At 74.1% G+C, this 41,201-nt stretch carries 36 protein-coding genes; 22 read left to right on the top strand and 14 right to left on the bottom strand.

All coding sequences use genetic code 11. From position 1 onward, the window contains the following. From pgl to tkt, 5 genes are all read right to left on the bottom strand, one after another. Positions 1-525 (bottom strand): 6-phosphogluconolactonase (gene pgl / locus IH44_RS0122380; protein WP_030461464.1); only part of this gene is annotated, 525 nt, incomplete at its 3' end. Further along, a complete protein-coding gene (opcA, locus tag IH44_RS0122385) occupies positions 522-1,649 on the bottom strand; it encodes a glucose-6-phosphate dehydrogenase assembly protein OpcA (protein ID WP_030461465.1) in 1,128 nt (375 codons plus the stop codon). The genes opcA and pgl, both read right to left, overlap by 4 nt. Continuing rightward, a complete protein-coding gene (gene zwf / locus IH44_RS0122390) occupies positions 1,646-3,205 on the bottom strand; it encodes a glucose-6-phosphate dehydrogenase (RefSeq protein WP_051817189.1) in 1,560 nt (519 codons plus the stop codon). Before zwf ends, opcA begins: the two co-directional genes overlap by 4 nt. A 71-nt stretch (positions 3,206-3,276) precedes the next feature. Beyond that, on the bottom strand, positions 3,277-4,416 hold the full coding sequence (tal, locus tag IH44_RS0122395; protein WP_030461467.1) for a transaldolase: 1,140 nt from the start codon (positions 4,414-4,416) through the stop codon (positions 3,277-3,279). 95 nt (positions 4,417-4,511) lie between these two features. Further along, on the bottom strand, positions 4,512-6,608 hold the full coding sequence (gene tkt, locus IH44_RS0122400; protein ID WP_030461468.1) for a transketolase: 2,097 nt from the start codon (positions 6,606-6,608) through the stop codon (positions 4,512-4,514). Between the two features lie 401 nt (positions 6,609-7,009). On the opposite strand from tkt, the gene IH44_RS0122405 reads away from it, so the two are divergent. Continuing rightward, positions 7,010-7,954 (top strand): heme o synthase, encoded by a 945-nt coding sequence (locus IH44_RS0122405; RefSeq protein WP_030461469.1) that lies wholly within the window; start codon positions 7,010-7,012, stop codon positions 7,952-7,954. A 28-nt stretch (positions 7,955-7,982) separates the two neighbouring features. Here IH44_RS0122405 and IH44_RS0122410 read toward each other — a convergent pair whose 3' ends face one another. Then, positions 7,983-8,627 carry a DUF2461 domain-containing protein gene (locus tag IH44_RS0122410; protein WP_030461470.1) on the bottom strand — a complete coding sequence of 215 codons (645 nt, stop codon included), beginning with the start codon at positions 8,625-8,627 and terminating at the stop codon, positions 7,983-7,985. Positions 8,628-8,812: 185 nt separating this feature from the next. Between IH44_RS0122410 and IH44_RS0122415 the strand changes: the two genes are divergently transcribed. From IH44_RS0122415 to IH44_RS0122425, 3 genes are read left to right on the top strand one after another with little or no spacing between them, the layout of a single operon-like run. Beyond that, the gene (locus tag IH44_RS0122415; RefSeq protein WP_051817183.1) at positions 8,813-9,403 is read left to right on the top strand and encodes a hypothetical protein; all 591 of its coding nucleotides are present in this window, start codon (positions 8,813-8,815) and stop codon (positions 9,401-9,403) included. Then, positions 9,400-10,635 carry an FAD-dependent monooxygenase gene (locus tag IH44_RS0122420; RefSeq protein ID WP_035956065.1) on the top strand — a complete coding sequence of 412 codons (1,236 nt, stop codon included), beginning with the start codon at positions 9,400-9,402 and terminating at the stop codon, positions 10,633-10,635. The genes IH44_RS0122415 and IH44_RS0122420 overlap by 4 nt, the downstream gene beginning before the upstream one ends. A 9-nt stretch (positions 10,636-10,644) precedes the next feature. Further along, the gene (locus IH44_RS0122425) at positions 10,645-10,977 is read left to right on the top strand and encodes a hypothetical protein (RefSeq protein ID WP_030461473.1); all 333 of its coding nucleotides are present in this window, start codon (positions 10,645-10,647) and stop codon (positions 10,975-10,977) included. Between the two features lie 67 nt (positions 10,978-11,044). Here the strand turns inward: IH44_RS0122425 and IH44_RS0122430 are convergent, their stop codons facing one another. After that, positions 11,045-11,995, bottom strand: a complete 951-nt coding sequence (locus IH44_RS0122430; protein WP_030461474.1) for a heme A synthase — start codon at positions 11,993-11,995, stop codon at positions 11,045-11,047. Positions 11,996-12,220: 225 nt separating this feature from the next. Between IH44_RS0122430 and IH44_RS0122435 the strand changes: the two genes are divergently transcribed. Next, positions 12,221-13,516, top strand: coding sequence for a choice-of-anchor A family protein (locus IH44_RS0122435; protein ID WP_030461475.1), 1,296 nt, complete (start codon positions 12,221-12,223; stop codon positions 13,514-13,516). A gap of 64 nt (positions 13,517-13,580) precedes the next feature. Here the strand turns inward: IH44_RS0122435 and IH44_RS0122440 are convergent, their stop codons facing one another. Then, a complete protein-coding gene (locus tag IH44_RS0122440) occupies positions 13,581-14,351 on the bottom strand; it encodes an ABC transporter permease (RefSeq protein WP_030461476.1) in 771 nt (256 codons plus the stop codon). Further along, positions 14,348-15,265 (bottom strand): ABC transporter ATP-binding protein, encoded by a 918-nt coding sequence (locus tag IH44_RS0122445; protein ID WP_030461477.1) that lies wholly within the window; start codon positions 15,263-15,265, stop codon positions 14,348-14,350. Before IH44_RS0122445 ends, IH44_RS0122440 begins: the two co-directional genes overlap by 4 nt. A 124-nt stretch (positions 15,266-15,389) precedes the next feature. On the opposite strand from IH44_RS0122445, the gene IH44_RS0122450 reads away from it, so the two are divergent. The 9 genes from IH44_RS0122450 to IH44_RS0122490 all read left to right on the top strand — a co-directional run bounded on the left by IH44_RS0122450 (position 15,390) and on the right by IH44_RS0122490 (position 22,850). Then, positions 15,390-16,244 carry a MarR family transcriptional regulator gene (locus IH44_RS0122450; protein WP_030461478.1) on the top strand — a complete coding sequence of 285 codons (855 nt, stop codon included), beginning with the start codon at positions 15,390-15,392 and terminating at the stop codon, positions 16,242-16,244. Then, entirely contained in the window at positions 16,241-17,653 is a 1,413-nt protein-coding gene (gene sufB, locus IH44_RS0122455; RefSeq protein WP_030461479.1) for a Fe-S cluster assembly protein SufB, read from the top strand. Before IH44_RS0122450 ends, sufB begins: the two co-directional genes overlap by 4 nt. Before the next feature lie 57 nt (positions 17,654-17,710). Continuing rightward, positions 17,711-18,943, top strand: coding sequence for a Fe-S cluster assembly protein SufD (gene sufD, locus IH44_RS0122460; protein WP_030461480.1), 1,233 nt, complete (start codon positions 17,711-17,713; stop codon positions 18,941-18,943). Beyond that, on the top strand, positions 18,940-19,257 hold the full coding sequence (locus tag IH44_RS0122465) for a non-heme iron oxygenase ferredoxin subunit (RefSeq protein ID WP_030461481.1): 318 nt from the start codon (positions 18,940-18,942) through the stop codon (positions 19,255-19,257). The genes sufD and IH44_RS0122465 overlap by 4 nt, the downstream gene beginning before the upstream one ends. A 7-nt stretch (positions 19,258-19,264) precedes the next feature. After that, positions 19,265-20,029 (top strand): Fe-S cluster assembly ATPase SufC, encoded by a 765-nt coding sequence (sufC, locus tag IH44_RS0122470; RefSeq protein ID WP_030461482.1) that lies wholly within the window; start codon positions 19,265-19,267, stop codon positions 20,027-20,029. Further along, the gene (locus tag IH44_RS0122475; protein ID WP_369794979.1) at positions 20,026-21,294 is read left to right on the top strand and encodes a cysteine desulfurase; all 1,269 of its coding nucleotides are present in this window, start codon (positions 20,026-20,028) and stop codon (positions 21,292-21,294) included. The genes sufC and IH44_RS0122475 overlap by 4 nt, the downstream gene beginning before the upstream one ends. 10 nt (positions 21,295-21,304) lie before the next feature. Further along, the gene (sufU, locus tag IH44_RS0122480; RefSeq protein WP_030461484.1) at positions 21,305-21,766 is read left to right on the top strand and encodes a Fe-S cluster assembly sulfur transfer protein SufU; all 462 of its coding nucleotides are present in this window, start codon (positions 21,305-21,307) and stop codon (positions 21,764-21,766) included. A 142-nt stretch (positions 21,767-21,908) separates the two neighbouring features. Continuing rightward, a complete protein-coding gene (locus IH44_RS0122485) occupies positions 21,909-22,196 on the top strand; it encodes a metal-sulfur cluster assembly factor (RefSeq protein ID WP_051817190.1) in 288 nt (95 codons plus the stop codon). 90 nt (positions 22,197-22,286) lie between these two features. Next, positions 22,287-22,850, top strand: a complete 564-nt coding sequence (locus tag IH44_RS0122490) for a hypothetical protein (RefSeq protein WP_157852421.1) — start codon at positions 22,287-22,289, stop codon at positions 22,848-22,850. Positions 22,851-22,885: 35 nt separating this feature from the next. Here IH44_RS0122490 and IH44_RS0122495 read toward each other — a convergent pair whose 3' ends face one another. Further along, complete coding sequence (locus IH44_RS0122495; RefSeq protein ID WP_157852423.1) at positions 22,886-24,208, bottom strand: MFS transporter; 1,323 nt, start codon at positions 24,206-24,208, stop codon at positions 22,886-22,888. 376 nt (positions 24,209-24,584) lie between these two features. Between IH44_RS0122495 and IH44_RS0122500 the strand changes: the two genes are divergently transcribed. From IH44_RS0122500 to IH44_RS0122510, 3 genes are all read left to right on the top strand, one after another. Then, complete coding sequence (locus IH44_RS0122500) at positions 24,585-26,174, top strand: hypothetical protein (protein WP_051817186.1); 1,590 nt, start codon at positions 24,585-24,587, stop codon at positions 26,172-26,174. 150 nt (positions 26,175-26,324) lie between these two features. Next, on the top strand, positions 26,325-27,437 hold the full coding sequence (locus IH44_RS45540; protein ID WP_157852425.1) for a hypothetical protein: 1,113 nt from the start codon (positions 26,325-26,327) through the stop codon (positions 27,435-27,437). A gap of 152 nt (positions 27,438-27,589) precedes the next feature. Beyond that, positions 27,590-29,089, top strand: coding sequence for an alkaline phosphatase PhoX (locus IH44_RS0122510; protein ID WP_030461490.1), 1,500 nt, complete (start codon positions 27,590-27,592; stop codon positions 29,087-29,089). Positions 29,090-29,225: 136 nt separating this feature from the next. On the opposite strand, the gene IH44_RS0122515 is transcribed toward IH44_RS0122510, so the two are convergent. Next, entirely contained in the window at positions 29,226-30,830 is a 1,605-nt protein-coding gene (locus IH44_RS0122515; protein WP_030461491.1) for a CdaR family transcriptional regulator, read from the bottom strand. Between IH44_RS0122515 and IH44_RS49760 the strand changes: the two genes are divergently transcribed. From IH44_RS49760 to IH44_RS0122525, 3 genes are all read left to right on the top strand, one after another. Then, a complete protein-coding gene (locus IH44_RS49760; protein ID WP_157852427.1) occupies positions 30,724-31,101 on the top strand; it encodes a pentapeptide repeat-containing protein in 378 nt (125 codons plus the stop codon). The genes IH44_RS0122515 and IH44_RS49760 overlap by 107 nt on opposite strands. A gap of 66 nt (positions 31,102-31,167) precedes the next feature. Beyond that, positions 31,168-32,796, top strand: coding sequence for an L-glutamate gamma-semialdehyde dehydrogenase (gene pruA / locus IH44_RS0122520; RefSeq protein ID WP_030461492.1), 1,629 nt, complete (start codon positions 31,168-31,170; stop codon positions 32,794-32,796). A gap of 89 nt (positions 32,797-32,885) precedes the next feature. Continuing rightward, positions 32,886-33,815 carry a proline dehydrogenase family protein gene (locus tag IH44_RS0122525; RefSeq protein ID WP_030461493.1) on the top strand — a complete coding sequence of 310 codons (930 nt, stop codon included), beginning with the start codon at positions 32,886-32,888 and terminating at the stop codon, positions 33,813-33,815. Positions 33,816-33,894: 79 nt separating this feature from the next. Here the strand turns inward: IH44_RS0122525 and IH44_RS0122530 are convergent, their stop codons facing one another. After that, positions 33,895-35,115, bottom strand: coding sequence for a TerD family protein (locus IH44_RS0122530; RefSeq protein WP_369794980.1), 1,221 nt, complete (start codon positions 35,113-35,115; stop codon positions 33,895-33,897). Between the two features lie 123 nt (positions 35,116-35,238). Here IH44_RS0122530 and pepN point away from each other — a divergent pair, with 123 nt between their 5' ends. Further along, complete coding sequence (pepN, locus tag IH44_RS0122535) at positions 35,239-37,728, top strand: aminopeptidase N (RefSeq protein ID WP_030461495.1); 2,490 nt, start codon at positions 35,239-35,241, stop codon at positions 37,726-37,728. Positions 37,729-37,784: 56 nt separating this feature from the next. On the opposite strand, the gene IH44_RS49150 is transcribed toward pepN, so the two are convergent. After that, complete coding sequence (locus IH44_RS49150) at positions 37,785-38,756, bottom strand: hypothetical protein (RefSeq protein WP_030461496.1); 972 nt, start codon at positions 38,754-38,756, stop codon at positions 37,785-37,787. Positions 38,757-39,057: 301 nt separating this feature from the next. Here IH44_RS49150 and IH44_RS41295 point away from each other — a divergent pair, with 301 nt between their 5' ends. Next, complete coding sequence (locus IH44_RS41295; RefSeq protein ID WP_051817187.1) at positions 39,058-39,558, top strand: SsgA family sporulation/cell division regulator; 501 nt, start codon at positions 39,058-39,060, stop codon at positions 39,556-39,558. Here the strand turns inward: IH44_RS41295 and IH44_RS49440 are convergent. Beyond that, positions 39,477-40,868: a GAF domain-containing protein gene (locus tag IH44_RS49440; RefSeq protein WP_051817188.1), complete on the bottom strand. Its 1,392-nt coding sequence runs from the start codon at positions 40,866-40,868 to the stop codon at positions 39,477-39,479. The genes IH44_RS41295 and IH44_RS49440 overlap by 82 nt on opposite strands. Between the last annotated feature and the right edge of the window lie 333 nt (positions 40,869-41,201).

A 41,201-nucleotide genomic window follows, 5' to 3' on the forward strand; every position in this document is an offset into this window, starting at 1 on the left:
GTCGTGGACGGCGATGACGGTGCCGTCCGCCTGCTCGACCCCGGGGTGGCCGGGGAAGAGCGAGGCGACGTGGGCGTCGGGGCCGACGCCGAGCAGCAGGACGTCGAAGAGCGGCAGCCGTTCGCCGGGGGCGGCGGCCGCGGCCAGCTCGGCGGCGTACTGTTCGGCGGCGTCCTCGGCGGGGGTGCTGCCGTCGGCGGGGGGCATCTCGTGCACCCGGGCGCCGAGCGGCCGGACGGCGTCCAGGAACGCGGCGGCCTGCACCGCGTTGCGCTCCGGGTCGCCGGCCGGCAGGTAGCGTTCGTCGCCCCACCACAGGTCGACGTGCGCCCAGTCCACCGCGTCGCGCGCCGGGTGGGCGGCGAGCGCGGCGAGCAGGGCGTTGCCGTTGCGGCCGCCGGTGAGCACCAGGTGGGCGGTGCCGCGGGCGGCCTGGGCGTCGGCCAGGGCGGTGAGCAGCCGGGCGGCGGCCGCCTGGGCGAGCAGCGCGGCGTCCCGGTGGACCAGGACCCGGTCGGTGCTCACTGGCCGCTCCGCTTGCGCGGGGCGGCCTTCTTGGCGGTGGCCTTCTTCGCCGCCGGGGCGGCCTTCTCCGGCAGCTTGGCGGTGACCCGGGCCGGGGCGGCGACGGCGGCCTCGACGACCTTGGCGTCCGGCTCCGCGGCCGCGGGGGCCTCGGCCTCCACGGTGCCGCCGGGTCCCGCGTGCTCGACGCCGGCGATCCGCTCGCGCAGCCGGTCGACCGGGGTGCGGACGGCGGCGGCGTAGATGTCGTCGGGGTCGAGGCGGCGCAGCTCCTCGGCGATCAGCTCGGCGGTGTCGCGGCGCTTGAGCGCGACCATCCGGTCGGGCGCGCCGGGCATGCAGAGCGTGCCGAGCAGGCCGTCGGGGCGGTCGAGGGTGATGTCGCCCTCCTTGGTGCGCAGCCGGACGGCGGTGATGCCGGGGCCACCGGTGACGACCCGCTCGACCTGGACGCGCAGGCGGTTGTGCAGCCACAGGCCGAGCAGTTCGACGCTGGGGTTGTACGACTCGCCCTCGACCACCGCGCCGGTGATCTCGACGTCGCGCTGGTCCAGGGCGGCGGCCAGCATGGAGCGCCAGCCGGTGATCCTGGTCCAGGCGAGGTCGGTGTCGCCGGGGGTGTAGCCGGCCGCCCGCTGGGCGAGCTGGCCGACCGGGGACTCGGCGGTCACCGCGTCGGTGATCCGGCGCTGGGCGAGCGCGCCGAGCGGGTCCTGTGCCGGGTTGAGCGGCGCGTTGTCCGGCCACCAGACCACCACGGGGGCGTCCGGCAGCAGCAGCGGGAGGACCACCGACTGGGCGTGCGCGGCGAGTTCGCCGTGCATGCGCAGGACGACGGTCTCGCCGCTGCCCGCGTCGGTGCCGACCAGGATCTCCGCGTCCAGCCGGGTCTCGGCCCGGGCGCGGGGCGAGCGGCCGGCCCGCTTGATGACGGCGAGCGTCCGCGAGGGGTGCTCGCGGGAGGCGTCGTTGGCGGCCTTGAGGGCGTCGTAGGCGCTGCCCTCGTCGGTCACGATGACCAGGGTCAGCACCATGCCGGCGGCGGTCGAGCCGCTGGCCCGGCGGGCGTCCATCAGGGCTGCGTTGATCTTGCTGGACGTGGTGTCCGTCAGGTCGATCTTCATGGCCGGCGCCAGCTCCTGCCGTCTCGTGCGAGCATCTCGTCCGCCTCGACCGGGCCCCAGGTGCCGGCCGGGTACTGCGCGGGCTTGCCGTTGGCGTCCCAGTACTGCTCGATCGGGTCGAGGATCTGCCAGGACAGCTCGACCTCCTGGTGCCGCGGGAAGAGGTTCGCGTCGCCGAGCAGGACGTCCAGGATGAGGCGCTCGTACGCCTCGGGGCTGGACTCGGTGAAGGACTCGCCGTAGGCGAAGTCCATCGTGACGTCGCGGACCTCCAGCGCGGTGCCGGGGACCTTCGAGCCGAACCGCACGGTGACGCCCTCGTCCGGCTGGACGCGGATCACCAGGGCGTTCTGGCCGAGCTCCTCGGTGGCGTAGGAGTCGAACGGCAGGTACGGGGCGCGCTGGAAGACCACCGCGATCTCGGTGACCCGGCGGCCCAGCCGCTTGCCGGTGCGCAGGTAGAACGGGACGCCCGCCCAGCGCCGGTTGTTGATCTCCAGCTTGATGGCGGCGTAGGTGTCGGTCTTGGACTCGGGGTTGATGCCGTCCTCGTCCAGGTAGCCGAGCACCTCCTCGCCGCCCTGCCAGCCGGAGCTGTACTGGCCGCGCACGGTGTGCGCGCCCAGGTCGGCGGGCAGCTTGACGGCGCTGAGCACCTTCAGCTTCTCGGCGACCAGCGCCTTCGGGTGGAAGGACGCCGGCTCCTCGATGGCGGTCAGCGCCATCAGCTGGAGCAGGTGGTTCTGGATGACGTCACGGGCGGAGCCGATGCCGTCGTAGTAGCCGGCCCGGCCGCCGATGCCGATGTCCTCGGCCATGGTGATCTGCACGTGGTCGACGTACGACCGGTTCCAGATCGGCTCGAACATCTGGTTGGCGAAGCGCAGCGCCAGGATGTTCTGGACGGTCTCCTTGCCCAGGTAGTGGTCGATCCGGAAGACCTCGTCACGGGGGAAGACCTCGTGGACGATCCGGTTCAACTCCTGGGCGCTGGCCAGGTCGTGGCCGAACGGCTTCTCGATCACCGCCCGGCGCCAGGAGCCCGGCGCCGGGTCGGTCAGTCCGTGCTTCTTGAGCTGCTGGACCACGGTCGGGAAGAACTTCGGCGGCACCGACAGGTAGAACGCGAAGTTGCCGCTGGTGCCCTGCGCCTGGTCGAGGTCCTCGATCGTGCGGCGCAGGGTGTCGAACGCCTCGTCGTCGCCGAAGTCGCCCTGGACGAAGCGCATGCCCTTGGCGAGCTGCTCCCAGACCTCCTCGCGGAAGGGCGTGCGGGCGTGCTCCTTGACGGCGTCGTGCACCTCGTTGGCGAAGTCCTCGTCCTCCCACTCGCGGCGGGCGAAACCGACGAGCGAGAAGCCCGGCGGCAGCAGGCCGCGGTTGGCGAGGTCGTAGACCGCCGGCATCAGCTTCTTGCGCGACAGGTCGCCGGTGACGCCGAAGATCACCAGGCCGGACGGCCCGGCGATCCTCGGCAGCCGCCGGTCGGCGGGGTCGCGCAGCGGGTTGACGGGCCGGTCCGGGGTGTCTCCCGCGGCCGGCTCCGTGCCCTCCACATCCGGGTACGGCTGGGTGTTGCTCACTGTGGTGTGCTCCGCTTTCCGTGCGTCGGTTCCGTGAGCAGGTGTCAGTTCTTGCCGTGCGCTTCGAGCGCCGCGGTGACGGTGTCGAGCAGCTCGGTCCAGGAGGCCTCGAACTTGCTCACGCCCTCGTCCTCCAGGACCTGGACCACGTCGTCGTAGTCCACGCCCGCGGCGGCGACCGCGTCGAGCACGGCCTTGGCGTCGGCGTAGTTCGGGGTGATGGTGTCGCCGGTGACCGGGCCGTGGTCGTCGGTGGCGTCCAGGGTGGCCTCGGGCATGGTGTTGACGGTGCCCGGGGCGACCAGCTCGGTCACGTAGAGGGTGTCCGGCAGGTTCGGGTCCTTGACGCCGGTGGACGCCCACAGCGGGCGCTGCGGCTTGGCGCCGGCCGCCTCCAGGGCCGCCCAGCGCGCGGAGGCGGGCTTGGAGCCGTCCACCGAGCCGTAGACCTCCTCGTACGCCTGGTAGGCGAGGCGGGCGTTGGCGACGGCGGCCTTGGAGCGCAGCTCCTTGGCCTCGGGGGTGCCGACCGCGTCCAGGCGCTTGTCGATCTCGGTGTCCACGCGGGAGACGAAGAACGAGGCGACGGACTCGATCTGGGAGAGGTCGAGGCCGGCGGCCTTGGCCTGCTCCAGGCCGGTCAGGTGGGCGTCGATGACGGCCTTGTAGCGCTCCAGCGAGAAGATCAGCGTGACGTTGACGCTGATGCCCTTGGCCAGCACCTGGCTGATCGCGGGCAGGCCGCCCATGGTGGCGGGGATCTTGATCAGCACGTTCGGGCGGTCGACCAGCCACCACAGCTGCTTGGCCTCGGCCACGGTGGCGTCGGTGCGGTGGGCCAGACGCGGGTCGACCTCGATGGAGACCCGGCCGTCGCGGCCGTTGGAGGCGTCGTACACGGGGCGCAGCACGTCGGCGGCGTCCCGCACGTCGGAGGTGGTGATCATGCGGATCGCCTCCTCGGTGGTGACCTTGCGGACCGCGAGGTCGGTCAGCTGGCCGTCGTAGGCGGCGCTGCCGCTGCCGATGGCCTTCTGGAAGATGGTCGGGTTGGTGGTGACGCCGACGACGTGCTTCTCCTGCACCAGCTCGGCCAGGTTGCCGGAGTTCAGGCGCTCCCGGCTCAGGTCGTCGAGCCAGATCGCCACGCCTTCTTCGCTGAGGCGGTTCAATGCGTCGGTCATGGTGCTCAGTCCCTCTTCTTCTTTCGTACGTCAGGTGGAGTCCGGGGCCCGGGCCCGGGGCAGTGCGGATACCCCGGGCCGGGCGGGTCAGCGCGTCAGCGGGAGACGGCCTCGACCGTGCGCAGCGAGGCGCGGGCGGCGTTGGCGACCGCGTCCGCGGTGAGGCCGAACTCCTGGTACAGCACCTGGTAGTCGGCGGAGGCGCCGAAGTGGTCCAGGCTGATGATCCGACCGGCGTCGCCGACCAGCTCGCGCCAGCCCTGGGCGATGCCCGCCTCGACCGAGACCCGGGCCCGGACGTTCGGCGGCAGCACGCTGTCGCGGTACGCCTGGTCCTGCTCGTTGAACCACTCGACGGACGGCAGCGAGACCACCCGGGTCGGGACGCCCTCGGCCTGCAGCGCCTCGCGGGCCTGGACGGCCAGCTGCACCTCGGAGCCGGTGCCGATCAGGATGACCTTGGGCTCGCCGCCCTCGGCCTCGGCCAGCACGTAGCCGCCCCTGGCCGCGCCCTCGGCGGAGCCGAACACCTCGCGGTCGAAGGTCGGCACGCCCTGGCGGGTCAGCGCCAGGCCGACCGGGCCGGGGTGGCTGGTCTGCCGCTCCAGCACGGTGCGCCACACCACGGCGGTCTCGTTGGCGTCCGCCGGGCGGACCACGGCGAGGCCGGGGATGGCGCGCAGCGCGGCCAGGTGCTCGACCGGCTGGTGGGTCGGGCCGTCCTCGCCGAGGCCGATCGAGTCGTGCGTCCAGACGTAGGTGACCGGCAGCTTCATCAGCGCGGCGAGCCGGACCGCGGGGCGCATGTAGTCGGAGAACACCAGGAAGGTGCCGCCGTAGATCCGGGTGCGGCCGTGCAGCGCGATGCCGTTCATGATCGAGCCCATGGCGTGCTCGCGGATGCCGAAGTGGATCGTCCGGCCGTACGGCGAGGCGCTCTTGAGCGCGTTGCCCTCCGGGAGGAAGGAGGACTCCTCGTCGATCGTGGTGAGGTTGGACTCGGCGAGGTCCGCGGAGCCGCCCCAGAGCTCGGGGACGAGCTTGCCGACGGCCTTCAGGGTGTCGCCGGAGGCCTTGCGGGTGGCGACGGACTTGCCGGCCGGGAAGGACGGGATCGCCTTCTCCCAGCCGTCGGGCAGCTCGCCGATCTGGATCCGGTCGAACTCGGCGGCGCGCTGCGGGTTGGCGGCGCGCCAGTCGGCGAGCTCGGCGTCCCAGGCGGCGCGGGCGGCCTGGCCGCGCTGGACCACGCCGCGGGCGTGCGCGACGACCTCGTCGGAGACCTCGAAGGTCTTCGCCGGGTCGAAGCCGAGGACCTTCTTGGTGGCGGCGATCTCGGCGTCGCCGAGGGCCGAGCCGTGCGCCTTGGCGGTGTCCTGGGCGTTCGGCGCGGGCCAGGCGATGATGGTGCGCATCGCGATGATCGACGGCTTGCCGGTCTCGGCCCGGGCGGCCTCCAGTGCGGCGGCCAGCGCGACCACGTCGATGTCGCCGTCGGACTTCGGGGCGACCCGCTGGACGTGCCAGCCGTACGCCTCGTAGCGGGCCAGCACGTCCTCGGAGAAGGCGGTGGCGGTGTCGCCCTCGATCGAGATGTGGTTGTCGTCGTAGAGCGCGACCAGGTTGCCCAGCTTCTGGTGGCCGGCCAGCGAGGACGCCTCGGCGGAGATGCCCTCCTCCAGGTCGCCGTCGGAGACGATCGCCCAGACGGTGTGGTCGAACGGCGAGGTGCCGGGCGCCGCGTCCGGGTCGAACAGGCCGCGCTCGTAGCGGGCGGCCATCGCCATGCCGACCGCGTTGCCGATGCCCTGGCCGAGCGGGCCGGTGGTGGTCTCGACGCCGGCGGTGTGGCCGTGCTCGGGGTGGCCGGGGGTGCGGCTGCCGGCCACCCGGAAGGCCTTCAGGTCGTCCAGCGACAGTCCGTAGCCGGACAGGAACAGCTGGGTGTACAGCGTGAGGGAGGTGTGCCCGGGGGACAGCACGAAGCGGTCCCGGCCGACCCAGGCCGGGTCGGTCGGGTCGTGGCGCAGGAAGCGCTGGAAGATCACGTACGCGGCGGGAGCCAGCGACATGGCGGTTCCGGGGTGCCCGTTCCCCACCTTCTGCACGGCGTCCATGGCCAGGACCCGGGCCGTGTCGACGGCCCGCTGGTCCGCCTCGCTCCACTCAAAGACGTTCGGCGTGGTGCTCACCCTGACTCAGGGCTCCTTCCGGATTCTGTGAAGTGTGACCCCGTGAAGGGGACCGGACGGCCACGCCGCTGTGGCTGGTGCCGATCACGGAGGGTTGATCCCGCTTCTCTGTGCGAGCCTACCGTTTGCGGGGCCCCTCACCCTCTGTGCCGGGCAACGCGGGGTCGCGGCGTCGCATTCCCCTGGCGGGGCGTCAACTGGTCTGTCCTACCTTCACCCGTCCAGGGAGGGTTTGCCCGTCCGAAGGGCAAGACGGGAGCGGGCGCGGCTCGCCGGGGGACCCCGGGGCGGATCGGGAGATATGGAACGTCTATGGTTGCGTGGTACGCGCAGAGCGGACGGCGGGCACCCTGCGGGTCTACCGGGTCGCCTGTGGAAGTTCATCGACTGTTGAGGTGTCCGTGACCGCCGTCGAATCCCGCCCCGCTGGGGTGGTGGTAGGGACGAGGACCGCGCCCCGGCCGTTCGGGGCCCGCGTCGGGGCCTTCGTGGCCCTCACCAAACCCCGGATCATCGAGCTGCTGCTGATCTCGACGGTACCGGTGATGTTCCTGGCCCAGGACGGCGTGCCCAACCTGTGGCGGGTGCTCGCGGTGGTGGTCGGCGGCTACCTGTCGGCGGGCGGCGCGAACGCGCTCAACATGTACATCGACCGCGACATCGACGCGGTGATGTCGCGCACCGAGCGGCGCCCGATCGTCACCGGCATGGTCTCCCCGCGCGAGGCGCTGGTCTTCGGCGTCGTGCTGGCCGTGGTCTCCACGCTCTGGCTGGGCCTGCTGGTCAACTGGCTCTCCTCGGCGCTCGCCCTCGGCGCGCTGCTGTTCTACGTGTTCGTCTACACCCTCGGCCTCAAGCGCCGCACCTCGCAGAACGTGGTCTGGGGCGGCATCGCCGGCTGCATGCCGGTGCTGGTCGGCTGGTCCTCGGTGACGAACTCGGTGTCCTGGGCGGCCGTGGTGCTGTTCCTGGTGGTGTTCTTCTGGACGCCGCCGCACACCTGGGTGCTGATGATGAAGGTCCGCGACGACTACGCCAAGGCCGGCGTGCCGATGTTGCCGGTGATCCGCGGCAACATCGGCGTGGCCCGGCAGGTCGTCGCCTACTCCTGGGTGATGGTGGCGACCTCGCTGCTGCTGTGGCCCGCCGCGCACACCAGCTGGCTGTACCCGGCCACCGCCGCCGTCCTCGGCGCGCTGTGGATGAAGGAGGCGTACGCCCTTCAGTCGCGCGCCAAGGCCGGCATCGTGGGCGCCAAGCTCAAGGAGATGCGGCTGTTCCACTGGTCGATCACCTACCTGACCCTGCTGTTCCTGGTCGTGGCGATCGACCCCTTCGTGGGCTGAACCCCCCTTTCTCGCAGGACCCTCGGCCTCAGCGCGGCGGAAGCTCGCTGGGGCCGACGTGGTTCTCCAGCCACTCGTGCAGCGGCGCCGCCGCCCGCAGGAACCCGGTGACCCGGTCGTACGCCTTCGCGGTGCCCAGCCAGGCCGCGGGCTCCCACTCCTGCCAGGCGATCAGGCCCTTGTGGCGCAGCAGTTCGATCCGCGGGTGGTCCTTGGGCGTGCCGCGCGGCGCGGTCTTCAGACTGCCCCGGCCGACCACCTGCGGCCCGGCCGCCCGGACGGCCGCCACCACCCGCTCCAGCTCGGCGCCCGGCACGTCCTCGGCCACCGCAGTGCGGTAGCGGGCCAGTTGGTCGCTCGCCAGCTGGTAGTAGCCCAGCCCGCAGGCCAGCCCGTCGGCCGACAGCTGCACGTAGCCGCCGCCCTCCAGGTAGCCGCCGACGTGCGTCTTGTACGGGGACTTGTCGGCCGAGAACCGGACGTCCCGGTTCGGCCGGAAGATCCGCCCCGGCCCGAACTCCGGTTCCAGCCGCGCCAGCAGCGCCTCCATCGGCGCCCGCACCACCTCGTCGTACACCGCGCGGTGCGCGGTCCAGAAGGTCCTCGAGTTGTCGGCCTCCAGGTGCTCGTAGAACTCCAGCGCCTCGGCCGGCCAGCCACGGAAATCGTTCACCCGGACAGTATTCACGCCCCGTGGCCGACCGCCGAACGGCTTTGCCCGGGCATGAGGTGACGTTTCGTCAGCGGAAACACTTGTCGAGTAGGGTCGGCCACCGCCCGCCCCGCGCGGGGGCGCCGGGACGGACGGGGGATCGTCGGCCCGGCGCGGCCCACACCGTCGACGTCCTCGGGGGACCGATGCCGCTGCACTCCATCGACGTGTCCGCACACGCCTTCACCACCCGGAAACCGGCCGAGACGGCCGTCCGCACGGGCCGTTTCACCGCCCCGCCCACCCGGATGCTGCTCAGCGCCGACGGGCTCACCACCACCCTGCTGGAGGCCTGGACCGGCGGGCCCGCCCGGATCGGCGCGGCCGACCACCGCCGGGTGCCCGCCGCGGCTGCCCCCGCCGGGTCCGCCACCCTGCTCGGCGCCGGGCCGGAGGAGCGGCTGATCGTCCGCCGCTCGGTGCTGAACGGCCGCGACGGCGCCGAACTCTCCCGCAACGTGGTCGTCGCCCGGCCCGCGCTCGACGCCGACGCCGAGCGCTGCCTCACCGACACCGGCGCGCCGATCGGCGCCGCCCTCCAGGCCGCCGGCACCGCCCACCGGCGCACCGTGCTGGACACCGGGGTCCGCGACTGGGACGGCGAACCCGCCGCCTACAAGACCTACCTGCTCTGGCACGGCCGCCGACCGCTGGCCGCCGTCACCGAGACCTTCAACCCCGCCGTGGTGCCCGCCGCGCTCGGGGCCGGACTGCTCGCCGCCGGAGGCAGCCGATGACCGCCCGCACCACCGTCGCCGTGGTCGGCGCCGGACCCGCCGGACTCGTCCTCGCCCACGCGCTGCGCCGGGCCGGCGTCGAGGCCACCGTCCACGAACGGCTCTCCCGCGCCGAACTGGAGCGCACCGCCCGGGCCGGTGTGCTGGAGCACCGGGTGGTCGAGTACCTGCGCTCCCTGGGCCTCGCCGACCGGCTGACCGCCGAGGGCGAGCGGCACGGGGAGTGCGAGATCACCTGCCTCGGCGAGCGGGTGCCGGTCGACTACGGCGCGCTCTCGGGCGGCGTCCGGCACTGGGTCTACCCGCAGCAGCTGCTGGTCCGCGACCTGGTCGCCGCCTACGAGGAGGACGGCGGCACCGTCGCCTTCGAGAGCCCCGTCGAGTCCGTCGCCCTCGACGGGGACGGCCGCCCCGTGCTGCGCACAGCCGGCGGCGAGCTGCGCGCCGACTGGGCGGTCGGCTGCGACGGCGCGCGCAGCACGGTCGCCGCCGCCCTCCCCGGCGGCGCGGACGGCGCCGCCCGGCGCTACCCGTACGACTGGCTGACCGTGCTGGCCCGGATCTCCCGCCCGGTCGAGCGGATCCGCTACGCGGTGCACGCCGACGGGTTCGCCGGGATGATGCCGCGCACCGCCGACGTCGGCCGCTTCTACCTGGAGGTCCCGGCGGGGGAGGAGCTGTCCGGCTGGGACGAGCCGCGGATCCGGGCCGAACTGGAGCGCAGGCTCGCCCTCGACGCCGCGGACCCGGCGCTCGGCGCCCTGCTGGAGACCGGCATGCTGCGGATGCGCGGCCGGGTCGCCCGCCGGATGCGCGCCGGGCGGCTGCTGCTGGCCGGGGACGCCGCGCACACCGTCACCCCGTCCGGGGCCAAGGGCCTCAACTCGGCCGTCGCCGACGTCGCCGACCTGGCCGGGGCGCTGGCCGCCGCCGTCCGGGGCGACCACGGCGCGCTGGACGGCTACCAGCAGCGCCGGCTGGAGGCGGCCTGGCGCACCCAGGAGTTCTCCGACCGGCTGCTCGAACTGCTCCACCTGCCGGCCGGACTGCCGCCCGAGCAGCGGGAGTTCGCGCTGCGGCTGCGGCTGGAGCGGATCCACCGGATCGCCCGGCCCGGCCCGGAGGGCGCCGAGTTCGCCCGGGCCTACGCGGGGGCCGGCGAGCTGCCGGTGGCGGGCGTGTGGCCCCCGGCACAGCGAACTGCCGTCGCCAGCCGGTCTACCGGTCGGTAGCATGCGGGCATGAGCAGCGCAGAGACCGCCACCACCGCCGCGCCGGACGCCCGCGCCGAGCGCCGCGCCAAGCGCATCGCCAAGCACCTGAGCAGCTTCGCCGCGCAGCACGGCGGCAGCGCCGACGCCGTCGTCGAGTACGTCGGGGCCGTCGCCACCCGGATCGTCCTGGTCGGCGCCGACGGCGCCTGGGGCGACCAGGTCGCGCCGAGCTACGCGGTCGGCCGCCGGGCCGCCGAGCTCGCCGGGCTCACCCTGCACGAGGAGTTCGGGGGTGAGCTGGGCCTGAAGGTGAAGACCGGCCCGTACGAGTGGAAGCGGATGGCGGGCATCCAGCTCTGACCGCCGCGCGGACGACGACGGCCCGCCGGGTTCCCCGGCGGGCCGTCGGTGCGTTCCGGGGAACCGGTCAGGCGACCAGTTCGGTGGACGGGGCGGCGGACTGGGCCGGGATGCCCGCCCGGGTGCGCAGCGCCAGCGGGACGCGCAGGGCGGCGCCCCAGATCACCGCGGCGCCCAGCATGTGCAGGCCGACCATGACCTCCGGGGCGTCCGTGAAGTACTGGACGAAACCGAGCGTGCCCTGCAGGAGCAGCAGCACGAACAGCTCCCGCACCCGGGCCCGGGCGGCGGGCGGGACCTTGACCGCGGCGAACACCAGCAGCGCGGCCAGCGTCAGGCCCACCGTGAGGAAGACCAGGTCGGCGTGGGCCTGGGCCAGGCGGTCGTAGTCGAGCGGAATGCGCCAGGTGCCGGCCGAGCCCGGGTGGTGGCCCGCGCCGGTGACCAGCGTGCCGACCAGCACCAGCGCCCCGATCGAGGCCACCAGCACCTGCGCGAACCGCTGGATCCCGGGCGCCGCCAGCGGGTGCGGCGCGCCGTCGCCCTCCTTGCTGCGCTCCCAGCCGAGCACGGCCGCCCAGACCAGGCCCAGCGCGGCGACCATGTGCAGCGCCACCACGTACGGGTTGAGGTCGGTCAGCACGGTGATGCCGCCGAGCACCGCGTTGGAGAAGACCAGCCAGAACTGGGCCCAGCCGAGCTTGGTCAGCGAGCGGCGCCACGGCTTCGCGCAGCGGGCGGCCAGGATGAACCAGCCGATCGCGGCGGACAGCACGTAGGTCAGCATCCGGTTGGTGAACTCGATGACGCCGTGCACGCCCATCTCGGGCGTCGGCGTTACGCTGCTGCCGGTGCAGGCGGGCCAGGTGGTGCAGCCCAGGCCGGAGTCGGTCAGCCGGACCGCGCCGCCGGTCACCACGATCACCACGCTCATCACCAGTGCGGCCAGCGCCGCCCGGCGGACGTGCTGGGGGGACGGGTGCCAGCGTTCGGCGAGGAAGGAGAACGGGTTGGTCACCGGACCATCGTAGGCGGGCTTACGCCGTGCTCCGGTCCCGGGCGGCGGGCGGGCGCGGCGGGGGGCGATCCGGCGGACACGCGGACAGACCGGATCATTTCGAGCGTGTCGGTCAGTGGTCTTGACCAGTTGCCGGAATGGCCGAAAGAGTGCGCATTGGTCCATACCTTTTCGGCCTGGGCTCATCTCCCACTCCTGCCCGCACCCACACGCGGAGTCCTGCACATGCGCACGTCCATATCCGCCGCCGCCGTGGCGCTCGGCGGCTCGCTCGCCCTCGCGGCCCTGGTCGCCCCGACCGCCGCGACCGCCGCCCCCACGACGGGCGGCACCTGCTTCGACCTCGGGGTCGCCGGGAAGTACGGCGAGTTCGTCGAGGGGAACGACACCCACCGGCCGGACGCCGAGGGCGCCGTCGCGGTCGGCGGCAACGCCGACTTCAGCAACGGCTTCACCATCGGCAACGAGCTCACCCCCGAGGAGATCGCGGCCCTGCCCGGCGGCTACTCGCTGGTGGTGGGCGGCAACCTGAACATCGGCGGCGGCGCCCACTTCCGGCTGATGAAGGGCAAGGGCGTCTACGCCGGCACCCTGGTCGGCGGCGGCCGGGCCGACAACGTCGAGCAGGGCGCCTCGCCGATCGACTTCGCCAAGGAGTTCGCCAACCTGCGGCACGTCTCCACCGAGCTGGCGAAGACCACCGGCGGCGCACCGGTCGTCGACGGCAAGAAGACCACCTTCACCGGCACCGACGCGGCCACCAACGTCTTCACCGTCGCGGCCGACGTGCTGCAGAGGGCCGGGGACGTCTACCTCAAGGTCCCGGCGGGCTCCACCACGATCATCAACGTGACCGGCGCCTCCTACGACCAGACCAAGGCCCCGACCACCGGGTTCTGGATCTGGGACCACGCCAAGGGCGCGTACGTCCAGGACGACAAGACGCAGTCCGCGGACGGCGGCGCCGAGCGCGCCAAGCTGCTGTGGAACCTCCCGACCGCGACCTCGGTCACCAAGCACAGCGGCAACGCCTGGCCGGGCGGCGTGCTGGCCCCGAACGCGGCGTTCGACCTCGGCACCGGCGGCCCGGTCAACGGCTCGGTGTGGGCGAAGTCGCTGACCGGCAGCGGCGGCGCCGAGACCCACCACTACCCGTTCGCCGGCTGCCTGCCCGGCGGCACCACCACCCCGCCCTCCGGCAGCCCCTCGCCGTCGGCGAGCACCGGCACCCCGGCGAGCCCGTCCCCGTCGGCGAGCGCCTCCACCCCGGCGGGCAGCGGGTCGCCGACCCCCGGCGGCCCGGAGAGCCCGCAGCCGAGCGGCTCCGGCAGCGCGGCTCCGTCCCCGTCCGCGAGCCGCACCGGCTCCGCCGGCGGCGGCTCGAACAGCGGCGGTGGCGGCCTGGCGTTCACCGGCGCGGAGGGCATCGTGACGCTGACCGTCGGCGGCGCCGCGGTGCTCGCCGCGGGCGGCGGCATCCTCTACGCGGCGCGCCGCAAGAAGGCCGACAACGGGGCCTGATAGGCGAGTTGGAAGGCGACGGCCCCGGGAGCGGCGCTCCCGGGGCCGTTCCCGCGCCGGGTGCTCACTCCCAGCGGAAGAACCGGGCCGCGGCGGCCAGGCCCAGCACCGACCAGCCGGCCAGCACGCCGAGGTCGGACCAGGGCACGCCGGCGCCGAGCTGGAGGACCGAGCGCAGGCCGTCGGAGAGCGCCGAGATCGGCAGCAGCTCCAGCACCGGGCGCACCGCGTCCGGGAACTTCGACAGCGGGACGACCACGCCGCCGGCCAGCAGCAGCAGGACGAACACCAGGTTGGCGCCGGCCAGCGTGGCCTCCGCCCGCAGGGTGCCCGCCATCAGCAGGCCGAGGCCCGAGAACGCGGCGGTGCCCAGCACCAGCAGGAGCAGGACGGTCAGCGGGTTCCCGTGCGGCGACCAGCCCAGCGCCAGCGCGATCGCCGACAGCAGCAGCACCTGCAGCAGCTCGGTGACCAGCACGCAGCCGGTCTTCGCGGACAGCAGCGCCCAGCGCGGCAGCGGCGTGGCGCCCAGGCGCTTGAGCACGCCGTAGCGGCGCTCGAAGCCGGTGGCGATGGCCTGCCCGGTGAACGCGGTGGACATCACCGCCAGCGCCAGCAGGCCGGGCGCCAGGAAGTCCACCCGCTTGCCCGGGCCGTCCACGGCGACCACGTCGACCGCGGAGAACAGCACCAGCAGCACGGTCGGGATGACCACGGTGAGCAGCAGCTGCTCGCCGTTGCGCAGCAGCATCCTGGTCTCCAGGGCGGTCTGCGCGAGCAGCATCCGGCCGACCGGGGCGGCGCCCGGGCGGGGGGTGAGGTCGGTGGCGGTCATCGCAGGTCCCGTCCGGTCAGGTCGAGGAAGACGTCTTCGAGGCTGCGGCGCTGCACCGCGAGCTTGTCGGGCATCACGCCGGCCTCGGCGCACCAGCCGGTGACGGCGGCGAGCAGGGCGGCGTCCAGGGCGGCCTCGACCCGGTAGGAGCCGGGGGTGGGTTCGGTGACGACGGCGCGGTCGGGCAGCACCTTGCGCAGGCCGGCCAGGTCGAGGCCGGGCGGGCCGTCGAAGCGCAGCTGGGCGTCGGTGCCGCGCAGCTCGTCGGGGGAGCCCTGGGCGATGACGCGGCCGCGGTCGACGACGGCGACGTCGTCGGCGAGCTGCTCGGCCTCGTCCATTCGGTGGGTGGTGAGGACGACGGTGACGCCCGCGGTGCGCAGTTCGGTGACCAGCTCCCAGGTGGCGCGGCGGGCCTGCGGGTCGAGGCCGGCGGTGGGCTCGTCCAGGAAGACCAGCTCGGGGCGGCCGACCACGGCCATCGCCAGGGCCAGGCGCTGCTGCTGGCCGCCGGAGAGCCGGCGGTAGGGAGTGCGGCCGCAGGAGTCCAGGCCCAGGCGCTCGGCGAGCGGGCCGACCGGCAGCGGGTCGGCGTACAGCCTGGCGGTGTGGTGGAGCATTTCGAGGGCGCGCGCACCGGCGTACACGCCCCCGGACTGGAGCATCACGCCGATCCGGGGCTTGAGCTGCCCGGCCTGGGACACCGGGTCCAGGCCGAGCACCCGGACGGTGCCCGCGTCCGGGCGGCGGTAGCCCTCGCAGGTCTCGATCGTGGTGGTCTTGCCCGCGCCGTTCGGGCCCAGCACCGCCGTCACGGTGCCCCGGGCGATGGCCAGGCTCAGCCCGTCCACGGCGGTCTTGTCGCCGTACCGCTTGACCAGTCCGGTCACCTCGACGGCGGGGTCTGCATGCATACCGGCGAGTCTAGGAGCAGCTCACGGGCCCTTTCAGGTAAGGCTTGCCTTTCGTGATGGACGACACCGGTGAGGCGTGGATCACGGCTTGTTTCCGCCCGGCGAATTACGCAACAATCGTGTTGTGAAAAACATCCGCGAGCACGAAGCCCGGCCCGGGGAGCCCGACGCTCCCGGCTGCGCCGTGCCCGCGACGGCGGCGGAGGCCCTCGCCGAGGGCCACCGGGCGACCCGGGACCGGGTCGCCCGCTCGATCCTGGACCACGGCCCGTCCTCGGCCGCCGACCTGGCCAGCCGCCTCGGCCTGACCCCCGCCGCGGTCCGCCGCCACCTGGACGGCCTGGCCGCCGCCGGGCTGGTCGACGCCCGCGAGCAGCGGGTCTACGGCAGCCGCGGCCGCGGCCGCCCGGCCAAGGTGTTCGCCCTCACCGACAGCGGCCGCAGCGCCTTCTACCAGGCCTACGACCAGCTCGCCGCCGACGCGCTGCGCTGGATCTCGGAGGCGGCCGGCGGCGGCAGCGCGGGCGAGGAGGCGGTCGCCGCCTTCGCCCGGGCCCGGCTCGCCAAGCAGGGCGAGCGCTACCAGGACGCCCTCGACCAGGCCGGCGCCCGGCGCGCCGAGGCGCTGGCCGAGGCACTCAGCGCCGACGGGTACGCTGCCACGGTGCGGCGCGTCCCGTCCGCCGCCGCGGCGCCCGCCGCACCGGCCGGCGCCCAGCTCTGCCAGCACCACTGCCCGGTCGCGCACATCGCCGAGCAGTTCCCGCAGCTCTGCGAGGCGGAGACCGAGGTCTTCTCGCAGCTCCTGGGCACCCATGTGCAACGGCTGGCCACCATCGCCCACGGCGACGGGGTCTGCACCACGTATGTGCCGGCATCCGGTGCCGCACCGTCGTCCTCCCGGACGCCCGGTGCCGCGCCGACTGCCGGTACGTCCCCCAACGAAAACGGCTCGTCCGCGCGGAGGAACCTCGCATGACTGACATCGCACACCCCGAGCTCGAAGGCCTCGGCAAGTACGAGTACGGCTGGGCCGACTCGGACACCGCCGGAGCCGCCGCCAAGCGCGGCCTGAGCGAGGCGGTCGTCCGCGACATCTCGGCGAAGAAGAACGAGGCCGAGTGGATGCTCGACCTCCGCCTCAAGGGCCTGAAGCTGTTCGGCAAGAAGCCCATGCCGACCTGGGGCTCCGACCTGTCGGGCATCGACTTCGACAACATCAAGTACTTCGTGCGCTCGACCGAGAAGCAGGCCGAGTCCTGGGAGGACCTGCCCGCCGACATCAAGGCGACGTACGACAAGCTCGGCATCCCGGAGGCGGAGAAGCAGCGCCTGGTGGCCGGCGTCGCCGCCCAGTACGAGTCCGAGGTCGTCTACCACCAGATCCGCGAGGACCTGGAGGAGCAGGGCGTCATCTTCCTGGACACCGACACCGCGCTGAAGGAGCACCCGGAGCTCTTCAAGGAGTACTTCGGCACCGTCATCCCGGTCGGCGACAACAAGTTCGCCTCGCTGAACACGGCGGTCTGGTCCGGCGGCTCGTTCATCTACGTGCCGAAGGGCGTGCACGTGGACATCCCGCTGCAGGCCTACTTCCGGATCAACACCGAGAACATGGGCCAGTTCGAGCGGACGCTGATCATCGTCGACGAGGACGCCTACGTCCACTACGTCGAGGGCTGCACCGCGCCGATCTACTCCTCGGACTCGCTGCACTCCGCGGTGGTCGAGATCATCGTCAAGAAGGGCGGCCGCTGCCGCTACACGACCATCCAGAACTGGTCGAACAACGTCTACAACCTGGTCACCAAGCGCGCCGTGGCGTACGAGGGCGCGACCATGGAGTGGGTCGACGGCAACATCGGCTCCAAGGTCACCATGAAGTACCCGGCCGTCTACCTGATGGGCGAGCACGCCAAGGGCGAGACGCTGTCGATCGCCTTCGCGGGCGAGGGCCAGCACCAGGACGCCGGCGCGAAGATGGTTCACATGGCGCCGAACACCTCCTCGCACATCGTCTCCAAGTCGGTGGCGCGCGGCGGCGGCCGCACCTCCTACCGCGGCCTGATCGAGATCGGCGAGGGCTCGCACGGCGCCAAGTCGAACGTGCTGTGCGACGCGCTGCTGGTGGACACCGTCTCCCGCTCGGACACCTACCCGTACGTGGACGTCCGCGAGGACGACGTGTCGATGGGCCACGAGGCGACCGTCTCCAAGGTCTCCGAGGACCAGCTGTTCTACCTGATGAGCCGCGGCCTGAGCGAGACCGAGGCGATGGCGATGATCGTGCGCGGATTCGTCGAGCCGATCGCCCGCGAGCTGCCGATGGAGTACGCGCTGGAGCTGAACCGGCTGATCGAGCTGCAGATGGAGGGCGCGGTCGGCTGACGCGCCGTCAGCCCCGCCCCCGTCGACCATTCCCGAAAGAGAGCAACACGAACAGCCATGGCTGAGCAGAACACCCCCGGCTCCACCACCGCCGGCTCGATCGAGGTCGGCACCGCCGGCGCCGGCGCGCAGCTCGCCGGCCCGGGCACCGGGCGCGAGACCGTCCGGCAGCCGATCGACGCCCGGGTCGCGGTCAAGCCGTCCTTCGACGTCAACGACTTCCCGGTGCCCACCGGCCGCGAGGAGGACTGGCGCTTCACCCCGCTGCACCGCCTCGGCGGGCTGCACGACGGCAAGGCGCTGGAAGCCCCCCGCGGCGAGGACAAGATCGAGCTGGGCCTGCCGGAGGGCGTCACCTCCGAGCTGGTCGGCCGGGACGACCCCCGGGTCGGCAAGGCCGGCACCCCGGTGGACCGGGTCGCCGCGCAGGCGTTCAGCGCCTTCGACCGGGCCCTGGTGGTGACCGTCCCCAAGGAGACGGCGCTCACCGAGCCGGTCCGGATCGACGTGCACGGCCAGGGCGGCACCGCCTTCGCGCACCTGGTGGTCGAGGTCAAGCCGTTCGCCGAGGCCGTCGTGGTGCTGGGCCACACCGGCACCGGCACCCGGGCCGCCAACGTCGACCTGCTGGTCGGCGACGGCGCGAAGCTGACCTTCGTCTCGGTCCAGGACTGGGAGCGCGACGCGGTGCACGTCGCTCAGTGCAACGCGCTGGTCGGCCGGGACGCCTCGTTCAAGTCGGTCATCGTGACCTTCGGCGGCGACGTGGTGCGCCTGCACCCGCGGGTCAACTACGCCGCCCCCGGCGGCGAGGCCGAGCTGTTCGGCCTGTACTTCGCGGACGCCGGCCAGCACCTGGAGCACCGCCTGGTGATCGACCACGACACCCCGCACTGCCGCTCCAACGTCGCCTACAAGGGCGCGCTGCAGGGCCAGGACGCGCACGCGGTGTGGATCGGCGACGTGCTGATCCGGGCCGCCGCGCTCGGCACCGACACCTACGAGCTCAACCGCAACCTGGTGCTCACCGACGGCGCCCGGGTCGACTCGGTGCCGAACCTGGAGATCGAGACCGGCGAGATCGTCGGCGCCGGCCACGCCTCCGCGACCGGCCGCTTCGACGACGAGCAGCTGTTCTACCTGCAGTCCCGCGGCATCCCGGCCGACGAGGCCCGCCGCCTGGTGGTGCGCGGCTTCTTCGCCGAGCTGGTCCAGCAGATCGGCGTCGCCGAGATCCAGGACCGGCTGCTGGAGAAGATCGAGGCCGAACTGGAAGAGACCGTGGCATGAGCTACGTCCGGGCCTGCGCGCTGAGCGTCCTGCAGGAGGACGTGCCCAAGAAGGTCGAGCTGAACGGCGTCCCGGTGGCGATCGTCCGGACCGACGAGGGCGTGTTCGCCATCAACGACACCTGCTCGCACGCCAACGTCTCGCTGTCCGAGGGCGAGGTCGAGGACTGCCGGATCGAGTGCTGGCTGCACGGGTCCACCTTCGACCTGCGCACCGGCAAGCCCTCCGGGCTGCCCGCGACCCGGCCGGTCGCCGTCTACCCCGTAAAGATCGAAGGGGACGATGTGCTCGTCTCCGTCAACCAGGAGAACTGAGTACCCCATGGCAACGCTTGAAATCCGCGACCTGCACGTCTCCGTCAACGCCGAGGGCGGCCCCCGCGAGATCCTCAAGGGCGTCGACCTGACGGTCAAGCAGGGCGAGACCCACGCGATCATGGGTCCGAACGGCTCCGGCAAGTCCACCCTGGCCTACTCGCTGGCCGGCCACCCCAAGTACACCGTCACCGGCGGCCAGGTGCTGCTGGACGGCGAGGACGTGCTGGAGATGTCCGTCGACGAGCGCGCCCGGGCCGGTGTGTTCCTGGCCATGCAGTACCCGGTCGAGGTCCCCGGCGTCTCGGTCTCCAACTTCCTGCGCACCGCCGCCACCGCCGTCCGCGGCGAGGCCCCCAAGCTGCGGCTGTGGGTCAAGGAGGTCAAGGAGGCGATGGCCGCCCTCTCGATGGACCCGGCGTTCGCCGAGCGCAACGTCAACGAGGGCTTCTCCGGCGGTGAGAAGAAGCGCCACGAGATCCTCCAGCTGGAGCTGCTCAAGCCGAAGATCGCCATCCTCGACGAGACCGACTCCGGCCTGGACGTCGACGCGCTGCGGATCGTCTCCGAGGGCATCAACCGGGTCCGCTCGACCGGTGAGGTCGGCACCCTGCTGGTGACCCACTACACCCGCATCCTGCGCTACATCAAGCCCGACCACGTGCACGTCTTCGCGGGCGGCCGGATCGTCGAGTCCGGCGGTGCCGAGCTCGCCGACAAGCTGGAGGAAGAGGGCTACGAGAGCTACGTGAAGGGCGGCGCTTCCGAGTGACAGTGACCCATTCCCATCTGACCGGACTGCTCGACACCGACGCCATCCGCAAGGACTTCCCGGTCCTGTCGCGGCAGCTGCACGACGGCAAGCCCCTGGTCTACCTGGACAACGCGGCGACCTCGCAGAAGCCGCGCCAGGTGCTGGAGGCGCTGAACGCCTACTACGAGCAGCACAACGCCAACGTCCACCGCGGCGTGCACGTGCTCGCCGAGGAGGCCACCGCGCTGTACGAGGGCGCCCGGGACAAGGTCGCGTCCTTCGTCAACGCGCCCAGCCGCAACGAGGTGATCTTCACCAAGAACGCCTCCGAGTCGCTCAACCTCGTTGCCAACATGCTGGGTTGGGCCGAGGAGCCGTACAAGGTCGACTCCGACTCGGAGATCGTGATCACCGAGATGGAGCACCACTCCAACATCGTGCCGTGGCAGCTGCTCGCGCAGCGCACCGGCGCGAAGCTGAAGTGGTTCGGCCTGACCGACGACGGCCGGCTCGACCTGTCGAACATCGACGAGCTGATCACCGAGAAGACCAAGATCGTCTCGGTGACGCTGGTGTCCAACCTGCTGGGCACCGTCAACCCGGTCGAGGAGATCGTCCGCAAGGCGCAGTCGGTCGGCGCGCTGGTCGCCATCGACGCCTCGCAGGCCGCCCCGCACGCCGTGCTCGACGTGCAGGCGCTGGAGGCCGACTTCGTCGCCTTCACCGGCCACAAGATGCTCGCCCCGACCGGCATCGGCGTGCTCTGGGGCCGCCAGGAGCTGCTGGAGGACCTCCCGCCGTTCCTCGGCGGCGGCGAGATGATCGAGACCGTCACCATGGGCTCGTCCACCTACGCCCCCGCGCCGCACAAGTTCGAGGCCGGCACCCCGCCGATCGCCCAGGCCGTCGGCCTCGGCGCCGCCATCGACTACCTGTCGGCGATCGGCATGGACAAGGTCGCCGCGCACGAGCACGCCATCACCGCGTACGCGATCGACCGCCTGCTGGAGGTCCCCGACCTGCGGATCATCGGCCCGCGCACGGCCGTCGACCGCGGCGCGGCGATCTCCTTCACGCTCGGCGACATCCACCCGCACGACGTCGGCCAGGTGCTCGACGAGCAGGGCATCGCGGTCCGGGTCGGCCACCACTGCGCACGGCCGGTCTGCCTGCGGTACGGAATTCCGGCGACCACCAGGGCGTCGTTCTACCTGTACTCCACGCCCGGCGAGGTGGACGCGCTGATCGACGGCCTCCACCACGTCCGCAACTTCTTCGGCTGAGGTGGCTGCCATGAAGCTCGACTCGATGTACCAGGAGATCATCCTGGACCACTACCGCAACCCCCACGGCAAGGGGCTGCGGGACGGCGACGCCGAGGTGCACCACGTGAACCCGACCTGCGGCGACGAGATCACCCTGCGGGTGAAGCTCGACGGCGCGGTCGTCACCGACGTCTCCTACGAGTCGCAGGGCTGCTCGATCAGCCAGGCCTCCGCCTCCGTGCTCAACGACCTGGTGGTCGGCAAGCCGGTCGGCGAGGCCCAGCAGATCCAGGAGGCCTTCCTCGAACTGATGCAGAGCAAGGGCCAGTCCGAGGGCGACGAGGAGATCCTGGAGGACGCCGTGGCCTTCGCCGGGGTCTCCAAGTACCCGGCCCGGGTCAAGTGCGCCCTGCTCAGCTGGATGGCCTGGAAGGACGCCACCGCCAAGGCGCTCGGCGGCCAGCCCGCGATCACCGAGACCACCGACTGACGCCCGTTAGGACACTGGATTCATGAGCGAGAACGAGACGGCCGAGGCCGTCGAGGCTCCGGCCGCCGAGGCAGCGGCCGCTGAGGCCACCGAGGCCCCCGGCGCGTTCACCAGCGCCGGCACGGTCTCCACCGAGGACCTCATGGAGGCCCTGATGGACGTCGTCGACCCCGAACTGGGCATCGACGTCGTCAACCTCGGCCTGATCTACGGCCTGCACATCGACGCGGACGACACCGCCACCGTCGACATGACGCTGACCTCCGCGGCCTGCCCGCTCACCGACGTGATCGAGGACCAGGCCCGCACCGCCACCGACGGCCTGGTCAAGGACCTGCGGATCAACTGGGTCTGGATGCCGCCGTGGGGCCCCGACAAGATCACCGACGAGGGCCGCGACCAGCTCCGCGCGCTGGGCTTCAACGTCTGAGCCGGTAGCGGTCGAAACAGGGGCGGGAACCTCCGGGTTCCCGCCCCTTCGCGCGTTCCGCCGCCCCGGGCCGAACTAGACTGCGGGGCCATGGATTTCGGGGCGAACGGCGGACGACCGGGACAGCCGGACTGGGCCGCGATGGCCGAGCGGCACGAGCGCGCGCAGCGGCGGCGCAGGCGGCTGCGGATCGCCGGGGCGGCGGCCGGGGCGGTCGCGCTGGCCGGCGGGGGCGGTGCGGCGGTGGTCGGCCTCGCGGGCGGCGGTCCGGCGGGCGGCGGTCCGGCGGCGGGGGTTGCCGCGAGCGGGGCCCCGGCGGCCACCGGCTCGGCCGCGCCGCGGGCGACGCCCGCTCCGGACGCCTCAGCCTCCGCCCCGGCTTCGGCTTCGGCTCCGGCCTCGGCCGCCCCGGCTGCTCCGGCGTCCGTCCAGGCCTCGGCCTCGGCTCCGGCTCGCAGGCGGTCCGGCCCCGTCCCTGTAGCGACCGCGACCGCCCGCAAGCCGGCCGGGGCGGCGAGTCCGGCCCCGCCGGCCGGCCCGGACGGCGGCCGGGCGCTGGAGATCGCCGGCTCCGTGGTGGACCTGCTCCTCGGGCCCCGCCACGTGGCGGGTGACGCCCTGCCGCTGGGACGGCCGGGGGAGCCGCGGCCCTGACGGCGGCGGGGCGCCGCAGGGCCGGGCGTCGGCGGTCAGCGTCGGCGCAGGACCACCGCGGCCAGGGCGAGGGTGGCGCCGGCGGCGGTGAGGGCGAAGGCGGTGACGGCGGGGAGCAGGCCGTAGGCGCGGGTGAGGGCGCCGACGGCGATGATCGGGGCGGAGGAGCCCAGGTAGACGATCACCCAGAGGGCGGAGAGCTCGCTGCCGCGGCGGGCCGGGTCGAGGGCGGCGACGGCGGTGGTGAACAGGGAGCGGAAGGCGACGCCCTGGCAGACGCCGGCCAGCACGCTGCCGACGAACAGCAGCGCCGGGGTGCCGGTCGCGGCGGCCGCGGTGAGCAGGCCGAGCCCGGCGGCCAGGCCGGCCAGGCCGGCCGCGACCACCACCCGGTCGGAGGTCGGCGGGACGAGCAGCTGGGCGGCCGCCGAGGAGCCGAGCAGCAGCGCGGCGACGGCCGCGCCCGCCAGCGGGGAGCGGGTGTGCAGCAGGGTGGAGGAGAAGGCGGGGGCCAACGCCAGGTAGACGCCGAAGACCGCGTAGGAGAGGAAGCCCGCGGCCGCTGCCAGCAGGAACTCGCGGCGCCCGGTGCGCGGCAGCCGCAGCCGCTGGGGCCGCAGGTGGGCGGGGGTGGTGACGCGCGGCGGGGAGGCCGGCGGGCGGACCGAGCCGGGCATCCGGGGGTGCACCAGGGCGAGCGGCACGCACAGTGCGAGCAGCGCGACGGCGTGCGGCAGGAACGGGCCGAGCAGCGGCTTCGCGTCGCTGGTGAGCGCGGCGCCGACCAGCGGGCCGAGCGCGACGCCGCCCGCCGAGCAGGCCAGGGTCAGCTTGGCGGCCAGGGTGGGGCGGTCCGGCAGCAGGTCGCCGAGGGCGGCGCCGGCCGCGCCGGTGGACAGGCCGACCGCGACGCCCTGCACGGCCCGGCCGGCGGCCAGCTGCCAGAACGAGCCGGCGGTGGCGAACACCGCGTCCCCGGCGGCGGCCAGCGCGACCGCGGGCAGGATCAGGGCGCGCCGCCCGAGGTGGTCCGACCAGTGGCCGACCGCGGCCAGCACCGGGACCAGCGCGAACACGTAGACGGTGAACAGGACGGTGGTGTCCAGCGGGCTCAGCCCCAGGCGCTGCTGCAGCACCGGGTAGAGCGGGGTGGCGAGGTTCGCGCCGATCAGCATCAGCAGCAGGGCGGCGGCCACCAGGCCGACCCGGATGCCGCGCAGCGCGTTCCAGCGGCTGATCGGGGCGAGCTGGAGCTGCTTGCGGGGCGCGAGTTCCAACGGAAGCAGGGCCTCCGACAGTCGGCGGCCGGCGTACTGAGCGGTGCTCAGGCCGGGGCCGGCGGGGGAGAGGTCCGCCATGGCAGGGGTCTCCTGTGGCAAGGCGCCGCCGGGCGCGGCCGGGCCGAGGTGCGGCGGCGCGGCCCGGACGGTGCGGGTGTGCACGTGGTACGTGGAGTGCGGAGCGCCGTCGCTCCGGGTTCCGGGGCGCCCGCGCGGGGGTGGTGCGCGTCGCCCCCCGAAGGATACGTGGCCGCGGGCACTCGTTCGGACGCACCGCCCCACTCGTTCGGGGGGACGATCCCGCAGCTCAAGCGTTCGGTCGTGGCGGCCGATACGCTGGGTTGACGGGCCGACACGCACCGGCCCGCTCCGCCGCTCCCCGCGTCCGCCGCCCCCCGGGCGGGCCGCCCACCGGACGGCGGTGCCCTGCGACGCACCCGGGAGAACGCGCGCGATGGCCGGACGTAGCCGTAACACCCCTGACCAGCAGCCGTCCGAGGCCGAGGGGCTGCTGCCCGCCGACTACGACCTCGCCGACCTGTACGGCGCGCAGAGCGGCGACGAGGACCCGGACGACACGGCGGTGCTGATCCCGCCGATCACCCTGCCGGCCGACGCCGAGCTGGCCGCCGCCGCCCTCGCCGTCCCGCTGATCTCCCGGGTGGTCGCGCTGGCCCGCTGGGTCGCCCCGCACCGCGAGGTCGACGAGCACGGCGACCTCGGCGAGGCCGACCGGGTGCAGGCCGCCCGGATGCTCGGCGCCGAGGACCCGGACGAGGACGACGTGGTCGAGGCGATGCGGGCCTGGGCGCTGGCCTGCGACCTCGACCTGGTCGAGACCGGCACCACCGACGACGGCGCGCACGTCGCCATCCCCGGCCCCGACCTGGCGGCCGTCGAGGCCGGCGAGCCCGCCGCGGTGCTCGGCCTCTGGTTCGAGGCCGCCGAGCTGGTCCGCGAGCTGGCCGCCGAGGCCGAGTCGGTCGACCCCGAGGTGGTCGAGGGCGGCGGGAGCGACGACTCCGACGGCCTCGCCGAGGTCGAGGACGCCCACGACCAGGCCGCCGAGATCCTCGACGAGGCGCTGCACGTGCTGTACGAGGCCACCGCGTTCGCCGAGCCGGGCGCCGAGACCGTCCCGCTGGGCGTGCTCGCCGCGCTGCTGGTCGTCCCCGACGGGCAGGAGCCCGACGAGGAGATGCTCGGCGAGATCACCGACCTGATGGTCGTCCTCGACCCGATGCTCGGCGACCTCGCCGAACTCGGGCTCCTGGAGCACCGGCCGATCGACCCCGACCTGTTCGAGGAGGGCGAGGGCGGCGCCGACGGCGACGTGGTCGACACCGACCGGCCGCTGACCGACGAGGACGCGGCCCGCTTCGGCACCGTCCGGCTCACCGTGCTCGGGCAGTACGCCGTCCGCGAGTGGCTGCTCGCCGACGGCTACGACGCCCCGCTCATCGGCGACCTCGCCGAACTGGACGGCCCCGCCCTGCTGCGCGAACTCGCCGAGAACGGGCAGCTCTTCGCCGAACCCGAGCTGAAGGCCTGGCTGGCCGCCCGGGACGCGCCGGACGCCGCCCGCGAACTGCTGGCCGGCGCGCGGGGGCGCGACGCGCAGTCGCCGGTCCGCCGCTACTACTGCGTGCTCGGCCTCGCCGAACTCGGCGAGGAGGCGGCCCCGTTGGTGCGGGGCGTCGTCGACGACCCCGAGCTGGGCGGGCTGGCCCGCGAGTGGCTGCGAGCCCGCGGCGTGGACGTCGCGGCCGCGGAGCGCGAGGTCGCGCTTTGGCGGGTGGTCGACTCGATGGCCGCCGTCATGCTGCTCACCGCGGGCGAGGGCGGCCGGCTGCAGGCCCTGGTCGCCGACCTGCCGGTGACCGACAACCCCGCCGGCTACTTCGGCGAGGTGTGGCGGGTGCCGCACCCGATGACGGCGGAGGTGCTGGAGGCGGTCGGCGAGCTGCACCTGGACCGCAAGGTGGCGAAGGAGGCCCGGCGGGCGGCGGTCAAGGCGCGGTCGCTGCGCGGGCAGACCGGGTGAGCGCAGCGGCGCTCCCGGCGGGGCCCCGGACGGGGCTCCGGCCGCGAGTTCTCTGCAAGCCCTCCACGTCCGGCTGATGGATCGACAGGTTCCTCTGGCCGTAAGGTAAGGCGGCGTTGGAGTGGCGAGCGGCCGGGGGTGCGGCGAGGGATGAAGAGGCAGCACACGAGCGGGCCCGTGGACATCGAGGCGATGTACTCGGACCAGGAGGCGTACGGCCGGCAGGTGTTGGCGGGCGCGGGGTTTCCGGTGTTCGGGTGGGTGCACGGGGCCGGGGGGGTGCCCGGGTGGGACGTGCTGGCGGAGTACGAGGTCGGCGACGGGGAGTTGGCGGCGGTGGAGGTCCGGTCCGGTGACTGGAGCTCCGCGCAGGGCCCGTACGTGACGGTGCGCACCTACCGGGCCGGGGCCGGGTCGGGCGGGCTGCTGCCCGACCTGGAGGACGTCGTCGAGGACGAGCGGGACCGGGTCTACGAGCACCTCGGCGTCGACGAGGGCGACACCGCCGGGCGGGTCCGGGCGCTGCGGGAGTGGATCACCGTGGACGGCGAGCCGCACGCGGTGCAGGTGCACGAGGACTCGCGGACCGGCGCCGGGCACGGCACGGTGTGGGCCGGGCGGCTGCGGGTGGACGGGGCGACGGTGACGGTGACCGGGCGCGGGGTCCTGCCCGGGTCGGTGGAACTGCGCCGGATCGGCGACTTCGAGCGGTACATCGTCGGCCGGACGGCGATGCTGCGGCAGGTCGCCGCGCTGCGCGCGGACCGGAGCTCCCCCGAACCGGAGCCGCAGCCCGCCGAGTTGGGGCTGCAGGCGCACCGGGACCTGGTGGTGCAGGCGATCGCCCGGGCCGCCGCGACGGCTGCGCAGCTGCGGGCCGGGCGCTCGGCCCGGTTGCCGCGCCACCTGCGCGGCGAGGACCGGCAGGTGCGCTGGGAGACGGCGGTGCGGCAGCAGATGCGGCTGGCGTCGGAGACCCGCGAGGAGGCGGACGAGGCGGTCGCCTCGATGGTCAACCACCTGAGCCGGCTGGCCCACCACGCGGACTGGGTGAGCGGGACGGCCGAGGGCGCGGCGGCCGTCGAGGAGGTCGTCCGGTACACGGCGTTCGCCAGCGAGGTGCCGAGCCTGCCCGCGCAGCGGGCCTGGGAGCGGCTGTGGGCGGGCGGCACGCCGGAGCTGCCGTCGGGGACGGAGGACGCCTGGCTGACGGCGTGGGAGCAGTGGCGGGTGGAGCGGACCCAGCACGGGGGGCGGCGCTAGGTGTTCCGTCCCGCGAGGTAAAGGCTGGGTCATGGGTGGTTCTATGGTCGGTAAATCGGCACGTCGGCGCCGGGTCGGATTCACGTCCGGTTCACGTCCGGGCCGGAGCCTTTCGGTCACCAGAGCCCCCCTCTCCTCCAGGAGTGACCGTCATGTCGCTGTCCCGCCGGGACTTCGTGAACCGTTCGACCATGCTCGGAGCAGGCGTCCTGATCGCCGGCAGCGCCGAGGTGCTGGCCACCGCGCCCGGTGCGATCGCCGCCCCGGCGGGCGGTGAGGCCGCCCTCGCCAAGGGCGGGCACGCCGCGGTCGGCTACGGCGAGCTGGTGTCCGACCCGCAGGGCGTCCTGGCGCTGCCGAAGGGCTTCTCGTACGAGGTCATCACCCGGACCGGCGTGACCACCCTGGTCACCGGCGAGTCCACCCCCAGCAACCACGACGGCACCGCCGCGTTCGAGGGCCGGGGCGGGACCACCCTGCTGGTGAACAACCACGAGCTGGCCGGGCCGCGGGCCAACTGGCCGCACCCCGTGCCGCTGCTGGAGGGCCACGTCTACGACCCGGCCGCGGCCGGCGGCTGCACCGTCGTCGAGGTCTCCGGCCACGGCAACGGGCACGGGCACGGGCACGACGACGACCACGGCAGGGGCAGGGGCCACGGCAAGCGCCGGGTCCGCGAGTGGGTCGGCATCGCCGGCACCGCCACCAACTGCGCCGGCGGCGCCACCCCGTGGGGCACCTGGCTGACCTGCGAGGAGACCGAGGACAAGGCCGGCACCAACGGCTTCACCAAGGACCACGGCTACGTCTTCGAGGTCGACCCGCACGACCAGGACGCCAACCGGGACCCGCAGCCGATCAAGGCCCTCGGCCGGTTCGCGCACGAGGCCGTCGTCATCGACGAGAAGCGCGGCCACGCCTACCTGACCGAGGACGCGTCCAAGCCCAACGGCCTGTTCTACCGCTGGACCCCGCCGGCCGGCTTCAAGCACGGCAAGGGCCGGCTGCGCACGCTGGCCGCCGACGCGGGCGTGCTGGAGGCGCTGAAGGCGTTCGACTCCCAGGGCAAGCTGGTCGACGACCTGTCCCGGGCCACCAAGCCCGGCACCACGTACGGCGCCGACTGGGTCAAGGTCCAGGACCGGGACGCCCGCACCACCTCGATCCGCAAGCAGTTCAAGGACGGCGAGGTCACCCGGGCCCGCAAGCTCGAAGGCATGTGGTGGGGCGACAACGGGATCTACTTCGTCTCCTCGTTCGCCCGCGAGGAGTCGCCGCTGCAGCACGACGGGCAGGTCTGGTTCTACAACCCCGTCCGTCGGACGCTGACCCTCAAGGTCATCCTCGGCGTCAACAACGACGTCTGGACCGACCAGGGCAACTTCGACGGCCCCGACAACATCACCGTCTCGCCCCACGGCGGCCTGATCATCGCCGAGGACGGCAACGGCCTGCAGCACCTGTTCGGCACCACCGCGGACGGGCGGACGTACGCGCTGGCGCGCAACGAGCTGAACCTCGGGACGGCCGAGAAGCCGGAGTTCAGCGAGTTCACCGGGGTGACGTTCTCGCACGACGGGCGGACGCTGTTCGCCAACATCCAGGAGCCGGGAATCATGCTGGCGATCACGGGGCCGTGGCACCGGATGTGACGTACCGCTGAGATCCGCCCGGGGAGGGTTCCTGCTCTCCTCGGGCGGATCTTGCCGTTCACGGGTGGTCGCTCGCGCAGTTCCCCGCGCCCCTGGCGGGGCACGGAACTGCAGGACCCTGACGGGGTAAGGGACTTCAGTTCTCGGCAAGCCTCAACTGGAGCATGGCCAGCAGGCGCTGCTGGGGCTGTGCCAGGTCGAGGCCGGTGAGCTGCTCCGCCCTGCGGACCCGGTAGCGCAGGGTGTTGGGGTGGATGTGCAGGGCGTCGGCCGCGGTGCGGACCTCGCCGAGGGCGTCGAGGTAGGCGAGGACGGACTCGGCCAGGCGGGTGTGGTGGCGGGTGTCGTAGGCGGTGAGGGCGGTGAGGCGGGGGTCGCGGAGCTCGGGGCGGTCCTGGAGCAGGGCGAGCACCTCGGAGACCAGCACCTCGGCCTGCACGTCCTGGAGGGCGGCGACGTCGGGGACGACCCCGCCGCGGCCCATCGCGTCGAGGATCCGGTCGGCCTGGGCGCGGGAGGCGGGGACGTCCGCCAGGCCCGGGACGGTCGGGCCGATGGCGGCCCGCAGCGGGATGGAGAGGTGGTCGCGGGCCGCGTCGACGGTCTCCTGGGTCCAGTCGCGCAGGGTGCCGAGCGGGACGCCGGGCGGGAGTTCGGGCAGCAGGACGTAGACCCGGGAGTCGACGGGAGCGAGCAGGGCGCCGCGGTGGCGGGCGGCGGTGTGCACCGAGATCAGGCCGGTCACCTCGTCGCGGGTGAGTTCGGCGTCCCGGTCGTCGGTGGCGGCGGGCGCGTAGGCCAGCACGGTGGCGGGGCGGCGGACGTCCAGGCCGAGGTGGGTGGCCAGCGACTGCGGGCCGGTGGAGCCCTCCAGCAGGCCGGTCAGCAGGGTCTGGGTCAGCCGGGTGTCGGCCGACAACTCGCGGCGGCGGCGCACCAGTTGGCCGGCCGCGACCCGGGCGGCGCCGACCAGGGCCTGCTCGGCGGTGTCGGTCAGCGGGCGGGAGCCCTCCTGCACCCAGATGGTGCCCAGCGGCTGCGCGCCGGAGCGGATCGAGATGGCCAGCCGGCGGCGGATGCCGAGTTCGGGGTGGGCGGCGATCTCGATCGCGCCCTCCGAGCCGCGCAGGTGGGAGAAGACGCCCCACTCGCGGAGCTTGGCCAGGTACGGCTCCGGCCCCTGGCGGCCCAGGATGGACAGCCGGCGCAGGTCGTCCACCTCGTCGGTCTCGGAGGTGCGCGAGTAGGCGAGCACCCGGCTGGAGGTGTCCTCGATCGAGACGATGCCGCCGGTCAGCACGGCCACCGTCTGGGCGAGCGAGAACAGGTCGCCGGTGGCGGGCCCGCCGGGATCCGGGCCGTCCGGGCCGTCGGTGCCGGAGAGCAGGGTGCGGGCCAGCGAGTCGAGGTGCTCCCAGCGGGTCTCGCGGCGCACCGAGAGCAGCGCCACGCCCGCCTCGGTGGCGGCCTCGCGCAGCGCGTCCGCCTGGCCCGGCCCGTCCAGCTTGACCGCGACGGCGGCGGCCCGGGCCCGGCCGGCGGCGCGCAGGGCGGGCAGTGCGGCGCGGCCGCGGGCGCCGATGGCCAGGACGAGCTCGCCCGGCGCGGAGGTGGGCGGGTCCTCCGGGTCGAGGATGGCCACGTGCCGGACCGGGACGTCCAGCCCGGCGGGCGCGGCCTGCAGCTCGACCAGGGGTTCGCCGAGCGACATCAGCAGCTGGCGGAGCGGGAGGCCGGTCATCGTCGGGGTCCTCGGTGCATCAGGGGCGGGGCGGGCACGCTTCGTCGGGGCGCGGTTCGCCGGGGCGCGGTTCGCCGGGGCGCGGTTCGTCGGGGCGGGGCTCGTCGGGGCGGGGTTCGTCGGGGCGGACAAGGTCGCGGGGCCGAGTTTAGTGAGGCGGACAGGAAACGGCCGCCGTGACCGGGGCGTGACGGTGTTCGTCCGGGCGGACAACGGCGAGTGGGGGAATTTGGCGGCGCGGCCAACGGTGCCGGGCGGGGACGGGGAATAGCGTTCCTCCATGGCCGGCGTGCGACCCTCGCCGGCTTCCCATGACGAGAAGGAGAGCGTGCGCGCCATGGATGCTGTGACCCAGGTCCCCGCGCCGGTGAACGAGCCGGTCCACAGCTACGCCCCCGGCAGCCCCGAACGGGCCCGGCTGGAGGCCAAGCTGAAGGAGCTGGGCGGCCAGGGGCCGATCCAGCTGACCATGACGATCAACGGGGAGCAGCGCCTCGGCGGCGGCTCCGAGATCCACGTCGTCCAGCCGCACCACCACGCGGCGAAGCTCGGCACCCTGCGCAACGCGACCCAGGACGACGCGCGGGAGGCCATCGACACCGCGCTGGCCGCCGCGCCGGCCTGGCAGGCGCTCTCCTTCGACTCCCGCGCCGCGATCTTCCTGCGCGCCGCGGACCTGCTGGCCGGGCCGTGGCGGGAGACCCTCGCCGCGGCCACCATGCTCGGCCAGTCGAAGACCGCCCAGCAGGCGGAGATCGACACCCCCTGCGAGCTGGTCGACTTCCTGCGCTTCAACGTGCACTTCGCCCGGCAGATCCTGGCCGAGCAGCCGATCTCCTCCGACGGCGTGTGGAACCGCACCGACCACCGCCCGCTGGAGGGCTTCGTCTACGCGATCACCCCGTTCAACTTCACCGCGATCGCCGGCAACCTGCCGACCGCGCCCGCGCTGATGGGCAACGTGGTGATCTGGAAGCCGTCCCCCACCCAGCAGTTCGCCGCGCACTACCTGATGCGCCTGCTGGAGGCCGCGGGCCTGCCCAAGGGCGTCATCAACATGGTGACCGGCGACGGCCTGGCCGTCTCCGAGGTCGCGCTCAAGCACCCCGCGCTGGCCGGCATCCACTTCACCGGCTCCACCGCCACCTTCCAGCACCTGTGGCGCACCGTCGGCGAGAACATCGCCGGCTACCGCACCTACCCGCGGATCGTCGGCGAGACCGGCGGCAAGGACTTCCTGGTCGCCCACCCGTCCGCCGACAAGGCCGTGCTGAAGACCGCGATGACCCGTGGCGCCTTCGAGTTCCAGGGCCAGAAGTGCTCGGCGCTGTCCCGCGCGTACGTCCCGGCCTCGATCTGGGCCGAGATCAAGGACGACTTCCGTGACGAGGTCGAGTGGCTCACCATGGGCGACGTCGCCGACCTGAGCAACTTCATGGGCGCGGTCATCGACGAGCGCTCCTTCGCCAAGAACAAGGCCGCCATCGACCGTGCCCAGGCCGACCCGCAGGTCGAGGTGCTGGCCGGCGGCACGTACGACGACTCGGTCGGCTACTTCGTCCGCCCGACCGTGCTGGTCTGCCAGGACCCGGCCGCCGAGTACTTCCGCGACGAGTACTTCGGCCCGATCCTCGCCGTGCACGTCTACGAGGACGAGAACTACGACGAGATGCTCGCGCAGATGGAGTCGGTCTCCTCGTACGGCCTGACCGGCTCGATCATCGCCCAGGACCGCGAGGCCGTCGAGCACGCGATGCGGGTGCTGCGCAACGCGGCCGGCAACTTCTACATCAACGACAAGCCGACCGGCGCCGTGGTCGGCCAGCAGCCCTTCGGCGGCGGCCGGGCCTCCGGCACCAACGACAAGGCCGGCGCCAAGCAGAACCTGACGCGCTGGACCTCCAGCCGCTCCATCAAGGAGACGTTCGTCCCGCCGACGGACTACCGCTACCCGCACATGGGCTGACCAGGCCCCCTCGACGGCCGGCCACCACCCCCCGGCCGGCCGTCGCCCCCTCTTCTCCACCAGCTGATCCGCTTCGCCGGGAGTCCACGATGCTCCGTTCCGCCCTCCTCGCCGCCTCGCGCTCCCCGCAGGTGCGCACCATGGTCGAGAAGTTCCCGCCCACCCACGCGATCGTCGAGCGCTTCGTCGCCGGCGACCGGCTCGACCAGGGCGTGAGCGCCACCGAGACGCTGGTCGCCAGCGGCCGCAAGGTCACCCTCGACCACCTCGGCGAGGACACCAAGGACGCCGACCAGGCCGCCGGCACCGCCCTCGCCTACGAGCACCTGCTGACCGCCCTCAAGGAGACCGGCCTCGCCGCCAACGCCGAGGTCTCCGTCAAGCTCTCCGCCGTCGGCCAGTTCCTCCCCGTGGACGGCGAGAAGATCGCCCTGGAGAACGCCCGCCGGATCTGCCAGGCCGCCGCCGACGCCGGCACCACCGTGACCCTCGACATGGAGGACCACACCACCACCGACTCCACCCTGGCCATCGCCCGCGAGCTGCGCGCCGACTTCCCCTGGCTGGGCGTCGTCCTCCAGGCGTACCTGCGCCGCACCGAGGCCGACTGCCGCGACCTCTCCGGCGCGGGCTCCCGGGTGCGGATCTGCAAGGGCGCCTACAAGGAGCCCGAGTCGGTCGCCTTCCAGGGCAAGCGGGACGTCGACCTCGCGTACGTCCGCGCGCTCAAGGTCCTGATGGCCGGCGAGGGCTACCCCATGGTGGCCTCGCACGACCCCAACATGATCAAGATCGCCGGGCAGCTCGCCGAGTGGAACAAGCGCGACACCACCTCCTTCGAGTACCAGATGCTCTTCGGCATCCGCCCCGAGGAGCAGCTCCGCCTCGCCGAGGCCGGCAACACCATGCGGGTCTACCTCCCCTACGGCCAGGAGTGGTACGGCTACTTCATGCGCCGCCTCGCGGAGCGCCCCGCCAACCTGACCTTCTTCCTGCGGGCGATGGCCACCCGCGGCTGACGCCCGCCCGACTCCCGTACGGGGCCTGCGACCCACTGTCGCGGGCCCCGTCGGCGTGCGGGGGCGGTGGCGGGGTGGTTCAGAGCATGGCGGCGGCGGGTTTGACCATGCTGCGGGCGGTTTTGGCGTCGACGTACTCGCCGAGGGCGGTCATGACCCACTCGCCGGAGAACTGGCGGACGAGTTTGCACATGGCGACGCCGGTGTGGGGTTCGGACTGGGCCAGGTCGAAGCGGACGAGTTCCTCGTCGGTGCCGGCGTCGACCAGGCGGCAGTAGGCGTTCTTGATGTCGGTGAACTTCTGGCCGGAGAAGGAGTTGACGACGAAGACCAGGCCGCAGACCTCGGGGGGCAGGCCGGCCAGGTGGACGGTGATGGCTTCGTCGTCGCCGCCGCCGCGGCCGGTGAGGTTGTCGCCGGAGTGGGCGATCGCGCCGTTGAAGACGGAGAGCTTCATGAACCAGGCGGTGTCGATCTTGTTGCGCTGGGCGTCGAAGGCGATCACCGAGGCGTCGAGGTCGATGCTGCGGCCGCGCCCGGCGGGCTCCCAGCCGAGGCCCATCCGGACCGAGGCGAGGAAGGGCTTGCCGGCCTTCTCCAGGGAGACCGAGCCGCCCTTGACCAGGTTGACCCGGCCCTTGTCGAGGGTGATCTTGCCGACGGCGGGGGAGCCGGACGGCATGGGGGGCGGGGCCGCGGGCCCCTGCGGCGCCGCGCCCGGCATCGGCGGGGCCGCGGGCGGGGTCGGGGCCGGGGGTGCGGCGGGGGCCGTGGCGGCGGCGGCCGCCGGGGGTGCGTCCTCGACGGCGACGCCGAAGTCGGTGGCGATGCCCGCCAGGCCGTTGGCGTAGCCCTGGCCGACGGCGCGGACCTTCCACTCGGCGCCGCGCCGGTAGACCTCGACGACGACCAGGGCGGTCTCGCGGGAGAGCCGCGGCGGGGTGAAGGTGAACAGTTCGCGGCCGGTGTCGGCGTCCCGGACGGTCGCGGTGGGCTCGGTGCCCGCGAAGGTGGCGCGCCGGTCGTCGAGCGAGGCGGTGACCACGATCCGGGTGATCTCGCCCGGGACGGCCGCGGTGTCGACGGCGATCGCGTCGGGGGCGCCGCCGGCCGCCGGGCGGTGGGTGACGCCGGGGCCCTGCGGGGCGTTGAAGAAGACGAAGTCGGCGTCCGAGCGGACCTTGCCGGCCGCGGTGAGCAGCAGTCCGGAGACGTCCAGCCGCGTGGGCGCGGTGACCTCGACCACGACCCGGGCCGACGCCAGGGGTGCGTTGCCGCCCTGGACCAGAACAGTCGTCACGTGCTCCTCCTCGATTCGCCGTTCCCACCCTAGCCAACCCGCCGCGCCCGCCGGGATACGCCGCGAGCGAATCCGGCGCGCACCCGCTTGCCCGGGCCGGGCGGGCTCGGCGAGCATGCGGGCATGCCAGCACTGCAACGATCCGAAGCAACTGTCCGTGCCCGCCTGCTGGAGGTCCGCGGCTACACCGTCGACCTCGACCTGACCGGCGGCCCGGAGCGGTTCGGCAGCACCACCGTGATCCGGTTCGGCTGCACCGAGCCCGGCGCCGACAGCTTCGTCGACGTCGAACCCGCCGTCCTGCGGCGCGCCGTCCTGAACGGGCAGCCGCTGGACACCACCGCGCTGGACGGCAACCGGCTCGCGCTGCCCGCGCTGCGCGCCGAGAACGAACTGCTGGTCGAGGCCGAGATGCGCTACTCGCGCACCGGCGAGGGCCTGCACCGGTACACCGACCCGGCCGACGGCGAGGTGTACGTGTACGCCACCTGCGGGCCCGACCTGGCGGCCAAGGTGTTCGCCTGCTTCGACCAGCCCGACCTGAAGGCCCCGTTCACGCTGACCGCCACCGCCCCCGAGGGGTGGACCCTGGTCGGCAACGGCGCCAAGGTCCGCGGCGAGAAGGGCAGTTGGGGGTTCGCCCCGACCAAGCCGATCTCCACCTACCTGTTCACCGTGGTCGGCGGCCCGCTGCACTCGGTGCGCGGCGAGCACGACGGCATCCCGCTGGGCCTGCACGCCCGCCGCTCGCTGGCCGCCGAACTCGACCGCGAGGCGCCCGAGTTGTTCGAGGTGACGGCCGCCTCGCTGGACCGGCTGCACCAGCTCTTCGACGAGCGCTACCCGTTCGGCGAGTACCACCAGGCGTTCGTCCCCGAGTTCAACTGGGGCGCGATGGAGAACCCCGGCTGCGTGGTGTTCCGCGACGAGATGCTGTTCCGCTCCCCGGCCACCGCCTCCGACCACGAGACCCGCGCCATGGTGGTCTGCCACGAGATGGCCCACATGTGGTTCGGCGACCTGGTCACCATGCGCTGGTGGGACGACCTGTGGCTGAACGAGTCGTTCGCCGAGATGCTCGGCTACCGGATCGCCGTCGAGGCCACCCGCTTCACCGGCGCCTGGACCGCGTTCTCCGCCCAGCGCAAGGGCTGGGGCTACGACGCCGACCAGCGCGGCTCCACCCACCCGGTGGCCGGCAACGGCACCCGCTCGGTCGCCGAGGCGATGGTCAACTTCGACGGCATCTCCTACGCCAAGGGCGCCTCCGCGCTGCGCCAGCTGGTCGCCTGGCTCGGCGACGACGCCTTCTTCGCCGGCCTGAACGCCTACTTCGCCGACCACCTCTACGGCAACGCCGAACTCCCGGACTTCCTGGCCGCGTTGAGCGCCAGCAGCGGCCGCGACGTGCCCGGCTGGGCGGACGCCTGGCTGCGCACCAGCGGCGTCGACACGCTGCGCGCCGAGGCCGAGCGCGCCGCCGACGGCACCCTGACCGCGCTCACCGTCGTCAACGAGGGCAGCCGGCCGCACCTGATCGAGGTCGGCGGCTACCGGGTCGAGGACGGCCGGGTCGTCCCGGCCGGCCGCGTCCCGGTCGAGCTCGGCCCGGGCCGCCGGGTCGCCGTCCCCGCCCTGGTCGAGGCCGGCGCGACCCTGGTCGTCCCCAACGACGGCGACCTGACCTGGGCCAAGATCCGCCTGGACGCGGACTCCTGGCGGGCCGTCGCGCAGTCGCTGTCGGCGATCGAGGACGACGTCACCCGCGCCGTCCTGTGGGAGCACGCCCGCGACCTGGTCCGGGACGCCGAACTCGACCCCGCGGCCTACCTCGACCTGATGGAACGCCACCTGCCCGCCGAGACCTCCGACAGCATCGTCGAGACCGTCCTCACCTTCGCCCGCACCCACGTGGCCGGCCGCTACCTGCCCCCCGCGCGCCGCGCCGAGGGCCTGGCCGCCGTCAGCCGCACCGCCCGCGCCCTGCTGGCCGGCGACGGCAGCCACGGCATCCGGCTGGCCGCGCTGCGGGCCGCCGTCGAGAGCAGCGGCGGTGACGACCAACTCGCCGAGCTGCAGGGATGGTTGACGGACGACGCGGCGCCCGGCGCGCTGCCCGTCGGACCGGAACTGCGCTGGGCCGGCCTGGCCCGGCTGGCCGCGCTCGGGCGGCTCGACGAGGACGCGATCGCCGCCGAGGCGGCCCGCGAACCGGGCAGCGAAGCGGAGTTCGGCGCCGCCCGGGCCCGGGCCGCCCGGCCCGGGGAGGACGCCAAGGCCGACGCCTGGGAGCTGCTGTTCACCCCCGACGGCGTCTCCAACCGGGTCCTGGAGGCCACCGCCCGCGGCTTCTGGGCCTCCGGCGACCCGGACCGGCAGCACGCCTACGCGCTGCGCTTCTTCGCGCGGATCACCGAGGTCGCCGACCGCACCGACGCGGTCGCCAAGCTGCTCGGCCAGGCGCTCTTCCCGTCCGCGCAGACCGCCCCCGAGGTGGTCGCCGCCGCCGAGGCCGTCCTCGCCGACCCCGCGCTGACGCCCACGCTGCGGCGCAACCTGGCCGACGCGACGGACGACCTGCGGCGCACCCGGGCGGTGCGGGCGGCGTTCTAGGGCGGAGCCCGCCCGTGCCCCGGCCGTCCGCCGACCGGGGCACGGACGGTGCTGGCCTAGAAGGTGCCGCGGGCGGCGAGGGCGCGGCTGGTGGGGAGGGCGAAGGCGGAGGCGGTCCAGGTCTCGGGGGCCGCCGGGGCGGCGCCGGGCTGGGCGGTGGCGCCGGTCATGGTGAAGGTGTAGCTGCCGGGGCGCAGCGGGAGGTCGGCGGGGGTGGTGAAGCGGTAGACCAGGGTGTCGCGTTCGAGGGCGACGGTGACGACCGCGCCGGGGAGGTCGGTGGCGGGGGTGCTGCCGGGCAGTGCGGCGGGGCGGTTGAGGCGGAACTCGACCTGGAGCGCCGTCATCGCCTCGTCGAGGTCGAGCCGCAGGGTGTGCCGGGTGCCGGTGGGGCCCAGGGCGTCCACCCGGGCGGTGCCGTGCAGGGTGCCGGGCAGCGCGGCGGGGGCGGACGGCGTGGGCTTGGCGGACGGCGAGGGCGAGGACGAGGCGGACGGGGCCGGGGCGAGCGGGGCCGGCCGGGTGGCCGAGGGCGACGGCGAGCCGGCGGGCGCGGGAGTGGACGAGGGCGAGGACGCGGCGGGCGACGGGGTGGCCGTGGCGGCGGCGTCCTCGGCGAGCCGCAGGGGCGGGGCGGAGGCGGTGGCCGCGGTCGGGCTGGCGGTGCCGGTGCCGGTGCCGGGACGGTCGCTCGGGCGGCCGGTGGGCGTGGCGGGGGCGCCGCCGGCCGTCGCGGGGGCGGCCTGCAGGGTGCTGCCCGGCGCGGGGGCGGGGCTCTCGGCGGGGGTGGCGTCCGGGCTGGGGACGGGCGGGCCGCCGACGGTGACGCCGATCCGGCGGCCGACCTGCTGCTGCTCGTTCAGCAGCCAGGTGGTGGCCAGGCTGATCCCGACCACCGTGGACATCGCCATCGCCGCACCGGAGAAGCGGATGGTGGGCAGCCGCAGCCGCCCGCCGAAGGGCCCGGGCCGGCCGTGCCGTCCCGACCGGCCCGCGGGAACGGGCCTGGAGTGCTCGCGGAGCGCCACCGGGCTCCCCTTCCTGACAGGTCCGCATGCGACACCGCACCCCGTGCGCGGCCCGGACGGGCCCGGGCGAACGGGGCGGGAGGGACGAGACTACCAGCGGTCTGACGGACCGCCAGATCCCGGGCGAAACCCGGCGGCCGAATCGAGTCCCTTGCCGGACCGGCGAGTTGGAGCGCGCCGGTGGTGCGAGGTGGCCTGAACAGGCCATCCGGAACACCCCCTGCAACCCCCTGCAACCGTTGCGAGCGGCCGTGCGCCGGAGCACGCTGGTGCCGTACCCAGCCGCTTCGGAGAGATCGTCATGCCGTGCGACCCGCTGCCCGCCCCTTCCGACCAGCCGGTCGCCGCCACCCCCATGGGCGGCGACCGGGACGGCGCCGCCGTGCCCCCCGCGGTGGTGGAGGAGGTGCTGCTGCTGCGGATCGCCCTGGACCAGGACCTGGTCGGTGAGGTGCGCACCCGGTTCCGGTACGCGGCCGCCGCGCCGCACGAGGTGCGGCTGACCTTCCACCTGGGGCGTCCCGACGAGGCGGACTGGGTCTTCTCCCGCGACCTGCTGCGCGACGGCCTGGAGGCGCTCAGCGGCCAGGGCGACGTCAAACTGTGGCCCGCGTCCTGCCCGTGCCACGGCGCGACCCTGCACCTGGCCCTGGAGTCGCCGCACGGCAGCGCCCTGCTGGAGGCGTCCCGGCCGCAGGTGCGAGCCTGGCTGGAACGCACCTACACCGTGGTGCCGGACGGCGGCGCGGCCGAACTGCTGCCCAGCGACGAGGAGTTGGCCGAACTGCTGGCCGGCGGCTGAGCAACGCCGGACCGCCCCGGCAGCCGCAGCGCACCCCCGGCCAGCGCGGCCCGCACCTCCCGGACGGCCGGGGCGGCCGAACCGGGCAGCAGGTCGTACGGGTCGTCCGGCCCGAGCACCGCGACCTCGGCCCGGGCCGCCAGCCGGTACGGGCGGGCCTCCAGCAGCGCGCCCAGGTGGCGGCGCAGCCGGGACAGCTCGGCCCGGACGGTGACGGTGCGGGCCGGGTCGGCGAACAGCGCCTCGGCGAGCCGGGCGGCGCTCAGGCCGTCCCGGTGCAGGGCCAGCAGCAGGAGCAGCTCGGCGTGCCGGGGGCTCGGCGAGTGCGACCAGGCGCCCGCGCTGCCGCGCACCCGCAGCTCGGGGCCGGCGGGGCGGCGCAGGTCCAGCTCGACGGCGGCGGCCCCGGCCTGCTCGGCGAGCGCGGCCGGGCGCGGGGCGGCCGGGCGCACCAGCCAGCCGTCGGCCAGCGGCTCCACCGCGCACTCGCCCAGCGTCGGCACCCAGTGCACCCCGCCGCTGCCCCAGTCGCCGGGCGGCGGGGCCAGCCGGGGCGGGCCGGGCACGCCGGTGGCGGCGGCCGTCCAGCCGGCCCCGTCCACCACCAGGGCCGGGCCGCCGAACCGGGCCAGCAGCGGCACCGCGACCGTCCGCAGCCGGTGCAGCGCCTCCAGGTGGCCGGCCCGCAGCTCGGTCTCGGCGAGCCGGGCGGCGGTCAGCGCGAGCTGCCGCAGGTAGGGGTGGTCGCCGGTGGCGGGACCGCTCAGGTCGATCACGCCGGCCAGCCGGCCGGTGCGCGGGTCGCGGACCGGGACGCCCACGCACGTCCAGCCGCGGTGGCTGCGCAGGTAGTGCTCGGCGGAGTGCACGGTGCTGGGGCGGGCGGTGCGGGCGGCCAGGCCGATCCCGTTGGTGCCGACCTCGTCCTCGGACCAGAGCGCGCCCGGCTCGAAGCCGATCGCGTCGGCGTCCCGGCGCAGCCGCCGGTCCGTCTCCAGCCACAGCACCCGGGCCTTCGGGTCGGCCACCGCGAGCACCACCGGGGCCGGCTCGCCCGGCCCGAACAGGGCCGAGCGCAGCACCGGCAGCACCTGCTCCAGGCCGGTGGCCCGGCGGGTCTCCTCCAGCTCCGCGGGACGCAGGTGGCGGGCCGGCCGGCCGCGCTCCGGGTCCAGCCCGAGACGGCGCAGCCGGGCCCAGGAGTCGCCTATCTCCGGGCGCTGCGGATGCTGCGGATGCTCGCAGGACTGCGGCGGGACGGTCCGGAGGGAGGCGCGGGCGGGTGTGCCGCCGCCGTCGGTCCGCTGCATGCCGTTCCCCCGTCTCGCCGTCCCGCAGCCAGCGTACGGGGGTTCGGCGGGGGTGTACCGGGTGGGCAAAAAGAGTCGTCGGGGGACGGGGGCCGGGGGAGACCGGGCGGTTCTCGGCAGTGGGGCGAAGAGGGGCGGGGCCCCGGGCGGAACGGTCAGCGGGCGGCGGGGTCGCCCTGGGCGGTTTCGACGGCCTGGTGGAAGTCGTGGCCGGCTTCGGCGGCGGCGGCGGTGGTGGCGGCGAGGCAGCCGGCCAGGGCGAGGGCGGCGAGGACGCGCAGGGCGGGGCGGGGGGTGGGCGGGGTGCGGTGGTCGGTGAGGAGGGCGCGGACG

Origin of the sequence: Kitasatospora sp. NRRL B-11411, from assembly GCF_000721345.1 — a bacterium.
GTDB classification, from domain to species: domain Bacteria; phylum Actinomycetota; class Actinomycetes; order Streptomycetales; family Streptomycetaceae; genus Kitasatospora; species Kitasatospora cineracea.

Coding starts and splice junctions, on each gene's coding strand:
- tal (WP_030461467.1), bottom strand. CDS start 4,416: ATGACCGACGCATTGAACCGCCTCAGCGAAGAAGGCGTGGCGATCTGG.
- pruA (WP_030461492.1), top strand. CDS start 31,168: ATGGATGCTGTGACCCAGGTCCCCGCGCCGGTGAACGAGCCGGTCCAC.
- pepN (WP_030461495.1), top strand. CDS start 35,239: ATGCCAGCACTGCAACGATCCGAAGCAACTGTCCGTGCCCGCCTGCTG.
- IH44_RS0122510 (WP_030461490.1), top strand. CDS start 27,590: ATGTCGCTGTCCCGCCGGGACTTCGTGAACCGTTCGACCATGCTCGGA.
- IH44_RS0122465 (WP_030461481.1), top strand. CDS start 18,940: ATGAGCTACGTCCGGGCCTGCGCGCTGAGCGTCCTGCAGGAGGACGTG.
- IH44_RS49760 (WP_157852427.1), top strand. CDS start 30,724: ATGGCCACGTGCCGGACCGGGACGTCCAGCCCGGCGGGCGCGGCCTGC.
- IH44_RS0122485 (WP_051817190.1), top strand. CDS start 21,909: ATGGAGGCCCTGATGGACGTCGTCGACCCCGAACTGGGCATCGACGTC.
- opcA (WP_030461465.1), bottom strand. CDS start 1,649: ATGAAGATCGACCTGACGGACACCACGTCCAGCAAGATCAACGCAGCC.
- IH44_RS0122490 (WP_157852421.1), top strand. CDS start 22,287: ATGGATTTCGGGGCGAACGGCGGACGACCGGGACAGCCGGACTGGGCC.
- IH44_RS0122500 (WP_051817186.1), top strand. CDS start 24,585: ATGGCCGGACGTAGCCGTAACACCCCTGACCAGCAGCCGTCCGAGGCC.
- sufB (WP_030461479.1), top strand. CDS start 16,241: ATGACTGACATCGCACACCCCGAGCTCGAAGGCCTCGGCAAGTACGAG.
- IH44_RS0122425 (WP_030461473.1), top strand. CDS start 10,645: ATGAGCAGCGCAGAGACCGCCACCACCGCCGCGCCGGACGCCCGCGCC.
- sufC (WP_030461482.1), top strand. CDS start 19,265: ATGGCAACGCTTGAAATCCGCGACCTGCACGTCTCCGTCAACGCCGAG.
- IH44_RS45540 (WP_157852425.1), top strand. CDS start 26,325: ATGAAGAGGCAGCACACGAGCGGGCCCGTGGACATCGAGGCGATGTAC.
- IH44_RS0122440 (WP_030461476.1), bottom strand. CDS start 14,351: ATGACCGCCACCGACCTCACCCCCCGCCCGGGCGCCGCCCCGGTCGGC.
- sufU (WP_030461484.1), top strand. CDS start 21,305: ATGAAGCTCGACTCGATGTACCAGGAGATCATCCTGGACCACTACCGC.
- IH44_RS0122435 (WP_030461475.1), top strand. CDS start 12,221: ATGCGCACGTCCATATCCGCCGCCGCCGTGGCGCTCGGCGGCTCGCTC.
- IH44_RS0122415 (WP_051817183.1), top strand. CDS start 8,813: ATGCCGCTGCACTCCATCGACGTGTCCGCACACGCCTTCACCACCCGG.
- IH44_RS0122420 (WP_035956065.1), top strand. CDS start 9,400: ATGACCGCCCGCACCACCGTCGCCGTGGTCGGCGCCGGACCCGCCGGA.
- IH44_RS41295 (WP_051817187.1), top strand. CDS start 39,058: ATGCCGTGCGACCCGCTGCCCGCCCCTTCCGACCAGCCGGTCGCCGCC.
- IH44_RS0122495 (WP_157852423.1), bottom strand. CDS start 24,208: ATGGCGGACCTCTCCCCCGCCGGCCCCGGCCTGAGCACCGCTCAGTAC.
- sufD (WP_030461480.1), top strand. CDS start 17,711: ATGGCTGAGCAGAACACCCCCGGCTCCACCACCGCCGGCTCGATCGAG.
- IH44_RS49440 (WP_051817188.1), bottom strand. CDS start 40,868: ATGCAGCGGACCGACGGCGGCGGCACACCCGCCCGCGCCTCCCTCCGG.
- IH44_RS0122515 (WP_030461491.1), bottom strand. CDS start 30,830: ATGACCGGCCTCCCGCTCCGCCAGCTGCTGATGTCGCTCGGCGAACCC.
- IH44_RS0122445 (WP_030461477.1), bottom strand. CDS start 15,265: ATGCATGCAGACCCCGCCGTCGAGGTGACCGGACTGGTCAAGCGGTAC.
- IH44_RS0122525 (WP_030461493.1), top strand. CDS start 32,886: ATGCTCCGTTCCGCCCTCCTCGCCGCCTCGCGCTCCCCGCAGGTGCGC.